45 protein-coding genes and 2 pseudogenes (1 of these 47 cut by a window edge) are annotated in these 57671 nt (G+C 71.1%); 30 read left to right on the top strand and 17 right to left on the bottom strand.

The genetic code is table 11. The features are described 5' to 3' along the window. From ABZ840_RS16265 to ABZ840_RS16240, 6 genes are all read right to left on the bottom strand, one after another. A protein-coding gene (locus ABZ840_RS16265; RefSeq protein ID WP_361559608.1) for an SCO6880 family protein crosses the window boundary here: on the bottom strand, positions 1-929 show its 5' portion. It extends 559 nt beyond the left edge of the window; 929 of the gene's 1488 nt are visible here — the first part of the coding sequence; the start codon lies at positions 927-929; the stop codon falls past the left edge of the window. A gap of 174 nt (positions 930-1103) precedes the next feature. Continuing rightward, positions 1104-2423, bottom strand: coding sequence for a hypothetical protein (locus ABZ840_RS16260; protein WP_361559605.1), 1320 nt, complete (start codon positions 2421-2423; stop codon positions 1104-1106). Continuing rightward, entirely contained in the window at positions 2411-3163 is a 753-nt protein-coding gene (locus tag ABZ840_RS16255; RefSeq protein WP_361559602.1) for a hypothetical protein, read from the bottom strand. The genes ABZ840_RS16260 and ABZ840_RS16255 overlap by 13 nt, the downstream gene beginning before the upstream one ends. A 23-nt stretch (positions 3164-3186) precedes the next feature. Continuing rightward, on the bottom strand, positions 3187-3468 hold the full coding sequence (locus ABZ840_RS16250; protein WP_361559599.1) for a hypothetical protein: 282 nt from the start codon (positions 3466-3468) through the stop codon (positions 3187-3189). A 133-nt stretch (positions 3469-3601) separates the two neighbouring features. Beyond that, a complete protein-coding gene (locus ABZ840_RS16245) occupies positions 3602-3847 on the bottom strand; it encodes a hypothetical protein (protein ID WP_361559597.1) in 246 nt (81 codons plus the stop codon). 13 nt (positions 3848-3860) lie between these two features. Continuing rightward, positions 3861-4262 carry a hypothetical protein gene (locus tag ABZ840_RS16240; protein ID WP_361559594.1) on the bottom strand — a complete coding sequence of 134 codons (402 nt, stop codon included), beginning with the start codon at positions 4260-4262 and terminating at the stop codon, positions 3861-3863. Positions 4263-4658: 396 nt separating this feature from the next. Between ABZ840_RS16240 and ABZ840_RS16235 the strand changes: the two genes are divergently transcribed. The 6 genes from ABZ840_RS16235 (at position 4659) to ABZ840_RS16210 (ending at position 9899) form a co-directional block, all read left to right on the top strand. Next, complete coding sequence (locus tag ABZ840_RS16235; protein ID WP_361559591.1) at positions 4659-5606, top strand: peptidoglycan DD-metalloendopeptidase family protein; 948 nt, start codon at positions 4659-4661, stop codon at positions 5604-5606. A 37-nt stretch (positions 5607-5643) separates the two neighbouring features. Beyond that, the gene (locus ABZ840_RS16230; protein ID WP_361559588.1) at positions 5644-6306 is read left to right on the top strand and encodes a hypothetical protein; all 663 of its coding nucleotides are present in this window, start codon (positions 5644-5646) and stop codon (positions 6304-6306) included. 37 nt (positions 6307-6343) lie between these two features. Beyond that, the gene (locus tag ABZ840_RS16225; RefSeq protein WP_361559585.1) at positions 6344-6841 is read left to right on the top strand and encodes a hypothetical protein; all 498 of its coding nucleotides are present in this window, start codon (positions 6344-6346) and stop codon (positions 6839-6841) included. Continuing rightward, positions 6838-7998 carry a hypothetical protein gene (locus tag ABZ840_RS16220; RefSeq protein ID WP_361559582.1) on the top strand — a complete coding sequence of 387 codons (1161 nt, stop codon included), beginning with the start codon at positions 6838-6840 and terminating at the stop codon, positions 7996-7998. Before ABZ840_RS16225 ends, ABZ840_RS16220 begins: the two co-directional genes overlap by 4 nt. Before the next feature lie 158 nt (positions 7999-8156). Then, entirely contained in the window at positions 8157-9104 is a 948-nt protein-coding gene (locus ABZ840_RS16215) for a hypothetical protein (RefSeq protein ID WP_361559579.1), read from the top strand. A 141-nt stretch (positions 9105-9245) separates the two neighbouring features. Further along, positions 9246-9899 carry a hypothetical protein gene (locus tag ABZ840_RS16210; protein ID WP_361559576.1) on the top strand — a complete coding sequence of 218 codons (654 nt, stop codon included), beginning with the start codon at positions 9246-9248 and terminating at the stop codon, positions 9897-9899. A 143-nt stretch (positions 9900-10042) separates the two neighbouring features. Here the strand turns inward: ABZ840_RS16210 and ABZ840_RS16205 are convergent, their stop codons facing one another. From ABZ840_RS16205 to ABZ840_RS16190, 4 genes are all read right to left on the bottom strand, one after another. Continuing rightward, entirely contained in the window at positions 10043-11032 is a 990-nt protein-coding gene (locus ABZ840_RS16205) for a malate dehydrogenase (protein ID WP_361559573.1), read from the bottom strand. 464 nt (positions 11033-11496) lie between these two features. Continuing rightward, on the bottom strand, positions 11497-12771 hold the full coding sequence (locus tag ABZ840_RS16200; RefSeq protein ID WP_361559570.1) for a DUF2690 domain-containing protein: 1275 nt from the start codon (positions 12769-12771) through the stop codon (positions 11497-11499). Between the two features lie 257 nt (positions 12772-13028). Beyond that, complete coding sequence (locus tag ABZ840_RS16195; RefSeq protein ID WP_361559567.1) at positions 13029-13457, bottom strand: DUF3017 domain-containing protein; 429 nt, start codon at positions 13455-13457, stop codon at positions 13029-13031. Between the two features lie 46 nt (positions 13458-13503). Then, positions 13504-14358 (bottom strand): bifunctional methylenetetrahydrofolate dehydrogenase/methenyltetrahydrofolate cyclohydrolase, encoded by an 855-nt coding sequence (locus tag ABZ840_RS16190; RefSeq protein ID WP_361559564.1) that lies wholly within the window; start codon positions 14356-14358, stop codon positions 13504-13506. A 372-nt stretch (positions 14359-14730) separates the two neighbouring features. Between ABZ840_RS16190 and ABZ840_RS16185 the strand changes: the two genes are divergently transcribed. After that, positions 14731-15486: an RDD family protein gene (locus ABZ840_RS16185; protein ID WP_361559561.1), complete on the top strand. Its 756-nt coding sequence runs from the start codon at positions 14731-14733 to the stop codon at positions 15484-15486. A gap of 116 nt (positions 15487-15602) precedes the next feature. On the opposite strand, the gene ABZ840_RS16180 is transcribed toward ABZ840_RS16185, so the two are convergent. From ABZ840_RS16180 to purN, 3 genes are all read right to left on the bottom strand, one after another. Further along, entirely contained in the window at positions 15603-16082 is a 480-nt protein-coding gene (locus ABZ840_RS16180) for a hypothetical protein (RefSeq protein WP_361559558.1), read from the bottom strand. Between the two features lie 107 nt (positions 16083-16189). Continuing rightward, positions 16190-17755 carry a bifunctional phosphoribosylaminoimidazolecarboxamide formyltransferase/IMP cyclohydrolase gene (gene purH, locus ABZ840_RS16175; RefSeq protein WP_361559555.1) on the bottom strand — a complete coding sequence of 522 codons (1566 nt, stop codon included), beginning with the start codon at positions 17753-17755 and terminating at the stop codon, positions 16190-16192. Next, a complete protein-coding gene (gene purN, locus ABZ840_RS16170; protein WP_361559552.1) occupies positions 17752-18411 on the bottom strand; it encodes a phosphoribosylglycinamide formyltransferase in 660 nt (219 codons plus the stop codon). The genes purH and purN overlap by 4 nt, the downstream gene beginning before the upstream one ends. 275 nt (positions 18412-18686) lie before the next feature. Between purN and ABZ840_RS16165 the strand changes: the two genes are divergently transcribed. Beyond that, positions 18687-19751 (top strand): hypothetical protein, encoded by a 1065-nt coding sequence (locus tag ABZ840_RS16165; protein ID WP_361559549.1) that lies wholly within the window; start codon positions 18687-18689, stop codon positions 19749-19751. Positions 19752-19820: 69 nt separating this feature from the next. Here ABZ840_RS16165 and ABZ840_RS16160 read toward each other — a convergent pair whose 3' ends face one another. Then, positions 19821-21728 carry a DUF6350 family protein gene (locus tag ABZ840_RS16160; RefSeq protein ID WP_361559546.1) on the bottom strand — a complete coding sequence of 636 codons (1908 nt, stop codon included), beginning with the start codon at positions 21726-21728 and terminating at the stop codon, positions 19821-19823. A 75-nt stretch (positions 21729-21803) separates the two neighbouring features. On the opposite strand from ABZ840_RS16160, the gene ABZ840_RS16155 reads away from it, so the two are divergent. Further along, positions 21804-22715: a sigma factor-like helix-turn-helix DNA-binding protein gene (locus ABZ840_RS16155; protein ID WP_361559543.1), complete on the top strand. Its 912-nt coding sequence runs from the start codon at positions 21804-21806 to the stop codon at positions 22713-22715. Between the two features lie 113 nt (positions 22716-22828). Here the strand turns inward: ABZ840_RS16155 and sucD are convergent, their stop codons facing one another. Next, positions 22829-23713, bottom strand: a complete 885-nt coding sequence (sucD, locus tag ABZ840_RS16150; protein WP_052863740.1) for a succinate--CoA ligase subunit alpha — start codon at positions 23711-23713, stop codon at positions 22829-22831. A gap of 21 nt (positions 23714-23734) precedes the next feature. Then, the gene (sucC, locus tag ABZ840_RS16145) at positions 23735-24913 is read right to left on the bottom strand and encodes an ADP-forming succinate--CoA ligase subunit beta (RefSeq protein WP_361559539.1); all 1179 of its coding nucleotides are present in this window, start codon (positions 24911-24913) and stop codon (positions 23735-23737) included. A 707-nt stretch (positions 24914-25620) separates the two neighbouring features. On the opposite strand from sucC, the gene ABZ840_RS16140 reads away from it, so the two are divergent. From ABZ840_RS16140 to ABZ840_RS16040, 21 genes and pseudogenes are all read left to right on the top strand, one after another. Beyond that, positions 25621-27516, top strand: coding sequence for a phage tail sheath C-terminal domain-containing protein (locus ABZ840_RS16140; protein WP_361559536.1), 1896 nt, complete (start codon positions 25621-25623; stop codon positions 27514-27516). Between the two features lie 60 nt (positions 27517-27576). After that, the gene (locus ABZ840_RS16135; RefSeq protein WP_030254205.1) at positions 27577-28101 is read left to right on the top strand and encodes a phage tail protein; all 525 of its coding nucleotides are present in this window, start codon (positions 27577-27579) and stop codon (positions 28099-28101) included. Between the two features lie 15 nt (positions 28102-28116). Next, entirely contained in the window at positions 28117-28875 is a 759-nt protein-coding gene (locus ABZ840_RS16130; protein ID WP_361559532.1) for a hypothetical protein, read from the top strand. Further along, on the top strand, positions 28868-29647 hold the full coding sequence (locus ABZ840_RS16125) for a hypothetical protein (protein WP_361559530.1): 780 nt from the start codon (positions 28868-28870) through the stop codon (positions 29645-29647). Before ABZ840_RS16130 ends, ABZ840_RS16125 begins: the two co-directional genes overlap by 8 nt. A 64-nt stretch (positions 29648-29711) precedes the next feature. Further along, entirely contained in the window at positions 29712-30752 is a 1041-nt protein-coding gene (locus ABZ840_RS16120; RefSeq protein WP_361559527.1) for a DUF4255 domain-containing protein, read from the top strand. A 56-nt stretch (positions 30753-30808) separates the two neighbouring features. Further along, positions 30809-32878, top strand: a complete 2070-nt coding sequence (locus ABZ840_RS16115; protein ID WP_361559926.1) for an ATP-binding protein — start codon at positions 30809-30811, stop codon at positions 32876-32878. Next, positions 32869-33225, top strand: coding sequence for a hypothetical protein (locus tag ABZ840_RS16110; protein ID WP_361559525.1), 357 nt, complete (start codon positions 32869-32871; stop codon positions 33223-33225). The genes ABZ840_RS16115 and ABZ840_RS16110 overlap by 10 nt, the downstream gene beginning before the upstream one ends. Beyond that, positions 33222-33569 (top strand): annotated as a pseudogene (locus tag ABZ840_RS16105) (DUF4157 domain-containing protein); the annotation flags it as partial. The gene ABZ840_RS16110 and the pseudogene ABZ840_RS16105, both read left to right, overlap by 4 nt. 228 nt (positions 33570-33797) lie before the next feature. Further along, positions 33798-40403 (top strand): hypothetical protein, encoded by a 6606-nt coding sequence (locus ABZ840_RS16100; RefSeq protein WP_361559958.1) that lies wholly within the window; start codon positions 33798-33800, stop codon positions 40401-40403. Positions 40404-40408: 5 nt separating this feature from the next. Further along, positions 40409-41107, top strand: a complete 699-nt coding sequence (locus ABZ840_RS16095) for a hypothetical protein (RefSeq protein ID WP_361559522.1) — start codon at positions 40409-40411, stop codon at positions 41105-41107. Beyond that, positions 41104-41772 carry a hypothetical protein gene (locus ABZ840_RS16090; RefSeq protein WP_361559519.1) on the top strand — a complete coding sequence of 223 codons (669 nt, stop codon included), beginning with the start codon at positions 41104-41106 and terminating at the stop codon, positions 41770-41772. The genes ABZ840_RS16095 and ABZ840_RS16090 overlap by 4 nt, the downstream gene beginning before the upstream one ends. After that, complete coding sequence (locus tag ABZ840_RS16085) at positions 41769-42155, top strand: hypothetical protein (RefSeq protein ID WP_361559923.1); 387 nt, start codon at positions 41769-41771, stop codon at positions 42153-42155. Before ABZ840_RS16090 ends, ABZ840_RS16085 begins: the two co-directional genes overlap by 4 nt. Further along, positions 42148-43290 carry a hypothetical protein gene (locus ABZ840_RS16080; protein ID WP_361559516.1) on the top strand — a complete coding sequence of 381 codons (1143 nt, stop codon included), beginning with the start codon at positions 42148-42150 and terminating at the stop codon, positions 43288-43290. Before ABZ840_RS16085 ends, ABZ840_RS16080 begins: the two co-directional genes overlap by 8 nt. A 108-nt stretch (positions 43291-43398) precedes the next feature. Next, entirely contained in the window at positions 43399-43926 is a 528-nt protein-coding gene (locus ABZ840_RS16075) for a phage baseplate assembly protein V (protein WP_361559513.1), read from the top strand. A 52-nt stretch (positions 43927-43978) separates the two neighbouring features. After that, a complete protein-coding gene (locus ABZ840_RS16070; protein WP_361559510.1) occupies positions 43979-44323 on the top strand; it encodes a hypothetical protein in 345 nt (114 codons plus the stop codon). Continuing rightward, complete coding sequence (locus ABZ840_RS16065) at positions 44320-44706, top strand: GPW/gp25 family protein (protein WP_361559507.1); 387 nt, start codon at positions 44320-44322, stop codon at positions 44704-44706. The genes ABZ840_RS16070 and ABZ840_RS16065 overlap by 4 nt, the downstream gene beginning before the upstream one ends. Beyond that, positions 44703-47894 (top strand): putative baseplate assembly protein, encoded by a 3192-nt coding sequence (locus tag ABZ840_RS16060; RefSeq protein WP_361559504.1) that lies wholly within the window; start codon positions 44703-44705, stop codon positions 47892-47894. The genes ABZ840_RS16065 and ABZ840_RS16060 overlap by 4 nt, the downstream gene beginning before the upstream one ends. Beyond that, a complete protein-coding gene (locus ABZ840_RS16055) occupies positions 47891-51682 on the top strand; it encodes a putative baseplate assembly protein (RefSeq protein WP_361559501.1) in 3792 nt (1263 codons plus the stop codon). The genes ABZ840_RS16060 and ABZ840_RS16055 overlap by 4 nt, the downstream gene beginning before the upstream one ends. Before the next feature lie 37 nt (positions 51683-51719). After that, positions 51720-53915, top strand: coding sequence for a hypothetical protein (locus tag ABZ840_RS16050; RefSeq protein ID WP_361559498.1), 2196 nt, complete (start codon positions 51720-51722; stop codon positions 53913-53915). Positions 53916-54006: 91 nt separating this feature from the next. Next, a complete protein-coding gene (locus tag ABZ840_RS16045; protein WP_361559495.1) occupies positions 54007-55629 on the top strand; it encodes a DUF6519 domain-containing protein in 1623 nt (540 codons plus the stop codon). Between the two features lie 124 nt (positions 55630-55753). Next, positions 55754-56695: a peptidoglycan-binding protein gene (locus ABZ840_RS16040; RefSeq protein ID WP_361559492.1), complete on the top strand. Its 942-nt coding sequence runs from the start codon at positions 55754-55756 to the stop codon at positions 56693-56695. Between the two features lie 254 nt (positions 56696-56949). On the opposite strand, the pseudogene ABZ840_RS16035 reads toward ABZ840_RS16040, so the two are convergent. Beyond that, positions 56950-57671 (bottom strand): annotated as a pseudogene (locus tag ABZ840_RS16035) (hypothetical protein); the annotation flags it as partial.

Here is a 57671-nt window from a genome sequence, read left to right as displayed (position 1 = left end):
AGCCCGGTGGACTTGTTCTCCGCCCGTACGGAGAGGATGTCCGGCGCGATCGCCGGGTCGTACGCGACGCGCACGGTCTCCGCGATCTGCTCCGCCGAGAGCGGGCGCGCGGAGCCGCCGCCCGCCGCGACCAGGCCGGACAGCAGCCCGGGCAGGCGAATCGCCAGGTCGGTGACGACGGTCTCGGGGTCACGGCGGGTGCCCACGGTCCCGTACGTCAGCGTGACGTAGGTGTGCATCTCCGAGGACGCGGACGGATACCGCTCCACGACCTCCTCCATCACCGCACGGGCCGCGGCCGGCGCGGTCGGCGAGAGCCGGGGCAGCACCTCGGCGGCCAGCCGGGTCCCGGTGTCGGGCGCCGTCTCCACCACCACGGACGCGCCCCGCAGGCCCGGCTCGTGGGAGAGCCTGGCCAGCCAGTCGCCCCAGGACGCCACCCAGATGTCGATCTGCTCGCCGTCGATCAGCGAACCGCCATCGGGTTCACAGGCGAGCACGACCGTGTACAGATTGCGCCCGGGGTGGTGCAGCACGCCGAACGGACGGTCGTACGCGTCCCTCCCCTCCCGCATCTTCACCCGGGCCAGCAGCCCGGGAGGGGAGAAGCGCCCGCCCGGCCGCCGCGACAGCGGTCCGGAGACGTAGATGTGTGAGCCTTTGGACTTCCTGCGCATCCAACCGATCCGAACTGCGAGCAGCTGATAGATGTTCCGGCCGTCCACGGTGCGGACGGCGACGGGCGCGACCACCAGGAACAGCGGTACGAGCACGGTGATCGCGGCCATGAGGGAGATCAGGGACGCCAGCAGGACGACCACCAGCCCGCCGAAGGTGGCGACCGTGCCGAGCAGGCCGAGCGGCCCGAGCCCCGGCCTTCTGGGGCGCCGCCAGTTCCCGTATGTGGGACGCGCGACTTCGGAGGCCATGCGATTCCTTTCAATGAGTCCCTGCGACGCCGGGAAGCGCGGGCGCGCTCCCCTTTCCCGGCCGCGGCCGACGGAACGCCGTCGGCCGCGACGGCCGGGCGCGGACCCGCGTCGTGGGCCCGTGCTGTGGGCCCGTGCTGTGGGCCCGTGCCGTGGACCCGTGCCGTGGACCCGCTATTCGTTGTGTCCCTTGTTGCCGTCGTTGTCGCCCAGCGAGTTGACGACCTCACTGGCCGCCTGGACGCCGGTCTGCACGGCGACCGCGGCTGCTTGCGCCGCCGTCGCGGCACCGGCCGTCGCCGCACCGCCCGCAGCGGATGCCGCGCCGCCCCCGGCAGCCCCCGCACCACCGCCGGCCGCGCCACCGCCGCCCGCGGACGCACCCGCGCCGCTGGAGGGGGAGCCCTTGGGCGTGCTCGCGCCGCCACCACCGCTGCCGCCACCGCCGCCGGCTCCGGCACCGCCGCCGCCACCGACGCTGCCGCCGACAATGCTGACGGCACCGGTCGCGATGTTGTTGGCGGCATTGAGCGCCACGGAGCCTCCGGAGGTGTCACCGAGGGCCGCGGTCGCCGGAACAACGAGCTTGAGCAGGGCGGGAAGCGCGAAGACACCGAGAATCAACACGCCCAGACCGGCGATGACTTGGTTGAGATCGCTCGTGTTCTTGGTCATCACGGTACCGGCGTAAAAGATCAGCGCGGCAGCAGGTTTGTACAGCAGCCAGGCGACGAGCCACCCGATGTGCTTCTTCCACCAACCGCTGCCCCAACCGGTCATCGAGGCTGCCGCGGCCAGCGGCAAAGTGCCCACCAACATGACCAGCACGCCAATGCGCAGGTACATCAGGATGATCTGCACCGTGATGGCCAACACGGCGAGCAGGCCAAGGATGATGACGAGACCCGGGCTGGTCGCAGCCATGGGCCCCAGCGCCATCACGCCCCCGCCGACTACTTGTGCACCGGCCGACCCGATGTGCGCCTTTTCGTAGATGTACTCGGCATATCTGTCCGAGGCAGTAGTGAGTGCTTGCATCACGGCGACCGCCGCCCCGGACACCAGGACGACCCGCCACATGCCGTGGAAGGCCTGCTGCATCGTCTGGCCCTTGCGGTCCAAGGCCATACGGATCGCAGCAATGAGCAAGGCAGCGACAGCGACGTACCCCACGAGCCAATTGAGCTGGCCCTGGATCGCGTGGATCGGGCTTTCCCCTTGCTCGATGAGCTGTTGCTTCTTGCCGTACGAGTCCTCACCGCTGTAGACGCCGGAGGCGTCGATATCTATCCACAACCCGTTCATGGCGTGCATGGCCGAGTCGACGGCCTCACCAATGGCCTGAGCGAACGCCCGTACAGCACCACCGAACGCCGACTTGGCTACGGATTCGGCGCCTCCGGCGATTTTTTCCGCACCCCAGTCGACCAAGTCTTTGCCGCAACGTCCGAGGTCACGGACGCATTTCCCCACTCCCATGATCAGCTGCCCCACACGATGAAGCCCTCGGTCCCGGACGTCTCCGCGAACCCGCCGTACGGCGAACCACCGGACTGCGGCTCGACTTTCCAGTCTCCGTCCAGCCACTTAAGGGAGACGGACGTAGTGACGTAACGGCCGTCAATCTTCAGGAGCACCTGGACAGTAGCCTGCTCCTTGGAGTACGAGAGCACAGAGAACCCATACAGGCTCCCACTCTCCTGCGGACTGTTACGGGCAACGTCCTGCTCCTTTCCCCGCTCAGCCACCAGTTGATCGCGTGCGGTCCCAGGAACGAACTGCTTCTCTACTACAGTGCGCCACCCAGCGTAAGGAAGCTTATCGGTGATAGCTCCGACAGCCATGACCGCGCCCATCGGCGTATGCGAATAGCAGGACCAGACATTGCCCTCGAACTTCTTGGGCCCATACGTGGCGGACACGGGAACCGGGTACGTCCCGTAGCTCTTCCACCGCATGTCGGCAGGAGCCTTCGTCGGCTTTTCCTGATCGCTGTCGTCCGTCTTGCAGCCTGCCGGCCGGTCATCAGCCTGCGAGCCGCCCTCGGTTGCCGACGGCGACGGGCGGGACGTCGGATTGTTCTGTGCCGATGGGTCCGATTCCCCACCGCGCATCGCGAATGCTACGACGGCAAGAACCACCACGGCCGCCAGGAAACCCGCCGAGATGATCCATCCCCGCTGCTGCCAGAACGGCTTCTCCCACTCGCCGCTGGAATCAGAGCGCTTACCCATCGGTTAACTCCCTTTTCGCTTCGTCAGAAGACGAAGTTGACCAGCGGACCGGCGGTGGCGACCAGGACACAGCCGCCCAGCACCATGCCGAGCCGCCCCATGTGCTCGGATCCCTCGCCCCGGCGCATCGACATCGCCATCATGGCGCCGGTGATGAGCACGCCCGCGACGCCGGCCGCGGTGCCCGCCCAGGCCACGATGCCAAGCACCGTGTCCACCTTGTCGGTGAGCGCCTTCGGGGCATCGCTCTTGGGCTGCGGGACACCCCCATCAGCGAGATAGCGGTAAATGTCTGCCTTCTTCACGGCTTTCTCCTTATTACGTTTTCGGGCCGCCCGCCCAGCAGCTCTTCGAGTCGACGGCGGGAACAGGAGCTGATGCCCTGTGCACTCAACGGCGGCCGATCAAGTGTGAGCGACCGTCGGGGAGTTCGGGTTGCTAAAGAATGAAGTTCACGATGGGGCCCGCGGTGGCCGCGATGATGCACGCCCCGAGCACGGTGCCGAGCTGGACCATATGTTCCTGTCCCTCGCCCTGGCGGATCGACAGCGCCATCTTGGCCCCGACGATCAGCAGTCCCATGACGCCCGCCGCGGTCGCCACCCAGGCGGCGTAGCCCATGACTTGGTTGATCGGGTTCGTTACGTAGTCGGGCGGCGTCTCAGCCAGCAGGAATGTCGTCACGATTGCTCCACATCTACTGAACGGGGTGGCCGACGAGGCGGGCCAGAGCCAGCAGTTCGCGCGGTATCGAACCGTCGAGCTTTGCGCCGGTGCGCCACGCCGCGACCCACGGCACCCGGTGAACAGCCACCGCAGAACCGAGGATCTTGACCCTTTGCTGAAGCTCTCGGGGCAACCGGCCGGGAGCGTCGGCGACGAGCACCACGGCCGCGACCTGCAGGCCGGCGGGCTGCTCGCCGCGTCGGAACAGGTCCAGCGTCTGTGACACCCCGCGCAGCCCAACTGCGTGCGTGCGCGCAACCAACAGCAACGTGGACGGCTCACCGCGCGACGGGTCCGGCCATCGCTGACCGACGTCCGCGCCACCGAAGAGCGTGGCCAACGTCGTCGCGCCGGCACCGCCGTGGACATTCACCCAGGAGAACTGCTGTGGAGCAGAACGCTGTTCGACTTCGGGCTCGCGTTCCGCGAGAGCTGCGGCGCCCCCACCACTCACCGGCCCTCGAACCCAGATTTCGGGCCCAAAGGGCGTTTCCCCCGCATTCCCCCGCACAGTTCTTCTCTCCCCCGATAACCAACTTCGCCGCCCAACTGAGCGGACGCCGCTCGCCAGTTGCCCGAGTCGGCTGTGTGCAACGGGATGACGTTGGTTCAGTCGATACCCGCGCGATGCATGATGCCAGCCGCGCTAAGGTGTGCGCTACCCAGGGATCTGGAGTGCACAGGGGGATGCATGTCACGGGGCGGGGGTGCGGCCGCATGGATCATCGGTGGAGCGGTCGCTGTAGTTTTCGCACCTATTGTCCTTTTCATGGGCATGGCAGGTGGCGACGAAGCGGATTCCGACCTGCCGTCCGACGGCAACGGCTCCCTCAATAGCAAACAGGTGCCGGCGCAATACGTGTCGTGGGTCCTCAAATCGGGGACGCAGTGCAAGGAGATCGGCCCGGCCGTGATCGCCGCGCAGATCGAGGCGGAATCGGGCTGGAACCCCAAGGCCGTATCGCCCGTGGGTGCCGAGGGCCTTTCGCAGTTCATGCCCGGTACCTGGAAGACCTGGGGCCGCGACGACGACAACAGCGGCACCATTTCCCCGTACGACGCGGGGGACGCCATCATGGCCCAGGGCCGTTACGACTGCGCGCTCGCGAAGCAGATCAAGCCGTACGCGAAAAACGGCAATGTCCTGGACCTGGCGCTCGCCGCCTATAACGCCGGCCCCGGCGCGGTGCAGAAATACGGCGGTATGCCCCCGTACGACGAGACGACGGCCTACGTCGCGCGCATCAAATCCTTGATCGCCAAATACGAGCAGGCCACCGGCGGCGGCGCCGAGGTGCCGGCCGGGCAGAAGATGGCGATGCCGGTACGCGGCAACCCGCCCGTCACCTCGCCCTACGGCATGCGCATGCACCCGACGCTGCACGTACGCAAGCTGCACACCGGCATCGACTTCGGCGCCCCGATGGGCACGCCGATGCGCGCCTCACTGAAGGGCAAGGTGACCTTCGCGGGCTGGTCGACGGGGTACGGCAACCGGGTAGTGATCTCGCACGGAACGATGGACGGCAAAAAGGTGTCGACCACCTACAACCACATGTCCGCCATCAACGTCCATGTCGGGCAGGAGGTCAATACTGGTGAGCAGGTGGGGGCGGTGGGTTCCACGGGCTTCTCCACAGGTGCACACTGCCACTTCGAGGTGCAGGTGAACGGCAACTACGTCGATCCGGCCCCATGGCTGGGGATCAAGAAGTGACGGCGGCAATAGGAAACGGGGGTTCGAGGTGAAGACCATGGCGACGGCAGCCGGCATGCGGCGAGCGGGCCTGGCCGCGGCCATGGCCGTGAGCCTGGCCGCGCTGGCGGGCTGCGGGCTCCCAGGCCTCGAAAGCCCCGACGAGAAGCCGAAGGCGACGCAACCCTCGTTCGCCGAGAAGGCTCCGCTGCCGTCGGCGTCACCGCTCGGCCCCGATGCCCACGTGCCCGAGGCGCCGGAGCCGGACCGCCACGACGCGACGGCGGTGGCCAAGGCATGGGCACTGGTGGCCTACAGCTACGACACGAAGTACGACGTAAGCCCCCACGACGCGATCCTGCGGGCCACCCCGTACCTGACCAGTAAGAAGGCCAAGGACGAGCGCAGCTACCACCCCGCGGCCGGCGCCGGCAACGAGTGGAACACCTGGGCGAAGCACAAGGCGTGGACCAAGGTGAAGCTCCACCTGGAGGTGGACGGTGACGCCCCGGCCGACACGCCCACCAAGGCCCATCGGCAGATCTCGGTCGCCGGCACGGCCACCGGCCGCGACGGCTGGAAGGGCGTGGGCCCGCGGGTACAGGCCTTCGTCACGCTCGTCCGGACCAACAAGAAGGCGGACTGGCAGGTCAGCCGTGTCGACGCGGTCCCGGCGGCGATCGTCCCGAGCGCGCCACCGTCCTCGGCTGAGCAGGATTGAGATCGGCTGACGGCAGTATCACTTCAAGGGAGCGAACATGACCACAGCATTCGAGTACTTCATCGAGACTCGTGAAGACCGTCAGGTGCACCGCAAGAAGGAGAACCTGTGGCGTCGCGTCGTGGGAACAGAGGAATGGGATTACCTTTCCTTCTGGGACTGGGAATGGCATCGAATCGGAACCGACCCTCGCGTCACCACGGCGCCGGCATGGGAGACCCTTAGCCCGGTATCGCCCGAGAGGGCCGAAGAGCTGAAGCAGGACCGGTCACGATGGAGCCTGTACTGGGCCGTGTACCGGGACGAGCCCCAGCCCGGCGACAAGGCGCGCGGTGTCGTACGCCGCAAGTACAGCCCGGAGACCGGTCGCGACGAGGCGTTCGGCCGTGACAAGTCGTGGGCCCACACCGAGGCGGTTTTCGACTTCCACAGTGCGGGGCCGCATGATCCATCGCACCTGGTTCCCATCACCTCAGATGAGGCCGATCAGATCCTGTACAGGATCCTGGGCGTATCAGGTGCCACAGCGCTGTGAACGATCAGATTGGCTGGCGCGGCAGCGCTGAGAAGGGTGAATCGCATCTGACGCTGACCACCGCGGATGACGCCCTGGTGCAAGCCGCTTGGCAACGGGCCGAGGCGATGCGGCCCGCTTTCGACGCGATGATGCGGGAAATCTGCGACCGGACGAACGAGCGGGGGAGCCAGCTCCCCGGCGACCGTCTGTCCGAGGGAGTGGCCGAGGTCGACTACTCGCTGAAAACGCTGGAATCTCTGCGTGGCAAAGTGGCCCGTGAACTCCGCAAAGACCTTGAGATCAGCACGGCTGAGGTTCTCGGCAAAATGAAGGACCTCAATCGTTATACGTTGCTTTTCGAGGCACAGTCCTACACACGCGGCGTGCAGGAAACATTCCAGGAGTTGCGGGCCCGCGGATTCGAAGAGATCAAGGTTCAGAACACCTGGATCGACCCTGTTTACAAAGGCATCAACAGTGCCTGGATCCACCCAGAGTCCGGCCAGCGCGTGGAACTACAATTTCACACGCCAGACAGCTTCGACGTGAAGATGGACAACCATGCGCTCTACGAACTATCCAGGTCAGGGGCGTTGATCCAAGAGTTCGGCGAGGAAAATAGCGAAGCCTACATCGACGCGGCCAACCAGTTGCAGAACGAGCGGTACCAGACGTACCGCGACGTCAACGGCGATAGACTGCCGATCGAAATTCCCAACGATCACGAACAGTTAGCAAAACCCTTCGCCCGGGAGGAGCTTTTGGGTATAGCCCAGGAGCACCACCTCGCCGTCATGCGCGAGCGCGCGGGTGTGCCCCTTCCGAACCTGGCGCAGAATCAGCGCACTTCCGTTACGCAGAACCCAGCCACGCAACAGAACATGTCCGTATCCCAACTCGCGGAGATGAAAGGTGGAGTCAACGCCACGTCCACGCGGCGCTCCGGGCAGAACGGGCAACCAGCGAGTACACAGGTCCAGTCGGCGTCCAGTACGCAGCAGTCCGGGAAGGCGGTCAATCCGGCTGCCGGTCTGGCGCGCCAGCGCTCTGCCCGCGGGAACGCGCAGAACAGCGGGAACGCCGCCGCGCAGGGGCCGGCCGCACAGCAGAACGCCGCGCGTCCCCGGCAGTTGCCCCAGCAGAACAACAACGCCGGCCCGCGCCGGAATCACTGACGAAGCCGCTGCGCGTCCACAGCGAGACCCCGAGTGAGTGCGATATGCCTAGATTCCGCCGTAGTGAGCGGAAACCGGCTGCTGAGCAAGGCCAGCAGCCGGCGCCGACTCCGTTCGACGTGCTGATCACCGAGAACGGTGACTGCACGGTCGGCGGAATGCCCGTGACCCCGTCCGGAGACGAGGCGCTGCACGACGCGGTGCTGAATTACCTCTACCGGTTGGCCATGGCCACCGGGCACCCCGTGCGTGCCTCGGTACACGACGCGCGCAGCGGCTTCCTCACCCCGATCGAGGTGCAGACGGACGGCTCCAGCCACTTCACCGGCGAGCCGGAGCAGGTGGCACCGCCGACGGCGGTGCCGCCGCCTCGGGCGGCCACGCCGTCCCCCGCGCCCGCGCCGGAGCCGCAGGCGCGCCAGCCGCAGGTGCCCCAGCCTCAGGCACCCGAGCCGCAGGCGCGGCCCCACCCGCAGCAGATCGATCAGCAGAGCGCCCCCGCGGGGCCACCGGCGCAGGGGGCACCGGCGCAGGGGGCGCCGCATCACATACCCCAGTCGGTCCAGCAACCGATTCAGCAATCGGTTCAGCAGCCGGTCCAGTCGGCTCCCGCTCCGGGGAGTGCCGCTCCCGGCACCATTCCGCCGGCTCTCGCCGAGGCCGTCAGCCGGATCAATGACGCCGTCCGGCTGGGGCACCTGGAGTTCGCCGCGTCGACGGCCAACAGCGCGCTGAACTCCGCGGTGCAGGAGTTCGGCGTCGGCCACCCGTACGTGCTCCACCTTCAGGAGCTGTTCGCCCATATCGCGTACCTGGCCCACGACACCGTGAAGTCCATGGCCATCTACCTCGATGTCTTCGACTTCCGGTACCGGCAGCACGACCCCGCCGCCTACGACACGTTCATGCGCGCGGCCAAGGTGTGGTTCGCCATCAAGGACGCGCAGTCGGCGATGCGGTACGGCCAGCAGTTGATCAATACCTGGGTCGAGCTCGCCCGCTCCGGCGGCCCGGCCGCGGCGGACGGGGAGAAGATCGAGGCGGCCCAGAAGCGGCTCGCCCGGCTCGCCCAGCATTCCGAAGCGCCGGGGCAGGCGCCGGCGTAGGCCACGGCCGGGCCCCGCGGCAACACGGCCGTACCACTCCCCGCCGAGCCGTACCGCATCCCGTCAACGCGTCAACCCGTCAACCCGTCGCCGCTGCCGTGGAGGGCATGCATGGATCCCAGGGTGCAAGGACCACAGCACGTGCACGGACCACAGCACGGACGCCGGTCCGACGACGATCAGATGGCCCGGAGGCGTCTCGGCCGGGAGGAACGCGACCGGGCCGAGCAGCCGGCCCGGCGGGAACGGGAGCGGGCGGCGGCGGCGCGCGAGCGCTCTCCCCGTGCCAAGGTCGATCTCTACGTGAACGAGTATTCGGGGACGGTCACCTGGCGTACGCGTATGACGCCGGCCGAGAAGCGACACCGGGCAGCCGAGCGGCCAGGGGCGTCGCGGCAGGTGTCGGCCGACGACCGGAAGCGTGCGCAGGCGGCGGCGCTCCGTTCGGTCGGGCTCGACCCGAAGCGCGGCAAGGGCAGCGGGGCCGTGCCGATCCCCGCCCATCCCGGGACCGTGCTGGCCGCCGCGCACACCTCAGTGGCCGGGATGACGCCGGAGCAGCTGAACAGCCACGCGGCGCGGGTCAGCGCCCTGCGTTCGCAGCTCCAGGGCGACACCGCGCGTGCGGGCCGCATGCCGACGAGCTCCGCGGCCCGGCTCCGCTCCGGCCTCGACTCGGCCAGGGTGCACTCGCTGCGTACGGAGCGTTCCGCGTCCGTACGGGAGCTGGCGCAGCACCGCCGGCAGCCGCGGGCCGACCAGGGGCAGCGCGGGCCCGCGGCTCCGCGGCGCTGACGAACGCATCAGGCGGGGCGTACGCAAGAGCCCGTGTGGCTCACCCCGGCGGGGTGGGCCACACGGGCTCCCGAAGCCGTCGGATCAGACGGAACCGTCCGATCGGATCAGACGAAACCGTCCGATCGGATCAGGCCGTCGGATCAGATGAGGCCCAGGCCGCGGACCGCGTCGCGCTCCTCGGTCAGCTCCTTGACCGAGGCGTCGATGCGGGTGCGGGAGAACTCGTTGATCTCCAGGCCCTGGACGATCTCGTACTTGCCGTCCTTGGTGGTGACCGGGAAGGAGGAGATGATGCCCTCCGGCACGCCGTAGGAGCCGTCCGACGGGATGCCCATGGAGGTCCAGTCGCCGGCGGCGGTGCCGTTCACCCAGGTGTGGACGTGGTCGATGGCGGCGTTGGCGGCCGAGGCGGCCGAGGACGCGCCACGGGCCTCGATGATCGCCGCACCGCGCTTGGCGACGGTCGGGATGAACTCGTCAGCCAGCCACTTCTCGTCGTTGACGGCCTCGGCGGCGTTCTTGCCGGCCACCTCGGCGTGGAAGATGTCCGGGTACTGGGTCGCGGAGTGGTTGCCCCAGATCGTGAGCTTCTTGATCTCGGAGACCGGCACGCCGGTCTTCTTCGAGAGCTGCGAGAGCGCACGGTTGTGGTCCAGGCGGGTCATCGCCGTGAAGCGCTCGGCCGGTACGTCCGGCGCGGCGGCCTGGGCGATCAGCGCGTTGGTGTTGGCCGGGTTGCCGACGACCAGGACCTTGATGTCGTCCGCTGCGTTGTCGTTGATGGCCTTGCCCTGCGGCTTGAAGATGCCGCCGTTGGCCTCCAGCAGGTCGCCGCGCTCCATGCCCTTGGTACGGGGGCGGGCGCCGACCAGGAGGCCCACGTTCGCGCCGTCGAAGGCGACGTTCGGGTCATCGGTGATCTCGATGCCCTGCAGCAGCGGGAAGGCACAGTCGTCGAGCTCCATCGCGGTGCCCTCGGCGGCCTTCAGGCCCTGCGGGATCTCCAGGAGCCGCAGCTTGACCGGCACGTCGGCGCCGAGCAGGTGACCGGAAGCGATGCGGAAGAGGAGTGCGTAGCCGATCTGGCCGGCGGCGCCGGTGACGGTGACATTGACGGGAGTGCGGGTCATGGCGATCTCCTGCGGCGAGTTTCTTCTGGGGGCAAGCCCCAGAGCCACCATGGTTGCGGTGGGCGGTGGGAGTTCCTGCCCATGTATACGGAGCCCCTCGACGCCTTGATGTATCGCGTCGATGTATCTCGGTATCAAGAGACCCGGGCGTCAGGCTATCGGACGGCGGAGCACCTCCGGTGACAGGCCGGTGTGTGACTCCTCACCGCCCGTCACCCCGCCGGTCGCCGGCCGCGCGTCCGAGAACGCGCGGCCGGTCCGCGGCAGGGGTGGGCGGCCGTTCGCGACAAGGAGGGGGAGCGCGAACGGCCGCCGGGTGGTGCCGTGCCCGTGGGGGGCCGACCGGTCGCCTGCCCCGAATCGGCCGGGCCATGCCCCCGGTTCCGCGGTACGCCCGAATGGCCCAGCGCCGCGGGTCCGCAGCGGGTCCGTCGCGGGTCCGCCGCAGGTCCGTCACGCGCCGGTCAGGGCGTGGCGGACGGGGCCGTGCCGCCGTTCCGCGCCGCCTGCGGTTCGGTGCAGCTCTGGTAGCCCGCGCTGGTCGTACCGCATGCCCTGGCCTTCTCCGGCGGGCCGCTGACCCGCACCATCACGGTGTACGCCGAACCGTCCCGGCCCGCCGTCGCCTCCTCCGTACGCCCGTCGGAGGTGACCGTGGCCCGGTCGCCCTGCGCCGCGCCCGTCAGCCGGGCCCAGGCGGTGCCGCAGACCTTGCTGTAGCGGACCTCGATCACCGCGCGGCCCATGACGCCGCGGGACGGCGTGGTGGCCTGGTCACCGCCGCAGCCCATCTCCTCGGGGTCCTTGCCCGCGCAGTCGTCGCCCGCGCACTTCACGCCGGCCGGCAGCTGCGGTTCCTGGGAGGCGGTGGGGGCGGGCGCGGGCTTCGCCTGCTGCCCGCCGTCCCCGCCGCCGAGCAGCAGTACAGCGGCGGCGATGAGCAGCAGCGCCCCCACGACGCCGGTCACGAACATCGTGATGCGACGGCGGCGTTCCGGGTCGTGCGGCGGGCCGTCCGGGGCGCCCGGGGCATGCGCCGGGCCGAAGGGCCCGAAGGACCCCGGATCCGATCCGTTGGGCGAGTCCGATCCGTACGGCGAGTCCGGCGCGTACGGGGGCGCGGCGGGTGCGGGAGGCGACGACGGGGCGGAGGAGGAGGCGGGGCGGGCCCCCAGGGCCGCGAAACCGGCCGCTGCGGGGGCCGCGTGTGATTCCGCGACCGATTCCGCGGCCGGGACCTCGGGAGCGTGCTGGTGCGGCACTCTGGTCGCAGCAGGGGCCTCGTGGGGGACTGCCGGCGCCTCGTACGGGGCGGCAGGCGGCTGGGAGGCGGCCTCACCGGAGCCGCTCTTGGCAGCGGACCGCTTGCCGGGCTTCTTCGACGTCTCCGGGGCGGGGCCGAACTCCCCCAGCGCGGCGCGCGCCTCGGCGACCCGTATCGCTTCCATCGTGACGTCGTGGCGCATCTCCGCGCGACTCCAGGCGCGTTCGGCCAGCTCCCACATCGTGGTGAGGTGGCCGGTGTGCGCGCCCGTGGCCTCGGCCAGCGCCATCACCGCGCGGCGCGGCGGGAGCAGCCGGCCGTTGAGGTACCGCTCCCAGGACGTCTTGCTGTAACCCGTACGGTCCGCGACGGCCGATATGCTCAGGCCGCTGCGCTCCACCAGTGTGCGTAACTGACCCGCGAACTCCTTCACCTGCGGATCGAGTTCGTCCGGTAGCGCCCTCCAGCGAGGCATTGCCTCCCCCTATCCCCCCGAACTGCTGCGGCTATCCGTTGGGATGCCACTCGTCAGGATGCCAGTTCCCGGCGAGGGAGCGCAGGAAAGCATTCACGGTTCGGACACGCGCCTGCGCGCGCCGCACACGTCCGGACGCTCCCGCTCCGGGCGTCCGGACGCGGTTCGGCACACCGTGGGCAGCGCGCCTGGCGCACCGTGATCACCACACCCGGCGCACCGTGATCAGTACGCGCGGCACACCCGGCACACCGTGATCAGCGCACCGTGAAGTGCACGATGTCGTCGAGGAAGGGCAGCGTGAGCCAGGGCCTGGGCTGGATCATGAGCGCCAGCATCAAGATCACGAAGCCGAGCCCGCCGTACGTCGCCATGTCCGTGAAGCGCGACCGTACGGCGAGCATGCCGACGGAGGGCAGGACGCGCCGCATCACGGCACCGGCCAGCAGCGCCAGCCCGATCAGCAGGGTCCCCGCCCGGAAGGCGTCGAAGGCGATCACCAGCAGCCCGAGCGCGACCCCGCCGATCACCGTGAGCAGCGGCCACTGCCGGACCGGCGCGGGCGCGTCACCGGGCGCCGCGCGCCCGCCGCCCTGCGGGCGCGCCGTGTCCTTCGTGATCAGCGGAAAGCGCCGGGTGAGGCGCTGCGGCCTGGACACCCCGTCCGAGTGTGCTCCGGCGTTCATGCGCTCGCTGCCCCTTCTGTCGTCCGTACGTCGTCGGCCCCGTGGCTCAGGCGGCCGCGCGCTCGGCGGCCTCGACCACGTTGACCAGCAGCATGGCGCGGGTCATGGGGCCGACGCCACCGGGGTTGGGGGCGACGAAGCCGGCCACCTCGCGCACGCCCGGGTGCACATCCCCGACGATCTTGCCGTTCTCGTCCCGGCTGACGCCGACGTCCAGGACGGCCGCGCCCTCCTTGACGGACTCCGGCTTGATCAGGTGCGGCGAGCCGGCCGCGGCCACGATGATGTCGGCTTCCTTGAGGTGCTTGGCCAGGTCCCGGGTGCCGGTGTGGCACTGGGTCACGGTGGCGTTCTCGGACTTGCGGGTGAGCAGCAGCGGCATCGAACGGCCGATGGTCACGCCGCGGCCGACCACGACGACCTCGGCGCCCTTGATCTCGACGCCGTACTCGCGCAGCAGCCGCAGGATGCCGTTCGGGGTGCAGGGCAGCGGCGCCGCCTCGTTGAGCACCAGGCGGCCGAGGTTGGTGGGGTGCAGCCCGTCGGCGTCCTTGGCCGGATCGATCAGCTCCAGGACGCGGTTCTCGTTGATGCCCTTGGGCAGCGGCAGCTGGACGATGTAGCCGGTGCAGGCCGGGTCCTCGTTCAGCTCGCGGACGACCGCCTCGATCTCCTCCTGGGTCGCGGTGGCCGGCAGCTCACGCTGGATGGACGCGATGCCGATCTCGGCGCAGTCGCGGTGCTTGCCCGCGACGTACTTCTGGCTGCCGGGGTCCTCGCCGACCAGGACGGTACCCAGACCCGGCTGGACACCCTTCGCCTTCAGCGCCGCCACGCGGGCGGACAGGTCGGACTTGATCGCGGCGGCGGTGGCCTTGCCATCGAGAATCTGGGCACTCATGACTCCTATCCTCCCGGATGACCGGGGCGGCGTACCAATCAGGGGCCGGTTCGAGAGTTGACGCGCGTAGAGCCGATGTGGTTGTCGCGAACGGACCACAGACCGGTCCGGTCTCGGTAACAGGAAGAGCACATATCGGGATCAGCCGACGACCAGTGCCCACCGTCGGCTGGACAAAGTCTTTATCCGGACTTCACGATGTTGCGATACGTGCCGCGTTCGCAGGAGGGGCCGAATGCGACAGCGGTACGTTCGGGGGAGAACACCAAGCACTCTTCACGGCTCACGCAGCAACGCGGCTGCGCGGGCGGTTCGGTGGCTTCCCGTCGTATTCGTCGGCCCGCCACAGTCCCCGCCCGAAGGAAGCCTTCCGTGAGTTACCCTCCGCCGCCCGCCGGCGACCCGAACAACCCCTACGGCCAGCAGCCTCCCCAGGGCCAGCCCGGCTACGGCTACCCCCAGCAGGCCCCCCAGGGCGTCCCGCCGCAGCAGGGCTACGGCTACCCGCAGCAGGCCCCCGGCGTGCCGCCGCAGCAGGGTTACGGCTACCCGCAGCAGCAGCCGCCGGCCGGCACCGTCCAGGCCAACAACGGCTACATCAACCTCGCCACCGGCCCCGTGCTGCTCGCCACGATGGGCCAGCGCTTCCTGGCCCGCCTGGTGGACGGCCTGATCGTCGGCGTGATCATGACGATCGCCATGGTCGCGGGCATGGGCAGCGTCGTCGGCATCGCCGGCAACGCCGCCGAGGACTGCGGCAGCTACATGGACCCGGGCTACGACGCCTGCATGAACGAGGCGGCCGCGCAGGCCGGCAGCGGCATCGCCGTCATGTTCGGCATCCTGGGCATCTTCGCCCTCTTCATGCTGCTCTACGAGTGGCTGATGATCGGCATCAAGGGCGCCACCTTCGGCAAGATGGCGCTCGGCCTGCGCGTCGTCCGCGAGGCCACCGGCCAGGTGCCGGGCGTGGGCGCGGGCTTCATCCGCTACATCATCCCGATGGTCGGTGCCTTCCTCTGCTACATCGGTGCGGCACTGGTCTACCTGTCGCCGTTCTTCGACGGCACCGGCAAGCTCCAGGGCTGGCACGACCGCGCCGCCGGCACCGTGGTCATCAAGAAGTAACCACCCCGGCCGCACGGCACACACAGGGCAGGGCCCGTACCCCAGTGGGTACGGGCCCTGCCCTGTTCCCGGAAGCCCGCCTTGTTTCCGGAAGACGGCCCTGTTCCCGGAGACGGTCAGACGCTCAGCGAACGCGCGTAGTTGACCTGCTGCGTGACCTGGAACACCACGTTCTCGTGCGTCGCCGGGATCATCGCCGCGTGGTACTTCCCGCCGCTGTGCACCGCCACCTGGATGTACCCCGTGGTGCTCTTCTCCTTCATGAGGAGGAAGAGCAGGCCGAGGAAGCAGAAGACGAAGAAGACGACGGCCAGGACGATCGCGTGCGTCGGGATCTTCTCCTCGGTGCGCGACATGTCCTGGACGGTCCACACGGCGCCCTTGAGCGGCAGTTGGCCGACCGGCGTGAGGATGCCGTCGGGGATGACGGTGATGTCACCGAGCATCAGGAGGGGCTGCGCGTAACCGCCCGGGGCGGCAGGCCCCGGATACCCGTAGGCGGCTCCCGGTGGGGGCCCCGCCGGCGGCGTCTGCCCCGGTGGTGGCTGGTCCGCAGGGCCGAAGCCGCCGTCCGGGGGCGTGTTTCCCTCACTCATACGGCGGAGTATGCCGCATGCACACGAGACGTGAAGCGCCCTGTACGGCGAGAGCCGCCCCACCCGTAGGTGCGGCGGCCCCGGCCTTTGTACGTGCGGTACGCGTCTCAGTGGAAGAAGTGGCGCGTGCCCGTGAAGTACATCGTGACGCCGGCCTTCTTGGCGGCCTCGACGACCTGGTCGTCGCGGACCGAACCGCCGGGCTGGGCGACGGCCTTGATGCCGGCCCCGGTCAGTACCTCGAGGCCGTCGGGGAAGGGGAAGAAGGCGTCGGAGGCGGCGAAGGAGCCGCGCGCCCGCTCCTCACCCGCGCGCTCGACCGCGAGCTTCGCGGAGTCCACGCGGTTGACCTGGCCCATGCCCACGCCGACCGTCGCGCCGTCCTTGGCGAGCAGGATCGCGTTGGACTTCACCGCGCGCGAGGCACGCCAGGCGAACGCCAGCTCGGCCAGCTCCTCGGCGGACAGCGCCTCGCCGGTCGCCAGCGTCCAGTTGGCCGGGTCGTCGCCCTCGGCCTGGAGGACGTCCTTGACCTGGGCCAGGCCGCCGCCGTCGATCGGCTTGAACTCGGCCGGCGGCTGCGGACCCTCGGGACAGCGCAGCACCCGGATGTTCTTCTTGCGGGACAGCACCTCGACCGCGCCGTCCTCGTAGTCCGGGGCCACGATGACCTCGGTGAAGATCTCCGCGACCTGCTCGGCCATGGCGACGGAGACGGGGCGGTTGACGGCGATGACGCCGCCGAACGCGGAGAGCGGGTCGCAGGCGTGCGCCTTGCGGTGCGCCTCGGCGACGTCGGCGCCGATCGCGATGCCGCAGGGGTTGGCGTGCTTGATGATCGCCACGCAGGGCTCGGAGTGGTCGTACGCGGCCCGGCGCGCGGCGTCGGTGTCCGTGTAGTTGTTGTACGACATCTCCTTGCCGTGCAGCTGCTCGGCCTCGGCCAGCCCGCCGCAGCCGCCCGTGTAGAGGGCGGCGGCCTGGTGCGGGTTCTCGCCGTAGCGCAGCACGTTCTTGCGCGCGTACGTGACGCCCAGGAAGCCGGGGAACTCGCCGCCGTCACCGGCGTAGTCGGCGGCGAACCAGGAGGCGACCGCCACGTCGTACTCGGCGGTGTGCCGGAACGCCTCGGCGGCCAGCCGCTTACGGGTGGCGAGGTCGAAGCCGCCCTCGGAGGCGGCGGTCAGCACGTCCTCGTAGCGGGCCGGGTTCACGACGACCGCCACCGAGGGGTGGTTCTTGGCGGCGGCGCGGACCATCGAGGGGCCGCCGATGTCGATCTGCTCGACGCACTCGTCCGGGGTCGCGCCGGAGGCGACGGTCTCGGCGAACGGGTAGAGGTTCACGATCACCAGGTCGAACGGCTCGACGCCCAGGTCGGAGAGCTGCTTCTGGTGGTCCTCCAGACGGAGGTCGGCGAGGATGCCGGCGTGCACCTTCGGGTGCAGCGTCTTCACGCGCCCGTCCAGGCACTCGGGGAAGCCGGTCAGCTCCTCGACCTTGGTGACGGGGACGCCGGCCCCGGCGATCTTCCCGGCGGTCGAACCGGTGGACACGAGCTGGACGCCCGCCGCGTGCAGCCCCTTCGCCAGCTCTTCCAGCCCGGTCTTGTCGTAGACGCTGACCAGCGCCCGGCGGATGGGCCGCTTGGTACCTTCGGCGGTCTCGGTCACGGGATAACTACCTTTCGTCCCTCAGTGCGGTAGCCGTTACGGGCCAGACGCCCCACGACATCGACGAGCAGCGAACGCTCGACTTCCTTGATCCGCTCGTGCAGCGCGGATTCGTCGTCCTCGTCCCGGACCTCGACCACACCCTGGGCGATGACCGGACCGGTGTCGACGCCGTCGTCGACGAAATGGACGGTGCAGCCGGTGACCTTCGCGCCGTACGCGAGCGCGTCGCGCACGCCGTGGGCACCGGGAAAGCTGGGCAGCAGGGCCGGGTGGGTGTTCACGGTCCGGCCGCCGAACCGGGCGAGGAACTCCTTGCCCAGGATCTTCATGAAGCCAGCGGAGACGACGAGGTCCGGCTCGTACGCGGCGGTCGCCTCGGCGAGCGCCCGGTCCCAGGCCGCGCGGTCGGCGTGGTCCTTGACCCGGCAGACGAAGACCGGCAGCCCGGCGCGCTCGGCGCGCTCCAGGCCGGCGATGCCGTCCCGGTCGGCGCCGACGGCGACGATCTCGGCTCCGTACGCCGCCGTGCCCTGCTCGGCGATGGCGTCCAGCAGCGCCTGGAGATTGGTGCCGGAACCGGACACCAGCGCGACGATCCGGGCCGGGCGGCCGGGACGGGCGGGCGCGGGGACGGTGAGTGGGGAGGAAGCCACGGCGGGTTCTTTCTCGGTCTCGCGTGCTTTGTGTGGTCGTACAAGGCCGTGGGTACCGGAAATCCGGGGAACCCTACGAAGGCGCCGACCGTCAGCAACGATACCGGCACACCGCGCGGCCCCCACGGGACGGGGGCGGACGCGGGAGGTAGCGTCGGGCGTGAGAGCGCATGTGATCTCTCGGCAGGTCCGGTGGATCACATGGGATTCGTGGTGACCCGCCGCCGGCCCGACGGCCCGGCGGACGGACGAGACAAGGGGAAGACGCACCTCAGATGACGGACCGACGCCGCCGGGCGGCCCTCCTTCTCCTCCCGATGCCCGCCACCGCACCGGGGGCGGTGCTGCTGCCGCGCGAGCACAGGCCGTCGTCCTCGTCGGAGGGGGCACCGGGCACCCCGGGCGCCGGATCCCCGGGCGCCGCGGAGGGACAGCAGGGCGCGGGCTCCGGCGGTACGGGCGGCAGCGGCGGCCCCGACGACCGCGAGGGCCGGGACCGCGAGGGCCGGGACCGCAAGGGCCGCGACCGTGAGGGCCGGGACCGCGGGGACCAGGACAATCCCTTCGCCGCGCCGCCCGCCGGGACGCCCGACCAGGAGTGGCGGCCCCGCCACGCGCACGCGCACTCCGGGCACCACGGCGACGACTCCTCCGAGGGTTCCTCCGGCGAGCAGGGCTCCGGGCAGGGCTGGGGCAGCCAGTGGAGCAGCCGCCAGCCGGGACGCCAGGGCGGCGGATTCGGCAGCCGGCCCGGGCGCGGCGGCCCGGAGGGGCCGGGCGGCACCGGCGGCCCCGGCCAGGGCGGACTGCGCTGGGACCCGACTGACCCGGCCCAGCGGCGGGCGCGCTACGCACTGCTGTCGGGCATGTGGTCCTTCTTCTTCGCGCTCTTCAGCCTGCCGGAGATCGCCCTGCTGCTCGGCGCGCTGGCGCTGTACTGGGGCATCAGCTCGCTGCGCGCCAAGCCGCGCGCGGGCAAGCAGGGCGGCGGCCGGACGGGCGGGGCGAAGGCCACGGCCGCCGACTTCTCCGGCGGTGTGCCCGACAGCGCCCCGCACGGCACGGACACCACTCCGGCGGCGGGCCCGCCGCACGCGACCGCCGGGAACACCGCCACGCCCGCGACGTACGGCGGCGGCCGGCCGCAGACCACCGCGGCGCTGAGCGGGCTGGTCACGGCGTGCCTGGCGCTGGCCATCGTGGCCGCGAGCTTCACCCTCCAGCTCGTGTACAAGGACTACTTCACCTGCGTCAACGACGCCCTCACCCAGTCGGCGCGGCACTCCTGCGAGAAGCTGCTCCCCGAACAGCTGCGACCGATCCTGAGCGTCCAGGAGTAGCCGGAGTAGCAGGACCAGCAGGAGCAGTCGGTCCCGGCCGGTCCGAGCGCCGGACCGGCCGGGACCGACTCAGTCCATGCCCGGCCCGCCCACTCCGCCGGGCCACTCCGGCGCGGGGCCTTCCGAGGTGCCAGTGCCGTCCGGTGCGGCAGAAGCGTCCGACGCCTCCGACGTCCCCGACGCCCCCGGCGTGACCGATGCGCCCAGCCCGCCCGAGACGCGACGCAGTTCGGCCCAGCGGGTGCGGCGGGAGCCGGTCTCGTGCCAGGGGTGCGCGGTCGCCCCGGTCCCGCTGCCGGCCCCGGTCCCCGTGCCGGTACGCCGCCGGAGCCGTACCCCCCGCAGCCGTACCTTCCGCTCGCCGTCGGCCCGGACATCACGCCGGGGCGCGTGTGCCGGGTCCGACCTGCGGGTCTTGCGTTCCGCGCGGGCCACGGCGCGTTCCTGGGCGGCGGCGCGGGACTCCGCCGCCGCCTTCTCCCGGCGTTCCGCGCGGGCCTCCCGGCGCTGCCCGCGCCCCGACCGGTACGCCCGGAACTGCGCCAGCGGCGACCGGCCGAGCCCGCGCCAGAGGTACCACTCGCGCAGCAGCAGCGCGCCCGGTACGGCGACGGCCGCGGTCCAGCCGGCCGCCGCCGCGCCCGTGAGCCACCAGCTCGGGCCGACGTGCCGGAGCGCGGCCGTGCCGAGCGCGCCGCCCGCCGCGCCCGACAGGACGGCGGCCCCCACCCCGCACCACAGGGCGGCGAGCGCGGCGACCGTCGCGGTGGCGCGACGGTTCCAGCGCAGCAGCCGGGCCACCGCGGCGCGCGCCCGGCGCTGCCCGGCGGGTTCGTCCCCGCTGTGCCGCGCCGCGTCCCGTACCCCGGCGACCGCGGCGCGCGCGGGCCGGGCCGCGTACCGGGCGGCGACCGCCCCGGCCACGACGGGTCCCGCCGCCACCGCCCAGGTCAGCGGCGACCCGGGGCCCTCCTGCGGCACCGCGCCCAGCAGCGGGAAGGGCGGCAGCCCCGCCGGGAGAGCGGTGGCGCCGAGCGGGCCCACGGCGCTGCCGCCGCCGAGCGTGAAGCCGGGGCCCAGCGCGTACGCGGCACCCCAGACGGCCGCGTTGGGCAGCAGCAGGAGGCAGACCAGCACGACCGTGCAGCGCCCCGGCCAGTCCTGGGCGATCCGCAGGAGGCCGTGGTGTACGTCGCCCGCGTGCCACACCAGCCCGGTCAGGACGAGCAGCGCGCCCGTGGCGAGCAGGACCGCTCCGGCGGCGCACGCGGCCCGCAGCGCGGCGGCCCGCCGGGGCCGGGCGAGTGCCGCGCGCACGCCGGGCGGCAGCGCGGCCCGGATCCGGCGGAGCCGGTCGGACGGCGGCAGCACCGTACGGAGCCCGACGGTGCGCGCCGCCACCATCGCGACCGTGCCCGCCGCGGTGAGCGGCACGAAGAGCAGCGCGCTGAAGGGGTCGACGCGCAGCGGTCCGGTCGCGGCGTAGGCCACGGCGACCGCGGCGACGAGCAGGTAGCCGCCGAGGAAGCGGCCGAGCACGGCGCCGGGAGCCGCCGCGCGGAGGGGCGCCGCGCGCGGACCCGTGCCGCTCCCGGCCTGCCGGGGCACCCTCCCGTCGGCCGCCCCCGCAAGGGCGTGCTGGGCGCACCGGTACAGCAGCCACACCGGCACGGCGACGAGGAGGAGCGGCGTCACCCCCACCGGTACGGCGGCGGCGCCCGCCCCCGCGGTGCGTTCGAGGTTCGCGCCGTGTGCGAACAGCCAGAGGTCGGCGGCGACATGCAGCGCGCCGGCGGGGCCGCCGGCCGGGGCCGGCGCGGCGATCCACAGGAGGAGGACGGAGACGGTGCAGACGCCGAGGCCCAGCCCGGCGGTGACCACTCCTACGAGGAAGGCGCCGACGGGGGTGGTGACGCGCGGCGCCGCGGCGCCGCCGGACGTGGCGGCCGTCGGGTCGCTGTCGGTCAGCTGGCTCACGCCGCCATGCTCCCAACTACACCCGTTTCCACCACGCAGCGGGCGAATGCCGGACGTGTCGCTCAATATACGTTTATGGGATTTACAACCCGTAAGGCGCAGGAGTCGCGGAAGGTCGGGAAGAGCCGGCAGCCCCCGAAATCCCGGAAGGCGCCCCGGCCCCGGAAAGCCTCACGGGCCAAGAGCGCCGGCCCGCCACCGGAGAGCGCGCGCGGCGACGCGCAGCCCGTTGCGCCGTCACCGGTCGCGGCCTTCGACGCGCTGTACGACCGTCACGCGCCGGCCCTCGCCCGCCAGGCCTTCCTCCTCACCGGCCGGACGCGGCTCTCGGGCGAGGCGGTCGAGCGCGCGTTCCAGCTGGCCTGGCAGCGCTGGCCGGAGGTGGCCAGGGACCTGGACCCGGCCGGATGGGTGCGGGCCGCGACCCACGAGTACGCGCTCTCCCCCTGGCACCGGTTCCGCCCGAGCAGTTTCCGCTCCCCCGCGCGGGCGGCGGAGAGCGGGCGGCCCGACCCGCTGCTGACCGCCCTGCTGCGGCTGCCGGCGCCGTACCGCCGCGCCCTGCTGCTGCACGACGCGGTCGGCCTGGAGCTGCGCGAGACCGCGGCCGAGGTCGAGGCGAGTACGCCGGCGGCGGCCGGCCGGCTGACGCATGCCCGCGAGGAGCTCGCCGAGCGGCTGCCGGAACTGGGGCTGGACGGCGCGTCACCGGCCCGGCAGCGGGCGATCCTGTGCGAGCGGCTGGCCCGGCTGGCGGCGGCGCATCCGGTGCGGACGCCGGCGGCCCGCGCCGTGCGGACGGGCGGCGAGCGCAGCACCCGGCGGATGACGCGGAGTGCGATCGGGCTGACCGGGCTGATCGTCGCCCTCACCGCCACCGCGCTGTGGACCGGGGGCGGCGAGCGGTACGTCCCGCCGCCGGGGCCGCCCGGTGTTCCCGCGGCCGGCGACCCGCAGGCCGAGCACGACCCGCAGCAGCGCCCGTAGGCGGAGCGCGGCCGCAAACGACGCGGACCCGTACACCCCCCAAGGGAGTACGGGTCCGCGGAGAAAGCTACGCGGGCGTCACGTCAGGGACGCAGCGCCGCGCCGCGCCGGATTCAGCCGGCGAGCAGCTCGCGGGCGAGCTTGGCGGTCTCGGTCGGGGTCTTGCCGACCTTGACACCGGCGGCCTCCAGGGCCTCCTTCTTCGCCTGGGCGGTGCCGGAGGAGCCGGAGACGATGGCGCCGGCGTGGCCCATGGTCTTGCCCTCGGGCGCGGTGAAGCCCGCGACGTAGCCGACGACCGGCTTGGTGACGTTGGCCTTGATGAAGTCGGCCGCACGCTCCTCGGCGTCGCCGCCGATCTCACCGATCATGACGATCAGGTCGGTGTCGGGGTCCGCCTCGAACGCCTCCAGGGCGTCGATGTGGGTGGTGCCGATGACCGGGTCGCCACCGATGCCGACGGCCGACGAGAAGCCGATGTCACGCAGCTCGTACATCATCTGGTACGTCAGCGTGCCGGACTTCGAGACCAGGCCGATGCGGCCCGGCTTCGTGATGTCGCCCGGGATGATGCCGGCGTTGGACTGACCGGGGGTGATCAGGCCGGGGCAGTTCGGGCCGATGATGCGGGTCTTGTTGCCCTTGGCCTTCGCGTACGCCCAGAAGGCGGCGGAGTCGTGCACCGCGATGCCCTCGGTGATCACGACGGCCAGCGGGATCTCGGCGTCGATGGCCTCGACCACGGCGGCCTTCGAGAAGGCCGGCGGCACGAAGAGGACGGACACGTTGGCGCCGGTCTTCTCCATGGCCTCGGCGACCGTGCCGAAGACGGGGATCTCGGTGCCGTCGATGTCGACGTTGGTGCCGGCCTTGCGCGGGTTCACGCCACCGACGATGTTGGTGCCGTCACCCAGCATGAGCTTGGTGTGCTTCATGCCCGTGGCACCGGTCATGCCCTGGACGATGACCTTGCTGTCCTTGTTGAGGAAGATAGCCATTGTTCTGGAGTCCCTCTTCCCTTACTTCGCAGCCGCGAGCTCGGCGGCCTTGTCGGCCGCGCCGTCCATGGTGTCCACGCGCTGCACGAGCGGGTGGTTCGCGTCCGACAGGATCTTGCGACCCAGCTCCGCGTTGTTGCCGTCCAGGCGGACGACCAGCGGCTTGTTGACGTCCTCGCCCTTGGACTTCAGGAGCTCCAGGGCCTGGACGATGCCGTTGGCGACCTCGTCGCAGGCGGTGATGCCGCCGAAGACGTTGACGAACACGGACTTGACGTCCGGGTCGCCGAGGATGATCTCCAGGCCGTTCGCCATGACCTCGGCGGAGGCGCCGCCACCGATGTCGAGGAAGTTGGCGGGCTTGACGTTGCCGTGGTTCTCACCGGCGTACGCGACGACGTCCAGGGTGCTCATGACGAGACCCGCGCCGTTGCCGATGATGCCGACCTCGCCGTCGAGCTTGACGTAGTTCAGACCCTTGGCCTTGGCGGCAGCCTCGAGCGGGTTGGCTGCGGCCTTGTCCTCCAGGGCCTCGTGCTCCGGCTGGCGGAACTCGGCGTTGGCGTCCAGGGACACCTTGCCGTCGAGGGCGATGACGTCACCGGAGGCGACCTTGGCCAGCGGGTTGACCTCGACGAGGAGCGCGTCCTCGGCGACGAAGGTCTTCCACAGGGTGACCATGACGTCGGCGACCTGGTCGGCGACCTCGGCGGGGAACTTCGCCGCGGCGACGATCTCCTGGGCCTTCTCCTTGGTGACACCCTCGTTGGAGTCCACCGGGATCTTGGCGAGCTTCTCGGGGGTGGTCGCCGCGACCTCCTCGATGTCCATGCCGCCCGCGACGGAGGCCATGGCCAGGAAGGTGCGGTTGGTGCGGTCGAGGAGGTACGAGACGTAGTACTCCTCGGCGATCTCCGGAGCGGTCTCCGCGATCATCACCTTGTGGACCGTGTGGCCCTTGATGTCCATCCCGAGGATGTCCGTCGCGCGGGCGACGGCCTCGTCGGGGGTCGCGGCGAGCTTCACGCCGCCGGCCTTGCCGCGGCCGCCGACCTTCACCTGCGCCTTGACGACAGACTTGCCGCCCAGCCGCTCGGTCGCCTCGCGGGCCGCCTCAGGCGTGTCAATGACTTCACCGGCCAGCACCGGTACACCGTGCTTGGCGAAGAGGTCCCTCGCCTGGTACTCGAACAGGTCCACGCGCGTCCGTCCCTTTGCTTCTCAATTAGCCCACGAACGTGGTGATCGTGGATTCGTTGTCTGCGCGGGCGTGCCGCGAAGGCAGGGTGACAACGCAGTCACAGCAAGGGCGTACATCGTCAGCCGGTACGCGGCATGTCCGTCTCGCAGGTTATCCCCGCGGCACCGGCCCTTCTAAATCGCAGATCACACTGCGGCGGTGATTACTGTCACAGATCACGCGGACGGAGGCGCGCGTCACAGCCCCTGTCCGGGAGTGGCCGGATCTCGACGGTGCTCCGCACGGAGTCCTCACACGGAGTACACCCGTCCGCCGCGTGTCCTCCGCCGGGCACGCGCCGGGGCGCCCGGTATGCACCCGGGCGAGCGGCTCACGGGGGTACGACCCGGGCACTCGGCGCAGCCGCCCGCCCACCGCGTCGACACGACCCACACAACTCCTGCGCAAAAGCCGACCGGAAAGGATCCTTGACCCTCCAACTATCAGCCCTGGAAACTGCGTTGAGCACTTACGCATCAGGAGTCACAGGCCTGCCGTTGCCCACGGCTGCCTGGTCCCGGCCGGCCGACCCCGGCGGGGACAGACGGGGGAGAACTGATGAGTAGGCGCGGCCGCGTAGGGGCGCGGTGGCGTCGCTTGCCCACCTCCTCCCCCTTCCGCCCTCTTGGTGCCTCTTACTCGGTGCCTGACAGGGATTGGAGGGGGAATGCCGACAAACGCGACCTATCCCGGCGTCTACGTCGAAGAGCTTCCCAGCAGCGTCCGCAGCATCACCACCGTCACCACCTCGGTGACCGCCTTTGTGGGACACACTCGCCGGGGCCCGCTCAACCACCCGGTGCGCGTCACCAGCTTCGCCGACTTCGAGCGCCGCTTCGGCGGCCTGACCTCGAAGAGTCCGCTGAGCTACGCCGTGCACCAGTTCTTCGGCAACGGCGGCACCGTCGCGGTCATCGTCCGGACCGTGAAGGCCGGCACCGGCGAAGAGGCCTGCGTCACTCTGGAGTCCACCGAGGGCCACAGCGAGTGCCCGGTGCTGGAGGTGCACGCCAAGGAGCCCGGCATCTGGGGCGACGGCCTGCGCATCGCCGTCGACCACGACACGCCCGCCCGTCACTCGACCACCACCCCTGCACGAAGCGCTTCGCGCCACCCCTCTCACGGGGAGACGTTCAACCTCCAGGTCCTGGACGCCAAGGGCACCGCCCGCGAGTCGTACGGCAACCTGTCCATGGATCCCGAGAGCGGCCGGTACGCCGAGACCGTGATCAACGCCGGCTCGCAGCTGATCCGCGTCAAGGTCCTCGACGAGGGGCGCCCCGACCCCTCCGGCACGGTCTCGAAGCCGTTCGCCCACGACCTGCCCGACCTGAACGTCGACCTCACCGTCAAGATCGGCGAGGTCGAGCGCGAGTTCACGCTCTACGACCCCGACCAGGACGGCGAGGCGCCCTGCACGGTCACGGAGCTCGCCCTCCTCCTGGAGCGCAAGCTGCGCGCGCTGCCCGACGCGCCGGGCAAGCACGCCTACGCCGGCGCGCAGGTCACCGCCTTCGGCCGCCGCCTCCAGGTGGTCGCCGGGTCCGCCGACCCCGAGGACGTGGTGCGGTTCGTCGGCGAGTGCGCCAACGACCTGGGCCTGGAGGCCTCGGTCAACCCGCCGGTCTTCCCGCTCTCCGGCGGCGTCGACGGCGACGTGCCGGGTCCGCGCGACATCATCGGCAGCGAGGCCCGCAAGACCGGCCTGCAGGCGCTGCGCGACGTCGACGACGTGAACCTGCTCTCGCTGCCGGAGCTGTCCGGGTACGAGAACACCGAGGACATGATCACCGTCCTCTCGGCCGCCGAGCGGCTCTGCCAGGAGCGCCGCATCTTCCACCTCGTCGACGCGCCCTCGACCTGGGTCTCCGTGGACTCCGCCCGGGCCGGCATCGGCGCCTTCGAGTCCGTCCGGGGCAACCACTCCGGGCTGTACTTCCCGCACCTCCAGCTCACCGACCCGCTCACCGGCCGGCTCCGCACCTTCCCGCCGTCCGGCGCCATCGCGGGCGTGATCGCCCGTACGGACAGCGAGCGCGGCGTGTGGAAGGCCCCGGCGGGCACCGAGGCGCGCCTCGCGGGCGTGCACTCCCTCTCGGTCAAGCTCACCGACCGGGAGAACGGCCTGCTGAACCCGCTGGGCATCAACTCCCTGCGGACCTTCCCCATGGTCGGCCCGGTGGTCTGGGGCGCGCGCACCCTCCAGGGCGCCGACGCGCTGGACAGCGAGTGGAAGTACGTACCGGTCCGCCGGCTCGCGCTGCACGTCGAGGAGTCCCTGCTGCGCGGCCTGCAGTGGGTGGTCTTCGAGCCCAACAACGAGCAGCTCTGGCAGCAGATCCGGCTCAACGCCTCGTCGTACCTGCACGGCCTGTTCCAGCAGGGCGCCTTCAAGGGCGGCACGCCGCGCGAGGCGTACTTCGTCAAGTGCGACAAGGACACCACGACCGCCGAGGACATCGACAACGGCATCGTCAACGTCGTCGTCGGCATCGCGCCGGTCAAGCCCGCGGAGTTCGTGATCGTCAAGATCCAGCAGATGGCGGGGCAGTTCGAGCTCTAGCCCGCAGGGCCCCCGGCAGGGGTCCATCAGCGAAGGAATTCGAGGAACCGAAGGAATCCGATGGCAGAGTTCACGATCAACGCCCATCGCTTCGACCCGTACAAGAACTTCAAGTTCCTGGTCCTGTGGGACGGTCGTACGGTCGCGGGCATCAGCAAGATCTCCCCGCTCAAGCGCACCACCGAGGTGGTCAAGCACCGCCACGGCGGCGACCCCAGCTCGCCGCGGAAGTCGCCCGGCCGCTCGGAGTTCGAGGGCATCACCCTGGAGCGCGGGGTGACCCACGACCCGGAGTTCGACCGCTGGGCCAACAAGGTCTGGCAGGTCGGCGCGGGCCTGGGCTCGGAGGTGTCGCTCGCGGACTTCCGCAAGGACATCGTCATCCAGGTCCTGAACGAGGCCGGCCAGGTCGCCGTCTCGCACAAGATCTACCGGGCCTGGCCGAGCGAGTACCAGGTGCTCGGCGAGATGGACGCCAACGCCAACGCGGTGGCGATCCAGAGCCTGAAGCTGGAGTGCGAGGGCTGGGAGCGGGACTACGAGGTCGAGGAGCCGCAGGAGCCCTCGTTCACGCACCCCGCCTGATCAACGGAGTAAGGAATGGCAGTCACCGGGCCCGCTGAGCTGCTGGCCGCCTGGGAGGCCGGACAGGCCCTCCAGGACGGCGGCCGAGCCCTGCTGCTGCACCGCGCCGCACGCCCCGAGGCCGGCACCGACGCACTGCTGTCGGTGCCGGCGGGCGAGCGCGCGGCGGACCTCTTCGCCCTGCGCCGCGCGCTGTTCGGCGAGCGCATGCAGGTCAAGCTGGCCTGCGCGGACCCGGAGTGCGGCGCGGCGATGGAGTTCGAGCTGGACGCGGCCGAACTGGGCGCGGCCCGGCCGAGCCTGCCCGAAGGCGGCCTGCGGGTCGACGAGGGCGGCTGGTCGGTGGTCTTCCGGCTGCCGTCCGTCGCCGACCTCACCGCCGTCTCGGCCACCGCTGCACACGACCCGGCGGAGGCCCGGCGGCTGCTGGGGGGCCGGTGTGCCGTATCGGCCCGCAAGGGCGACCGCTCGGCCGGGCCGGAGGAGCTGGAGCGGCTTCCGGAGGCGGTCCTGAAACGGTTCGCCGAGGCGGTCGAGGAGGCCGACCCCGGCGCCGAGGTGACCCTGAACATCGCCTGCCCCGAGTGCGGCACGACCACCCCGGCCGAGCTGGACATCGCCGCGTACCTGTGGACCGAACTGGACGCCTGGGCCCGCGACGTGCTCCTGGACGTCCACCTGCTCGCCTCCGCCTACGGCTGGAGCGAGCCCGAGATCCTGGCGCTCAGCCCGCTGCGGCGCCGCTACTACCTGGAGCTGTGCGCCGATGTCTGACGACTACTTGGGGCGGCTGGTCGCCCGGCACGCGCCGGCGCCGCGCGCGCTCCCTGGCGCGCCCGGCGGGAACACGGGAGCGCCGGGCGGGAACACGAGCGCGACCGGCCGCGTACGCCTGCAGCCACGGCTCCCGGGCCCCTTCGAACGCATCGAAGCGCTGGGGAGCGCACCGGTCGAGCCGGAAGCCCCGGCAGCGCTGTACCCGCAGACCCCGCTCGCCGCGCCCGCCGAGGGCGAACGGCTCCGCTTCGAGCGGGAGATCAGGACCACCGAACACGAGACGACGGTGCTCCGGCCCGAGCCGGCGCCCCCGGTCGCTCCGGAACCCGCCGAGCGCTCCGCGTGGCCGGCCACGCCCCTGCTCCGCCCGGCCGCCCGCCCGGAGCCGGGGTTGCGGCCCGCCGCACCCGAGGGGCAGCGCGCGGGGACACGGCGTACGGCCGACCGCGGGGAGGAGTCCGGCCCCGCGCGGCGGGCGGCCGCCACGCCGGCCTCCGCTGGGACGGACACCGCCCCGCGCGCCGTGACCCCCGCGCTGCGCCCCCGTACGGAGGTACCGGCGGCCCGGGACGCGGCACGCGCGGCGGCCGCCGGCCGGCGCGGCCAGCGGCCCGCCGAACGCGTGGTGCACGTACAGATCGGCCGCCTGGAGGTCAGCGCGGCCGGTACGGAACGCCCCGCGCCGGGCGGCAGGCCGGGCCGCGCCGACCGCCGCGGCCCCGCACTGAGCCTCGCGGACTACCTGGGGCGCGGGGAGAGGAACAGCTGACGGTGACCGTGATTTCGACGATGAGGCCGGGCCTGCCGGCCCCGGCATCTGGGGGATGCACTTCATGAGCAACGCACTCGCCATAGCGACGGTCACCCAGGCCCTTGCGCTGCTGATCGAGCACAACCTGCACCCCGAGATCGACATGGCCGTCTCCGTGGAGACCCGCAAGCCGCCGGCCGAACCGGAGCTGGACCCGAAGATCACGGTCTTCCTCTACCAGGTCACGCACAACCCCTCGATGCGCAACAACGACCTGGTCACCCGCGCCGCCGACGGCACGCTGCTCAAGCGCCCCGCCGCGGCCCTGGACCTGCACTACCTGATCAGCGCGTACGGCGAGGAGAACGAACTGGTCGGCCAGCGCCTGATCGGCAGCGTCGTACGCACCCTGCACGAGATCCCGGTGCTCCCGAAGGAACTGATCGCGGAGGCGGCCGAGCGCCCGTACCTGGGCGGCAGCGACCTGGCCGAGTCCCTGCAACGGGTCCGCTTCACACCGAGCCAGATGGACGTCGACGAGACCTCCAAGCTCTGGGGCATGCTTCACAACACCCCGTACTCCCTGTCGGTGGTCTACCAGGCCTCGCTGGTCATCCTGGACGGCCACGAGAAGCCGGTACCGGCGAAGCCGGTGCAGCGGCCGGAGGTACGGGTGCTGCCGTTCGGGGCGCCGGGGGCGCCGGAGCGGCCGCCCGCGGGGTCGACGGAGGCCGGGCCGGCGTCCGAGAAGGCGGCTGCCGCCGAGTCCGACCGGACGAAGGAATCCCGCAAGGGGGCCGAGGAAGCTCCCGAGGGGACCGACGAGGGCCGTCAGCGGACCGACGCCAAGCCGGTCGCCGACGCCAAGCCCGTCACCGATGTCGCCGCGACGACCAACGTCCGGTCCACGGTGGCGAAGGCCGCGGCGAGCGCCGGCGCACGGGCGGCGAAGAAGACGGAGCCCAAGGCCCGTAACACCGGCGGACGTTCGCGCACCCGCAAGGCGACGGGCGGCGCCACCGGGTCCGGTGCTCCGGGCCGCGCCAAGGACGCCACCGACCGCACGGACACCACCGGCCACGCGGACGGCGCCGACCGTACGGACGACGGCGGGAAGAGCTGAGGCCGGTGCGCGGAACGGGGGCGGAGAAGGACACCGGAGCGGGGGCGGAGAAGGACATGGGCAAGGGCGGCGACGGGCCGGGCACGACGGGCGGCGCGGCGGACGGCATGGCGCTGGCCGCCGCCGTGCGCTCCGTACTGGCGCGCGTGGACGCCCACGCCGCGCGAGCCGGCGGTACGAGTGCGGGCACGGGTTCCGGTACCGGTACGGGCACGGGCGATGGCACCGGAACCGGAGCCGGGACCGAGGCCGGGGCCGAAGTCGCGACCGCCCCCATCGCGGACGGCGCGAAGGGATCGGACATCGAACCGGTGCCCCCCGCCCCGAACGTGGCCACCCTCGACGCCCTGACCACCTGCTTCGGCCTCAGCACCTTCGAGCGCGAGATCGTCCTCCTGGCCGCGGCGGCCGAGCTGGACCCGACCACGAACGCGCGCTGTGCCGCGGCCGCCGGTGACCCCAGCCGCGCGTATCCGACCCTCTCCCTCGCCCTCGCCGCCCTCGCCGACCCGCACTGGAGTGCCCTCACCCCCGTCGCCCCGCTCCGCCGCTGGCGCCTGGTCGAGCTGGAGGACGAGACCCGGCTGACGACCACCCGGCTGCGCCTGGACGAGCGCATCCTGCACTTCCTGGTCGGTACGCCGTACCTGGACGCCAAGCTGCACGGCCTGCTCCGCCGCACCACAGCCCCCGCCGCCCTCCCGCCCTCGTACGACGCGGCGGCCGACCGGGTCGCGGCGGGCTGGTCCGGCGCGGGCCCCGAGGCGCCGCTCCGCGTCGAACTGGTCGGCGCCGACCTCCGCACCCGCGCCGACATCGCCGCCACCGCGGCCCGCCGCTCCGGCCTCGGCCTGTACTCCATGGCCGCCGACGACGTGCCCACGGACCCCGCCGAACGCGACCGCCTGGCCCGCCTGTGGCAGCGCGAAGCGATCCTCCTCCCCGCCGCCCTCCTCATCGAGGTCGGCGAACTGGACCGCGATCAGTACGCCGCCGCGGACTCGTTCATCGCGGGCGCGGCCGTCCCCCTCGTCGTATCGAGCCCCGATCCCCGTCGTACGGAGCATCCCCGGGGTGAACGCGTCACCATCCCCAAACTCTCCGACGAGGAACACCTCACCCTCTGGACCGACGCCTTCGCCGACGTCCCCGAGGTGACCGATTCGCACCTCCAGTCCCTCGTCGCGCAGTTCCAGCTGCCGCCCCACGTGGTCCGCTCGGCCGCCGCCTCCGTACGCCGCGACCTCCCGCACTCCGAGACGCTCGACGCCACCGAACTGGCCTGGCAGGCCGGTCTCACCGAGGCCCGCATGGGCCTGGACGAACTGGGCCGCCGAATAGAGCCGCGCGCCGGCTGGGACGACCTGGTCCTCGCCGACCGCCAGTTGCGCATCCTCCAGGAGATCGTCGCCCACGTACGCCGGCGCGGCACGGTCTACCAGGACTGGGGCTTCGCGAAGTCGCTCCGCAGCGGCCTCGGCGTCACGGCCCTCTTCGCAGGCGGCTCCGGTACGGGCAAGACCCTCGCCGCCGAAGTAATGGCCAAGGAACTGGGTCTCGATCTCTTCATCATCGACCTGTCCCAGGTGGTCAGCAAATACATCGGCGAAACGGAAAAGAACCTCAGCCGAGTCTTCGACGCGGCGGAGCGAGGAGGGGCCCTGCTCCTCTTCGACGAAGCGGACGCCCTCTTCGGCAAGCGCAGCGAAGTCAAGGACAGCCACGACCGCTACGCAAACCTGGAGGTCAGCTACCTCCTGATGCGCATGGAGGCGTATCGCGGCCTGGCCGTCCTCACCACCAACATGAAGAAGGCCCTCGACTCCGCCTTCATGCGCCGCATTCGCTTCGTCGTCGACTTCCCGTTCCCCGCAGAATCCGAACGCGCGGAAATCTGGCGCCGCGTACTCCCCTCCCAGGCCCCCACAAAGGGCATCGACCCCGCCCTCCTGGCCCAACTCACCGTCGCCGGCGGCTCCATCCGCAACATAGCCCTCTCGGGCGCCTTCCTCGCCGCCGAAGAGGGCGACCGCCTCCAGATGCGCCACATGCTGGCCGCGGCCCGCACCGAATACCTGAAGCTGGAACGCTCCTTGACGCCGTCGGAGGTCCACGGATGGGTCTGAACGAGACCGCTCACGAGGGTGTACGGAGAGCCGCGCCCCCGGCGATGGAGGCCCCCGCCCGGACGGAGGCCCCCGTCCGCTCCTTCCGCATCGACATCGGCGAACTGGTCCTCGACGGCTTCGACACCCGCCTCGACCCCGACCGCGTGGTGGCATCCTTCGAACGCGAACTGACCCGACTGGTGGGGGACCGAGGCGTCCCCCTGGCCGCCGACGGCACCCCGGTACACCTGGACGCACTCGCGGGCCTGCCCCCGCTCCCCCGTACGACGTCCCCCGCCCGCCTGGGCGAGGCCCTGGCCCGCTCGGTCCACGCGGGCCTGACCGGACGGGGGGAGGCCCGATGAGCAGCACGTCCCACTCCTCCTCCCAGGACGCCACCCAGTCCGCCGCCGAAAAGCGCCGCAAGCGCCGCGAACGCAACGCCAAGTCCCGCACCCCGGAACCGAAGGACATCGTCAGCGGCGCCGGCCAGCCCCTGGACCTGAGCGTCCGCCGCGACCTCGAAGAACAGCTCGGCCACGACTTCAGCCAGGTCCGCCTCCACACCAACCGCGATTCCGGTCAACTGGCGGAGATGATGGGCGCAGACGCCTTCGCCGTCGGCCAGGACATCTTCTTCCGCGAGGGCACCTACCGCCCGGGGACGGCAGACGGCCAACGCCTGCTGGCCCACGAACTCCTGCACACGGTCCAGAACCCCCACGGCCTGGGCGCCCTCCGCGCAGGCCGCGACCTGGGCTCGGTCTCCCTCCCCCAGGCCTCCATCGAACGAGAGGCGGAGACGGCGGCGCAGTCCTCCGTACTGGGCGCGCTCCAGGATTCCGTACGCGATGAACACCCCGCGGCCGAGATCGAGGGAGGCCAGGCGACACCCGGGTGGCTGCGGTACGCCACGGTGGACGCGGACCGGCGCCGCATGGAGCAGCTCGACCCGGCGACGCTGGCGGACCGGCTGGCGAACGGGGTACTGCGCTCGTTGCGCGGCGACCCGGAGGACCTGTCCGGCCGGGTACGCCTGCAGCTTGCGCGGATGTCCCCGCAACTGCAGGAGACCGTGCTGGACCGGCTTGAGGTCCGGCTGCTGACGCCCGAGGTCGACCGGCTGCTGGACCTGGTCGACGAGATGGAACAGGGCGGACCGCTGCCGCTCGTGGCGGCCGCGACCCCCGAGTCCGTCCAGGACGAGGCCGAGGTCATCGCGCAGGAGCGGGCGCAGCAGAACGCCGCCGCGGTCGACAAGCGCGAGCAGGACGAGCAGGCGAGCGACGACCGCCGGAAGCGGGAGCAGCAGCGCAAGGACGCGGACCCGGCGGGCGACGGCGGACCGGAACGGGACGCCGCGCCCGCGGGCGGGAGTGCGCCCAGGGCCCCTGTGGCGTCTACCTCAGCAGGCTCCCAGGCAGCCGGACAGGCCGCCGCCCAGGACAAGCAAGCGGCCTCGACCCGGCAGAAGGGCCAGGCCCAGGCCCACCAGGAGGACAAGGACGCCGACGCCCAGGCCGCGCAGAAGGACAAGGACGCCGAGAACTCGGCGCGCGGCCAGGACGAGGCCGGCGAGGAACGGTCGGACGAAGAGACCTCGGCCGCCGAGAAGGACGCGCAGGTCGGCGAGCGTGAGCAGGAGGACGCCGCTGCCAGGGAAGAGGCCTCCGACGCGGAGGCCATGGACAAGAGCGGGGCCGAGCCCGGCGAGAAGGACCGCACCGGCGAGCGCGACGACAAGCGCCGCAAGGGAGATCCGGAGAACGAGGAGGACGCCGACGACGAGCCGCTGGGGCTCGAGGAGGAGTCCGATGAGCTCGATGAGGGCGACGACGAGCCGGCCGCGGAGGAGGACGAGGACGGTCTGGAGGCGGAAGACGAAGAGAACGAGGACTCGTCGGACGCTGAAGGGGACCGCCCCGAGGCCGGTCTGAGCGGGACGACCACGTCGACCGCCGAGCAGAAGGTCCAGACCGACGACCCGGACGCCTATCGTTACGGGCCGCCCGGCGTGCTGGACTCCCCGGTCGACAGAAGCCAGTCGGACGAAGCCGTGCAACGGGTGAAGACCGGCTCCCACCGGCCCGGTGACAAGGGCGCCTCTTCCGAGGAAACGGAGGGGCCCGACGACCGGCTCGCTACGGACCTGGGGAGCGACAAGTCGATCGAGCAGGAAATAGGGCCCGAGCCGGACGAGAAGGCGGACGACAAGGTCGGCGAGGAGCCTGGTGAGAAGGGCTCAGACTCGGCGGACCCCGAAGACACCGAGCGGGAGAAGGAGCAGTCCGAGGAGCGCAAGGAGGACGACGAGGCCAGGCGGCGGGACGAGGCTGCCCGTACCGCCTCCGAGGGCACGGGCTCGGCGCGCGGGTCCGAGGGCGATACGACCGCGCCGGGGCAGCTGTCGAAGGCCGATGAGGACGCCCGCAAGCAGGCGGCCGCTTCCTCCTCGGAATCCGCGGGCTCGGAGGCGGCCTCGGGCTCCGGTCCGGGTGCGGCATCCGGCGAGGGGAAGAGCGCGGAAGGGTCTGCGGACCGGGACGCCTCGTCGTCCGGGGGCGGGAACTCGCGTACGCAGTCCGGCACCGGATCCAACGGTGGTTCCGGGGCGGAAGCCGACGCGTCGTCCGGTTCAGCGACCGGCTCGGCCGCCGGCAAGAACGAGGACACGGCGGGCGATACGTCGGGCAGCGGCGCGAAGGCCCAGGACGACGCGGACAAGCAGACCGGCACCGGGACGACGGACACCGCCGGCGGCAAGGACACCGAGGCACCGGGAACCGCCGAGACCAAGGACGCCGCCCAGGCGAAGGACGTCAGCGAAGGGAAGGGCCCCGCGACCACGCCTGGCTCGGACGCAGGACCGGACAAGGCGTCCGCTCCCGGCCCGGTCAACGCGCCCAAGGTCACCTCGGCCCCGGGGGCAACGGCTCCCTTGTCCGCCGCGGCCAAGAACGGAGCCACCAACGGCGGTGCCCCCAAGGAGGCGCAGCCGCCCAAGCCCGGGCCGGGTAAGCCCACTGCGCGTCCCAAGGCCGGAGCTGCGCCGGGCAAGCGCCAGGCTGCCCGGCAGGCGGCAAAGAACGTCAGACGCGGCGGAGGCGGCCGTACGGTTTCGGCGCCCGCGCGGGGCGGCCGGGGCGGTGGCGGCCGCGCCGCGTCCGGTCCGGCGAAGCCGAAGAAGGAAGCGCCGGCGCCCGATGTCTCCAAGAGCACGCCCGAGGCGGGCCTCGCTACGATCTCCAAGCTCAAGCCGCACCAGATGCTGGAGACCTTCAAAGGCGTCGACACCGCGGTGGGCACCCAGGTCGGCAAGGAGCGCTCGGCGCTGCGCAAGGGCCCGCCGCAGATGGAGCGTCCGATCGGCTCGCCCCGTACGCTGCCGGGCGGGCCCACGCCCGCGGCCCCCGGTACGTACACCAATGCCAAGGTCTCCCGTACGGACGCCGCCAAGGGCAAGACGCCCGAGATCGATGGTGAGGAGCGGCCGAAGGGCCAGCCGCCGGGCGTCAACGTGCCGGAACCGAGCTGGTGGGACATCCTCCTCACCATGGCCGTGGAGATCCTGAAGAGGATCTTCCCGTTCGACGACCTGATCGAGTCGGTCATGAATCTGCCGACCACGGACGACGGCCTCAAGGGCGCCCGGGTGGGCAACGCCCCGGGGCTGCCTCTGCAGGACGATTCGGACCCGCAGCGTACGGAGGAGCAGGGCCAGAAGCTCGACGAGCGCAAGGACGAGCTGCACCAGTCGGGCCGCGAGGACGCGGCTCGGCCGATGGGCGAGGACCAGATCTACCCCGACGCACCGCACGAGACGCTCAAGGGCAAGGTGCGCGGCGGCGGGAAGAAGGGCGGCAAGCAGGGCGGTGGGCGCAAGGTTGCCGCCGGCGGCGTTCCGATCGAGTCCGCGTCCGCCGTGGCCGAGCACGACCGTGGCCCCCAGATCCAGGCGGGCTTCGCGCAGGGCCAGCAGAAAATGGGCCAGGAGCGCAAGGCCAAGGACGAGAAGGCGAAGAACGACAAGCAGAAGCACGACCAGGACCTGAAGCGCGAGGTAGACGCCAGCACCAAGAAGCAGGCGGGAGCGCGCGAGAAGGGCCAGAGCGACATCGCCGATGCCCGCGACAAATGGCGCAAGGAGCAGGACGACAAGGTCGCGGACATCGACGACAAGAAGGGCAAGAAGTACGACAAGGTCCGTAAAGACATCGACGACAAGAACGAGGAAACCGACAAGGACGTCGACAAGCGGACCGAAGATGACAACAAGAAGATCGACGACGAGCAGACTAACTCGGAGAAAGACGCCAAGAAAAAGCAGGACGACAAGAAGAAGGAGGCGGAGAACGGCGGCGGCGGATTCCTCGAACGCCTCAAGGAGTGGTGGGAGAACCTCAAGAAGGACATCGAGGAGTTCTTCGCGCGGGCCCGCAAGGCCGTCACGGACCTCATCGACAAGTTCAAGCGTGAGGTTTTCGAGCTCATCGACAAGGCCCGTAACTGGGTCGTCGAGCAGATCAACGACTTCGCCGACGCCCTGATCGCGTTTGGTGACGAGCTGCTCGCCGACTACCCGGCGATGCGTGACAAGTGGCGCAACACGATCAATGCCGGCCGCGACTGGGCCGTGCAGAAGGTCAACGAGGCCGCCGATGCGCTCAAGGAGGTCGCCGGCAAGCTGCTCGACGGGCTGTGCGGTGCGCTGCTCGAAGGGCTGGACCTTCTGGAGGGCGGACTCAAGGCAGCGGTCGACGTGGCGGAGACCGTCACCGTCGAAGCGGTGGAGTTCGGTAAGGGCGTCGTCCAGGCGCTCGGCGACTGGGCAGCCATCTTCAACGACATCGTCTCCGACCCGGGGGGCTGGATCAGCAAGGCCGGCGCCGCGGCCGAGACGGGCGCCAAGGAACACCTCTTCAACGAGATCAAGTCCGCCGTCAAGGAGTGGGTCAAGCAGAAGGTCCAGGAAATCATCGGGATACCGATGGAGGATTTCCAGGCGCTCATCGAGGGCGGCGTCAGCGCCGAAGAAATGGGCAAAATGGCGTGGGACGAGGCGGTCCCGCAACTCCCCATCATCATCGGCGTCATGGTCGTCGAGAAGGTCGTCGCCAAACTCATTCCCGGTGCCGGCTGGGCCATGGCCATCGTCGATGCCCTCAAGGCGGCATGGGGAGCGCTGAGCGAGATCCTCGCCGCTTTCGGCCTCTTCATGGACTTCCTCAAGTCCGTCAAGAGCGGTAACGGAGCCCTGCCATTTGCCAAGGCGGTCGCGGCAGGCGTCGTCGCCCTGCTGGAGCTGATCTACCAGGCACTGGTCGAGGGCATCGGCCGGTTCATGGGCAACGTCGCCAAGCGACTCGGTGACATGCTCAAGAACATCCGCGGCAAGAAGAACGGCCCCGGCGCGCCCGAGGCTCCCGGACAGCCCGGTGCACCCGGTGCGCCCAACCGCCCCGGGGACCCCGCGCAGAGCAATGCGCCTGGCCGCCCCGCCGAACCGGGCCGCCCTGGCACTCCCGGCCCGGCGGCCAACCGTCCCCATCAGTCCGAGAAGCCCGGCGAGCCCGGCGGCCAGACCGACAAGCCTGGCCAGAGCCCGGCCCCCCGCAAGCCCTCCCCCGACAAGACCTCACGTCCGGAGCAGGGCCCGCGCCCGGAGAAGCGCCCCTCCCCGGAGAAGAAGCCGGACCCGAAGCAGCAGCCCAAGCCCAAGCACAAGAAGAAGCCCGACGAGCACGAGCGCCGCGACGACGGCCGCGAGGTCAACGCAGCCCGCCGCCGCCTCCGCGACGCCAAGCGCAAGCAACGGGACGACGACAAAGCCGGCCCCACGAAGCGCCACGGCCCGGCTCGCGACACGCTCCGCAAGAAGCGCGACGACGACCCCACGCGCCCCGACAAGCGCGACCCCGACAAGTCCAAGGCCAAGGACAGGGACAAGAAAAAGGACGAGGACAAGGACCTCCTCAACAAGAAGCCCACCGACAAGAAGATCAAGAAGCAGGACACCAAGGGTCACGACAAGAACAAGAACCGCGACAAGGACGAGGAAACCAAGGACTGGAAGAAGAAGCTCGCGGCCAAAAAGCGCACCCGTCGCAAGCCCGAGTCCCGCACCCGCCGCAAGCTCCGCCGCGCCCGACAGACCATCAAGTCTGCTGTCGCCAGGGCCCGCCGCGCCGCCCGCCGCCTCTTCGGCAAGGGCCGCAAGCTGGGCCGCAAACTGAACAACCGCACCCACCGCCTGCGCGATCAGTGGCGCCGCCGACGCGACAGGCTACGTCGCGACCCCAGTCGCCGACGTGACCGACGCCGCGACCGCAAGCGTGAGGACAACAACACAAAGGAAGTCGACCTCCCCAAGGTACGGTTCCGCGACGTGGACGATGGCGAAGCGCATACGTTGACTTTCCACGGCCGGGGCCCGCACGCACCCCTGTATATCCACAGCACGCCGCAAGAGGTACCTGCGTTCACCGCCGACTGGCAGCAGGACATAGGAAAGGCTGCAGGCGACCCGGACGTGAAGAACCAGCAGAAGCTCCTCGCGGAAGCCGAAGACTGGTACGCGAAAGCGAAAATTACGCAAAAGGGAATCCCGACGAGGACACAGGCCAAGGAAAGCGACGCCAAGAAGCAAGAAAGGGCGGACCGACTGGCGAAACTCCGGGAAGAAATGCGGAAATTCAGCCACGCCGCCAGTCAGCGAAAGTACTACGATATTCCCACTCCTGCGGAATACCATAAATCACCGGGTTTCCGGGACTTCGGCAACCCTGCAACCAAACGCGGAACCGAGGAGTACCGCTCGGATTACATAGGGACCCCCTCCAAAACAATCTTCGGTGGACAGGGACAGGATGCCAGCAAAGCCAAGAAGGGGCAGCCGCCCGGCTGGGACTACGTCACATCCAAGAAGCTGAGCCAGGGCGCCGCCTGGGTGAAGATGCACCTGCTCCCGGAGCGCATGGGAGGTAAGGCGACCGGAAACAACCTGGTCCCGGCCCGCGGCCCTTCGACCAATATCGCGTTCTTGAACAACATCGAGGATGTCGCCTATCACGCGGTCCCGAAACCACACAGGATTATCTGGTACGAAACCAAGGTGGAGTTCAATCACGCGAACTTCCCCAATTTCCCCAGCCATATCTACGCAAAGTACGGGGGGTACGACCCGACCCCCGGAACCACCGGAAAGAACAAGGGTGACTGGACGCCCCGAACAACCGCAGAGAAGCAGTACGACCAGCCCACCAAGCCGCCGTCGGAGGACGAAGAAGGAACGCTGGCAATCAATCACGCCGGCCATCAGAACCTGGAGGACATGCTGGGTGTCAGAAGGAGCATCGCTGACCACCTCATAGATGTGCGCGGAGCATTGAAGGAAAAGGGAGAAACGCTCACGAGCTACGCTCAGGTCGATGAACTGATGTGGGACCTCAAAGAGAGCAAGAGAGGCAACGCTATGGGGCAACTCGAGCTATTGCTGGAAAATCTCCAAAAGCTCGATGACCAAGACAAAGTCGATTGGACTTGAGTTCCATGGAAAAGGATGAGGGCAGCGTCAAATTCCCGTACGAGGGCCTGTGTGTCAAGGCAGTCGGCGAGCTCACCGGGCGCTCGGAGATCGATGTCTCAGTGGCCGAATTCGGGAAGATTTCGACGCCTCTGGATGACGCGGAACGCGTGTTCAGGAACATGGCCCGCCGGCGTGAACTTCCATTTACCTCCGAGATCCGAGACAAGTTTTTCCGCTTCAACGATATCGAGGTGTACTGGAGATCCTCGGAATCGGGATCGAATCTCGTCGGCGAGTTCTATCTGACTCACCTGTACCGCAGCGTGCTCGAGAAGCGGATGAACGTCATCTGGGAGGGCAAGGACGACTGGGAACGCGAACTCTACAGTGAGCTGAGGATCTTCGACGATACGCCTCACAGCGGCTCCGGCCGCCTGGCTGCCCTACGCGTCGCCCCTGGCACCACAGATCCTGAAATCTGGTTCTTCGACATACGGGACGAACCCCTGGAGATGGACCTGGATTATCCGACCTACTTGGACACGCTCCTCATCACCAAGGGAACCATCGGATGGCAATACCTTTTCTGTGATGTGGGATACGGCCATCCGGGATTCATGCCTATCGCCGACGGCCTCAAAGAGATGGTGGAGGTCTTCCCACGGCTCTTCCCTGAATACGACTACTCGGACCTCAAGGCCCGTCTCCGGGAGCGAACGTGACCACCTACGCCGACATACCCAAGCCGATTCGTTCCGGCATAGTCATCGTTGACCCCGAGCGCGGTACCCCGCAGCGCATTATCGTGCTGCAGTTCAACCCAGACACGCTTGAGCGGTCCGTGGCGCCGCAGGCCGCCGGTGGGGAAGGGGGAGGCGGCGGCGGAGGGGACAGTGGTGGGGATCGGAATGAGGCTCTACGGCTCAAGGGGCCGGCGCAGGAGTCGTGGAAGTTTACCGCTGAGATTGATGCGACCGATCAGTTGGATGTGGCCGCGCCTGATGGGATTCATCCTCAGCTGGCTGTGCTGGAGATGCTTGTGCAGCCGACTACCGCACAGTTGAGGGCTGCCAGCAAGCTCAGCAAGAAGGGGACTATTGAGATCAGTCCCATTGAGATGCCGTTGACTCTCTTTACCTGGGGGAGCAAGCGGGTCATGCCGGTCAGGTTGACGGAGTTGTCCGTTAATGAGTCGGCGTTTGATGTGAATCTGAATCCGATTCGGGCCTCGCTCAGCATCGGGATGAAGATTCTCACCGTGAGTGACTTGCCGGCTGGGCATCGGGGGGCGGAGCTCTACCTCGCGCACCTTGCGCAGAAGGAACAGTTGGCGCGGCGGGCGCGGGCCGGGAGTCTGGCTCAGCTTGGGCTTGGGGGAGGGATCTGAGCGTGATCGAGCCGTATGAGAGTGCGTTGGATGATGTGCCGGGGGCTCATCCGTACCCCAGGAGCAGTCGGTACCACGATGTGGAGATCGGGGTGCATCGCGCGGCCGACGGTACCGAGGTGAAGTACGCCAAGCGGAGGTTGTTGCCGCCGCTTGAGCGGGATGAAGACGAGACCGTGCCGCATGTCGTCAGTGATGGGGAGCGGGCGGATCAGTTGGGGCAGCGGTATTTCGGGGATTCGGGGCAGTGGTGGCGGATTGCTGATGCCAATCCGGTGCTGGCGCCCGGTGAATTGACGGACGAGCCCGGCGAGGAGATCGCCGTGCCGTTGCCCGGTGGGTTCCCTGGTGGCATGGGTGGGCCGGGGGTGCGGAATGGCTGATGACCTGCCCGTTGGGGGCGGTCCCGTACATGCCTCGCTGTACATGGGGCCGAAGCTGGCCCGGCTCGTGCCGCAGGAGGTGACGGAGGCGCTGCTGTCCGCGCAGATCACCAGTACGGCCGGTGAGAGGAGCGGATTTCAGCTTGCCTTCGACCTGACGAAAAAGGGGGCGATCATACAAAGGCTCCTCCCTGAAGGGTTCTTCGACCCCAAGACGCGGGTCATCCTGACCGTTGCGGTCAAGGGGACGCCTGTGGTGCTGCTGGATGGGCTCATCGTGCGGCAGGAGGTGGGGGCCAGTAATCAGCCCGGGCAGACGACTTTGACGGTGACCGGGGAAGACCTGACGCTGCTCATGGACCTTGAGGAGCGGACCGATCGTTATCCCAACCTCGCGCCCTCGCAGCGGGTTGAGCGAATTCTGGGGAAGTACGCGGATTACGGGATCGATGCCCGGATCATTCGGGAGCAGGTGCCGCAGCCGCCGAGGGAGCAGGCTCGTGTGGATTACCAGACGGGGACTGATCTGCAGTATGTGAATGACCTGGCCAGGGCTAATGGTTACACGTTCTATCTCGACCCGGGGCCCGTCCCTGGGCGGTCGACCGCGTTCTGGGGGCCCGAGCAGCGGCTCGGGCAGCGGCAGCATGCGTTGAACGTGAATATGGATGTGCACTCGACTGTGGATCAGTTGACGTTTGCTTATGACGGGACGGCGAGGGAAGAGCCGCAGGCTCGGGTGCAGGATCCCGTGACGCGGCGGGCTCCGCTCCTTTCCCAGCCCGACATCAGCCCCCTCCGGCCGCCCCTCGGCCGGCGTGCTTCGCCGGCTCTCAAGCGGAAGACACTGACGGGTACGGCCAAGAAGGATGAGGCGCTGGCCAAGGCTGAGGCGTTGGGACGGGCCGCTACCAGCGCTGATGCCATCAGTGGGTCGGGGCAGTTGGACGTCAACCGGCATGGATACGTCTTGCGGCCGCGGGAGTTGGTGGGGGTGAGGGGCGCGGGCGTGACGTACGACGGTGATTACTACGTGAAGAGCGTTACTCATAACCTCCGCCCCGGGTCCTTCCAGCAGACCTTCACCCTGTCGCGTGAGGGGCTGATCGCGAGGAGCGACCGCGTTCGGCCGTAGACCGCCGCCGTGGCCCGCCCGCGTAGACCGCCTCCGTAGACCAGTTCCGCAGCCCCCGTCACCGACCCCGCACCACAGCCGCGCACCACACCACCAGGAGCAGCACCCATGGCGCCAGCATCGAACAACCGCTTTCTCGGCAAGTTCCGAGGACGGGTGGCGAGCAACAACGATCCGTTGCGGATGGGTCGGATCACGGCTCATGTGCCGGATGTCCTCGGTGACGAGGCGTCCACGTGGGCCATGCCGTGCTTTCCGTTCACGGGGGCGCAGGCGGGGCAGTACGTGATCCCGAGCGAGGGCGCGGGTGTGTGGATCGAGTTCGAGCAGGGGGATCCCAGCTTCCCCGTGTGGACGGGGTGTTGGTACGGGTCCGAGGCCGAGATGCCGGTCGATGCGCAGGCCGGGGCACGGGCCGGGGCCGAGCCGGTGGTCATCGAGACGCAGGGGCATCACAAGATCGTGCTGTCGGACGTGCCGGAGGAAGGGATTCTGCTGCAGGCGCCGACCGGTGCGTTTGTGCGCATCAATGCGGCGGGGGTGCAGATCAACAACGGGGCGGGGGCGGTGATTTCGCTGGTCGGGGACCAGGTCGACATCAATGAGGGCCGGCTCACCGTCCCCAGGAAGCGATGACCCGAGTGGCCATTCATCGAGAAACGCCAGCGGAGACGGGGAGCGAGAAGACGTGGGGTCCGGGAACTTTGTGCACGGGGGCGCGGTGATCAGCTGTCCGCACGGCGGGCGGGCGGTGTCCACCGCGGCCGCCGGCACGGGCGTACGTATCGACGGCCTGCCCGTGGTCACCGCCGCCGACCTGTTCACGGTCAGCGGCTGCCCGCACTCCGTCGGCGGCCGTCCGCAGCCGTGCACCAGCGTGCGCTGGACGCCGGCCGGCGGCGGCGACGAGGTACGGATCGACGGGGTGCCGGCGCTGCTGGACACCTCGGCGGCGATGTGTTTCAGCGCCGGGCTGGTGCCGCAGGGCCCGCCGGTCGTGGCGCCCGTCCACCAGGGGGTGTCCAGCCGATGAGGGCTGCGAAGAAAGTACGGAGTGAGATCGCCTTTCCGTTCCGGGTGGACCGGCGGGGGCGGACGGCGCATGCGGACCATGACGCGCATGTGCGGGACTTGATCGAGCAGTTGCTGTTCACGAGCCCGGGTGAGCGGGTCATGCGGCCCGACTTCGGGTGCGGGCTGCTGGACCTGGTGTTCACGCCGAACAGCCCGGAGCTGGCGTCGGCCGTCGAGCTGTCGGTGCAGGCGTCGTTGCAGCGGTGGCTCGGCGATCTCATCGACGTCGAGGCGCTGGATGTGGTGAACGAAGAGAACGTCGTCCGGGTCGAGCTGAGCTATGTGGTGCGGTCCACCGGGAGCCGGCGGGATGAAGTGTTCGAGGGGCGGGGCGAGATATGAGTGACCAGCAGCTCATCGGCGGTGAGCTGGTGTGCCGTACCGACCGGCGGCGGGGCCGGATCCGAGCCGAGCGGCTGAACGGCATCGACGGGGTGGAGGTCGCCGACGACGGGATGACGCTGACCGTCACCTTCCTGGGGAAGGCGCCGCGCGGGCTGTGCCCGGAGAACGTCCGGATCGACGGCGGGCGCCGGATCTCGGGGATCGAGGCACTGGAGGTGTCGGTCGAGCGGGAGGAGGATCCCGAGCTCGACGACCGGCTGCATGTGGTGCTGGACCGGACGGGGGATACGTCCCGGTACCGGTTGTCGATCGTCGACACGGACCCTTACGGGCGGCCGGGTACGGAGCCGTACGAGGGGTTCGACCAGCGGTATTTCGCTGCCGACTTCCGGTTCAGGACGGACTGCCCGAGCCCCTTCGACTGCGCGCCCGAAGAAGTCGAGTGCCCGGACACCTTCAAGCCCGCGCCCGTCATCGACTACACCGCGCGGGACTACGACACGCTGCGGCAGCTGGTACTGGACCGGCTGCGGCTGACCACGCCGGACTGGGTCGAGCGCAATCCGGCGGATCTCGGGATGACGCTGGTCGAGATGCTGGCGTACACCGCTGATCAGATCAGTTATCAGCAGGATGCCGTGGCTACGGAGGCCTATCTCGACACCGCGCGGCGGCGGGTGTCCGTACGCCGGCATGTGCGGCTGATCGACTACCCGATGCACGACGGGTGCAGCGCGCGGGCCTTCGTGTCCGTGGAGGTGGCCACCGACCTCGTGCTGCTGCCGGGAACCTTCCGGTTCGCCGCGGTGGACTTCCGTACGTACGGGCCGCGGGACCGGCCCGAGCTCGGGACCGTCATCGACGACCGGGACCTGGCCGTGCTGGACGAGCGCGGGTCGGTGGAGGTCTTCGAGCCGGTCGGCGACGCGCCGCTGCGGCTGCGTCCGGAGCACAACGCCATCCGGCTGTGGACCTGGGGCGACGAGGTCTGCGCGCTGCCGAAGGGCGCGACGTCGGCGACCCTGCGGGACGAGTGGGCGGACGGCACGCACGAGACCCGCTCCTTGAAGCTCTCCCCCGGTGACCTGCTGTTGTTCGAGGAGGTCAAGGGGCCGCGTACGGGGACGCCCGGCGATCAGGACCCGAGTCACCGGCAGGCCGTACGGCTGACGTCGGTCACCCCGGCCGTCGACCGGCTCGACGGACAGCCGGTGCTGGAGGTGACCTGGGCGCAGGAGGACGCGCTGACGTTCCCGCTGTGTCTGTCCACGCGGGGCGGGACGGAGTGCGCGCCGGTGGACGACGTGAGCGTCGCGCGCGGCAACGTCACGCTCGTCGACCACGGGCGGTCGCTGGTCTTCGGGGAGGACCCGGAGGGCGTGCCGGAGACGGTGACCGTGCCGCCCGTACCGGCCGTGACCGGCTCCTGCGAGCCGCCCGCCTTCGGGTGCGCGGACCACAAGGGCGACGGCAACGCCACGGCCCGCACCATCGAGCACCTGCTGCGCAAGACGGCACATCACCGGGCGCTGACGGCCGACGACATCCGCGAGCTGTTCGAGGTCGTCGGCGAGGAAGCGACCGTACGGGCCGGGCTCGGGCTGGAGCTGGCCGGGCAGCGGCGCGAAAAGGTGGTGCCCGGGACGGTGTACGCGCAGGCCGAGGCGTTGCGCACGCTGCTGGCGCAGTCCGTGTACCCCGGCATCGGGGCACGCTTCCGGCCGCTGCTGCACCGCTCCCCCGTCGCCCAGACCGTGCCGTTCCCGCGGCCGGAGCTGGTGGCGGCCGGGCAGGCCGAGCGGCTCGCCGGGATCCGGGAGCGGGTGCGGGCGCGGCTGGTCGAGCTGTGGCGCAGCGCGCGGGACCACGACGGGCTGTCGGAGGCGGAGATCGCCGAGCTGACGGTGCTGTTCGGGCTGCACGTGCTGGAGCACCTGGAGCTGCACCGGCATCCCGTACGGGCGCTGCGGGAGCTGCTGCACCGCGGTGACCGGCTTCTCGCGCCCAAGCTGCGGCGCCTCGAGGTGCTGACGGCGCGGGCGCGGGCCGGCGCGGTGCTGGACGGCCGGATCGCCTGGGAGATCGCGCACAGCTGGGGCCCGGAGTACGCGGCGGGGCTGCACCCGGACGAGCCGGTGCTGCACGGCCCGGCGGCCGGGCTGCTGCCGGATGCCCGGGCCGCGCTGCCGGCCGTACGGATCGAGGACGGCGAGCACACCTGGGAGCCGCGCCGGGACCTGCTGAACAGCGGACCGCGCGACCGGCACTTCGTGGGCGAGCTGGAGGACGACGGGCGGATCGCACTGCGCTTCGGGGACGGGCGGTACGGTGCCCGGCCGGAGCCCGGCAGCCGGCTCACGCTGCACTACCGGCTGGGCGGCGGCACGGCCGGCAATGTGGGGGCCGAGGCCATCAACCACCTGGTGCTCAGCCGTCCGGCCGAGGAGTCGGACGGCGGGGACCCGATGCCGGTGGCCGGGGTGCGCAATCCGCTGCCCGCCGTCGGCGGTGCCGAGCCGGAGCCGGTCGAGCAGGTGCGTCAGCTCGCGCCGCTGGACCTCAAGCGCACCCGCCGGCGCGCCGTCACTGCGGCGGACTACGCGGAGCTGGCGTCCGCGCTGCCCGGTGTGCAGCGTGCCGCAGCGGAGATCCGCTGGACCGGCAGCGTGCAGGAGGCGCACGTCGCCATCGACGCCGTGCGCAGCGGAGAGCCCGCGCCCGAACTGCTGGACTCCGTCGCGTACGTGCTGGAGGGCTACCGGCGGATCGGCCACGACCTGGTCGTGGAGCCGGCCCGGACCGTGCCGCTGGACATCGAGGTCGAGGTCTGCGCCGCGCCCGGACACCAGCACGGCCGGATCCTCGCCGAGCTGACCCGGGTGCTGGGCAACCGCCGGCTGCCCGGCGGGCGGCTGGGCTTCTTCCACCCGGACGCGCTGACGTTCGGGGAGCCGGTGCGGCTGAGCCGCCTCACCGCGGTGGCCGCGGCCGTACCGGGCGTGGAGAGCGTACGGGTGACCCGGCTGCAACGGCTCTTCTCACAGGGATCCACCGACATCAGAGACAACAGAGCGCTGGAGGACGGTGTGCTGCGGCTCGGCCCGCTGGAGATCGCCGTGTGCGACAACGACCCCGAGCGGCCCGAGAACGGCCGGCTGGTCATCGAGCTCGGGGGTGCGCGATGAGCGCCACGTGCGGCTGCGGCTGCGGGGGCAGCGACGAGCGGCGCGCCCCCGACGCCCTGTACAACCCGCCGGGACGGGCGGCGCTGGACTACCGCGTCGGTACGTACGGCACGTTCCTCGCCGGGATGCTGGACCGGCTCGCCTCGCCCGCCTACCCGGCGCTGCGCGGCCTGACCGTCCGCACCCCGGACGACCCGGCCATCGGGCTGCTGGACGCCTGGGCGGTGCTCGGTGACGTACTGACCTTCCACAGCGAGCGGATCGCGGACGAGGGGTACCTGCGGACCGCCAACGAGCACCGGTCGCTCGCGCTGCTCGGGCGGCTGGTCGGGCACCGGCCGCGGCCGGGCGTCGCGGCCGACACCCACCTCGCGTACACCCTGGACAAGGACCCGCGCGCCGAGGACGTGCCGGTCGTCGTCCCGCGCGGGGCGCGCAGCCACAGCGTGCCGGCGGCGACGGGCGAGGAGTCGCAGACCTTCGAGACGACCGAGGCCCTCACCGCGCGGTACGCGTGGAACGAGCTGAAGGTCCGCAGGCGGCGGCCCGCGCTGCTGGTCGCCGACGACGTGAAGAAGCGCTCCGAGCTGTACGTCTCGGGCACGGCCACGTCGCTGCAGACCGGCGACCAGCTGCTGTTCGACTTCGGCGGCAAGGACCAGAAGCTGCTGCCGGTCGCCAAGGTGCGCATCGACCGCGCGGAGGACGTCACCGCGATCGGGCTCCAGCAGTCCGCGCCGCCCACGCTCAAGGAGCTGGTGGACGAGGCGAAGCAGTGGATCACCGAGCCGGAGGACGGCGGCGATCCGGACGACCCGGACGAGCCCGGGCCGCCCACCCCGGAGACGCCGAACCCGCGCCCGGTCAGCAAGCTGATCGAGACCTTCGACACCCAGGTGCTGGCGCCGCTGCGCAAGGACCTGGAGGGGGAAGCGGCCAAGACTCCGGCCGCGTTCGCCGAGCGGCTGGCCGGACCGCACGAGCGGCTGGCCGAGGCGCAGGCGCTGGCCGCGCCGTACGAGGAGGTCGCGGCCTGGTTCGAGCAGCTGGAAGCGGTGCTCGCCGAACTCCGTGAGCGGGCCGCCGATTTGGAGCCCGCACGGACCGTGCCGCCGTCGGAGCCGCAGCCGAAGAAGGCCGGCGCCGCACAGCGGTTCACGCCCACGGCCGCGCTGCGTGCCCTGGACGCCGTGCTGCCCGCCCTCCGGACGAGCGTGGTGCGGCCCCCGTCCGGCGCGCGGGTCGTCTCGCGCGACCCCGGGCGGCTCTTCGCGCCCGGCTCGGACCTCACCGCGCGGCTGCTGTCCGCGCTGGACCCGAGGCTGTCCGACGGGATGTACACGGCGTGGCGGCAGGCCGCGCCCGCGACGCCCGCCGCGCTCCGCGCGCTGCTGGCGATGCGGGTGACGGCCGCGCCCTTCGGGGCGACCGCGCCGCTCAAGCCGGTGCAGGACGACAAGGGCCGGGTGATCCGCACCGCGGACTGGCCGCTCACCGGCGGCGTGCTGACCAGCGTGCGGATCGTCTTCGACACGGCCGGCAAGGTGCCGGTGAAGGCGGAGTTCCAGCACGCCGAGACCGGCAACTCCGTGCAGTACTCGGAGAACCTGCCGTCGGAGAACTCCTTCGACCTCGGCCCCGGCCGGGTCCAGGTGTCCACCCGTACGGGGCAGGACCGCGACCTGAGCTGGCTGGGCCGCCGCCCGACCGAGTCGCAGGAGCCGGGGGTGACCATCCGGCTGCTGGCCGGGCTGCCCGAGCGCTCCCTGTTCGTGGCCCGGCCCGACGAGGACGGGAAGATCGAGGTCGCGGTCAACAACGGCGAGACGAAGACCTGGGACCTCGCGCCGGGCGACAAGCACCAGGTCCGGCACGGCGAGTACGAGGTGACGGTGCGGCGCACGCCGGGCAGCGAGCCGCCCGCCGTGGAGATCGGCATCGCCACCGTCCCCGAGCCCGCCAACCGGTACGTCCTGCCGCTGGACTCCGTCCAGGACTCGGTCACGGTCGGCAGCTGGGTGGCGATCCAGCGCCCCCGCAAGGGCGCCGAGGGCCCCGACGGCATCCCCGGCGACAAGAAGCTGGCGTTCGTCACCACCCGCGTGACGGCCGTGCGCACCGCCGCGTACACCGACTTCGGCATCACCGGGCGCGGTACGGAGCTGACGCTGGCCGACCCGTGGCTGGACGAGCACGACGTGCTGCTGTCGGCGATCCGCGACACCACCGTGCACGCGGGCGGCGAGCCGCTGCGGATGGCGGACGAGCCGCTGGGCGAGGACGTGCACGGCAACGAGCTGGAGCTGGCGGACCTGTACGACGGGCTGCGCCCCGGGCGGTACATCGTCGTCTCCGGCGAGCGGACCGACATCCCCGGCTCGGCCGGGGTGCGCGGCACGGAGCTGGCGGTGATCGCCGCGGTCGACCAGCGGCTCGACGAGGAGCTGCCCGGCGACCACGTGCACACCGTCCTCACGCTCACCGCCGACCTCGCCTACCGGTACCGCCGCGACACCGTCCGGATCCAGGGCAACGTCGTGCCGGCCACCCACGGCGAGAGCCGGGACGAGCCGCTGGGCAGCGGCGACGCGGAGAAGACCAACCAGGCGTTCGCGCTCTGGCAGTCGCCGCTGACCTGGCTCCCCGACGGCAACCCGCTGGGCGCCACCCCGGAGCTGGAGATCCGGGTCGACGGGCTGCTCTGGCACCGGGTGGACAGCCTGGCCGGGCGCGGGCCGCGCGAGCGGGTGTACGTCCTGGGCTCGGCCGGCGACGGCCGGACGACGGTGACCTTCGGCGACGGGACGCACGGCGCCCGGCTGCCCACCGGCCACGAGAACGTCCGGGCCCGCTACCGCTTCGGTACGGGCCGCGCCGCCAACGTGAAGGCGGGCCGCATCACCCAGGCGATCACCCGCCCGCTGGGCGTCACCGGCGTCACCAACCCGCAGCCGGCCACCGGCGGCGCGGACGCCGACGGCCCCGGGCTCACCCGCCGCACGGTCCCGCTCGCGGTCTCCGCGCTGGACCGGCTGGTCTCGCTCGCCGACTACGAGGACTTCGCGCGCTCGCGGGCCGGCATCGGACGGGCCGCGGCGGCCGAACTGCACGACGGGCGGCGGCAGGTGCTGCACCTGACCGTGGCCGGGGTGGACGACAACCCGGTCGCGGCCGACGCCGAGGTGCTCCAGGCGCTCCGGTCCTCGCTGGCCGAGTACGGGGACGCCGCGCTCCCGGTCCGGGTCGACGTGCGCGAACTGGTGCTGCTCCTGCTGGTCGCCAAGGTCAAGGTCGCGCCCGACCACTCGTGGGCCGCGGTCGAGCCGCGGGTGCGGGCCGCGCTGCTGCGCCGGCTCGGCTACGAGGGACGCGAACTGGGGCAGCCCGCGCGGCTGTCGGAGGTGCTGGCCACCGCCCAGTCCGTGCCCGGCGTGGACTACGTGGACGTGGACGCCTTCACCGGCGTACCCGCCTCCGCGACCCCCGCCGACCTCGCCGGTCTCGCCGACGAGCTGGCCGGGCCGCGTACGACGGTCCCGGCACGCGGGGCCACGTACGACGAGCAGGTGTACCGGGTCTCCGACGACAAGGGCGAGTCGCTGTCCTCGGTCGCGGGCCGCAACGGCATCTCCCTCGCCGAACTGCTGCGCCTGAACCCGGACATCACCGATACGCGGCCGCTGGCCAAGGGCCGCTCGGTGTACGTCTTCCGCGGCGTCCGGCCCGCCCAGCTCGCGCTGTTCTCGCCGCAGGTCGCCGACACCATGATTCTGACGGAGGTCAAGTGAGGTCCGCCGACACCCTGACAACGACGGGGGGCAAGTGATGTCCAGGGAGCCGGACGGGCTCGCGGAGCTGCTGCCCCAGTGGCACCGGCTGCGGGACGCGGAGAACGGCGAGCCGCTGCGCGCGCTGCTCGCCGTGATCGCCGAGCAGGTCGACCTCGTACGCGACGGGGTCGAGCAGCAGTACGACGACTGGTTCGTGGAGACGGCGGCGGAGTGGGTGCTGCCGTACCTGGGCGACCTGGTCGGCTACCGGCCGCTGCCCGGATACGAGCGGGTGCTGGCCACCGGCCTGAAGGACGGCGGGCTGCCGGACTCCTCGCGCAGGCGGCTGGCCGAGGCATTGGCCCCGCGCCGCGACGTGGCGGCCACGGTCGCCAACCGCCGCCGCAAGGGCACCCTCGCGCTGCTGGAAGAGCTGTCCGCCGAGGTCGCCAACTGGCCCGCGCGGGCCGTGGAGTTCTCCCGGCTGGTCTCGCACGGCCAGCCGGTGAAGCTGTACGGCTCGGGCACCGCGGCCGTCAACGCACGGCGGGCCGCACGCGGCCGGTCGGTGGACGTACGGGACTCCTCAGCGCTGGACCTGGCGGGCGGCCCCTTCGGCGCTGTCGCGCGCTCGGCGGACGTCCGCCGGGCCGACTCGCGGCGCCGCCAGGGCGGCCTCTCCCCCGCCGGGGTGGGCCTGTACGTGTGGCGGCTGAAGCCCTACTCGGTGACGCGGGCGCCCGCGTACTGCATCGACCGGGCCCGCAACCTCTACACCTTCTCGATCCTCGGCAACGACACGCCGCTGGTCACCAAGCCCGAGCCGGAGCCGTCGGCCACCCACATCGCGACGATCGACAACGTCCCGGCGTACGTCCGGCGGCGGCAGCTGCACGACCGGCTCGCGGACTACTACGGGCCCGGCAAGTCCTTCACGATCTGGCGGGACGGGCAGCGCGAGCCGGTCGACCCGTCCGACATCGTCGTCGCCGACCTCAGCGACTGGCGTTACCGGCCCAAGCGCGGGCAGGTCGCGGTCGACCCGGAGCTGGGCCGGATCGCCTTCGGCTCGCGCTCGGCGCCGCGCCAGGGCGTGTGGGTCACGTACCACTACGCCTTCGCGGACGACCTGGGCGGCGGCGAGTACCTGCGCGAGCGGGAGACGCCGGCGGGCGCGGCCGTGTACCGGGTCGGCCCCGGCCAGACGTACCAGCGGATCATGGACGCGTACGGGGACTGGCAGAACGACCGGCGGGCCGGACGCTGCGGCCCCGACGGCATCATCGAGATCACCCACAGCGGCGCCTACCAGGAGCAGCTGGACTTCGACCTGGACCCGGGCGACCGGCTGGAGGTCCGCGCGGCGGAGGGCACCCGGCCGGTGATCCGGCTGCTGGACTGGTACAGCAACCGGCCCGACGCGCTCAACATCCGCGCCCGCGACGAGGACTGCGAGCCGGGCGACGCGCGCGGGCCCGCGCCCCGCATCGTGCTCGACGGACTGCTGATCACCGGCCGCGGGATCAACGTCCAGGGCCCGGTCGGCGCGCTGGCGCTGCGGCACTGCACGCTCGTGCCCGGCTGGTCGCTGGAGCCGGAGTGCCACCCGCACTCCCCCGAGGAGCCCAGCCTCGTACTGGACCGCACGACCGCGTGCGTGGAGATCGACCGGACGATCCTCGGCACCATCGAGGTCATCGGCGACGAGGTCTCCACCGACCCGCTGCCGATCCACATCCGGGACAGCATCCTGGACGCCACCGGCCACGACCGCGAGGCGCTCTCCGCGCCGGACTGCCGGCACGCGCACGCGGTCCTGCACGCGCACCGCACCACGGTGATCGGTGAGGTCCATGTGCACGCCGTGCAGCTCGCGGAGAACTCGCTCTTCACCGGCGAGCTGCATGTCGCCCGGCGCCAGCTCGGCTGCCTCCGGTACTCCTACGTACCGCCCGGCTCGCGCACCCCGCGCCGCTACCGCTGCCTGCCGGACCTGGTCGGCGCCGAACAGGCCGGTGCCGTACGGCCGGTCTTCCGCAGCGAGCGGTACGGCACGCCCGCGTACGGGCAGCTGACCGCGCCGGACGCGGACGGCCCGGCGGGCGAGGGCTGCCGGCGGGCCGCGGAGGACGGTGCCGAACTGGGCGCCTTCCACGACCTGTACCAGCCGCAGCGCGAGGACAGCCTGCGGGCGCGGCTCGCGGAGTACACACCGGCCGGAACGGATGCGGGGATCTTCTTCGTGACCTGATGCCGCCACGGGGCGCCGACGGGAAGCGCCCGCCCACGACCTACCGCCACGAGCTTCATGACGAGCTTCATCACGAGGGGGAACCCTTCACATGCACGCTGATCTCTCCCGCATCACCTTCCGGCCGGACGCCCGCTACTCCGCGGTCCTCGCCCAGCAGGGCCGCGTCCAGCTGGACGCGGACACCAACGAGCAGACCGCGATCCAGCTCTACCAGGCCCGGGTGACCGCCACCGACCTGATCGGGCAGCACGGCGGCCCGGCCGCCGACGCCGGCTTCAAGATCGACATGACCGGCGGCAGCCGCGAGCTGGACGACCTCTCCATCAGCCCCGGCCGCTACTACGTCGACGGCATCCTCGTCGAGTCCTACCGGGCGCAGCCCGGCGTCCCGGTGCCGGACACGGCCGACGCCGACGCCAAGGACGACGAGAAGGACGGCGAGGGCGCGGCCGCCGAGCCGCCCGCCACCTGGACCTACTGGGACCAGCCCGACGCCCACCGGGACGCGGAGCGCCCCGAGGACCGGCTGCCCACCCGGTTCCCGTACCTGGCCTACCTGAAGGTGTGGGAGCGCACGGTCACCGCGGCCGAGGACCCGGCGCTGCGCGAGGTCGCGCTCGGCGCTGCGCTGCCGGACACCGCGGCACGCCTCAAGGTCGTCTGGCAGGTGCTGCCGCTGCCCGGCGGCGAGCTGGACATCGAGGGTGACGACAGCAAGAAGGACCCGGTGCGCAAGGCCTTCCAGAACTGGGTCGCCGAGCAGCGCAAGGCCACCGCGCGGATCGCCGTGCGCAGCGAGCGCCCCGACCACGCCGACGACGACCCGTGCCTGGTCAAGCCGGACGCCCGCTACCGCGGCCCGGAGAACCAGCTGTACCGGGTGGAGATCCACGACGGCGGCGCCGCCAAGGACGCCACCTTCAAGTGGTCCCGGGAGAACGGCTCGGTGACCTTCCCGGTCGACGGCCTGGACGGCACCTGGGTCGAGCTGGCCACGCTGGGCCACGACGACAAGCTGGACCTGGACGTCGGCGATTGGGTGGAGTTCGTGGACTCCGCGGTCGCGAGCCGGCTGGAGGCCCACCCGCTGCTGCGCGTCGAGGAGCTGGACCTGCCGGGGCGCCGGGTGCGCCTGTCGGAGGAGCCCGCGCAGCACGTCGGGCGGCGGCCCGAACTCCACCCGTACCTGCGCCGCTGGGACCAGCACGAGGGCGGCCGGGCGCAGGAACGGCAGACGAAGAAGGGCGCGGCCGGGCAGCTCAAGAACGGTGCGGTGCGCGTCGAGGAAGGCGCGTGGCTGCCGCTGGAGGACGGCGTCGAGGTGTACTTCGCGGCCGGCGGCACCTACCGCAGCGGTGACTTCTGGCTGGTCCCGGCCCGTACCGCCACCGGCAACGTGGAGTGGCCGACGGACGCCGCGCGCCGCCCGCTGCTCCAGACGCCGCTCGGCCCGCAGGTGCACTACGCGCCGCTGGGCTGGGTGATGGGCGAGAAGACCGTCTCCGACCTGCGGCTGGCGTTCAAGCCGCTGGCCGGGGAGATCGCCGCGGCCAGCGACGAGGAACTGGCCGCCGAGGAGGAGGCGCGGGCCGCCGACGCCGCGGCCGAGGCGGAGAACGAGCCGGCCGACGTGGCGTCCGCGGGCCCGGCGCACGGCGCGGCGCTCCGCTCGCAGACGACGGCCGAGGCGGAGTCCCTGTCGGAGGAGTGACACCGCCGGGGTGGCGCCACGGGGAGCGCGCCATCACGTACGTACTGGGCGGCGCGCGGGTGATCCCGCGCGCCGCCGACCGGGGGACCGGCCCGCGCGGCCGGGTCGAGGAAGGAGCACGACGATGGCGAAGCCGCTGAGCGCGTCACGCCTGGTGAAAGCCCTGAAGGACGAGGGCCTGACCGTCCACGAAGTCCGCAACTGGCGCAAGCACAACAGAAACAGCAAGGGCCCGTGGGGCCCGCTGAACGGCGTGATGATCCACCACACCGTCACCAAGGGCACCGACAGCTCGGTCAACCTCTGCTACGAGGGCCGCTCCGATCTGCCGGGACCGCTGTGCCACGGCGTCATCGACAAGAAGGGCGAGGTGTGGCTGGTCGGCAACGGCCGCGCCAACCACGCCGGACTCGGCGACTCCGACGTGCTGCGCGCCGTGGTCAACGAGTCGAAGCTGCCGCACGACAACGCGGCCAACACCGATGGCAACCGGCACTTCTACGGCTTCGAGTGCATCAACCTCGGCGACGGCGAGGACCCCTGGCCCGAGGAGCAGAAGCTCGCCATCGAGAAGGTGTCCGCGGCGATCTGCCGGGCGCACGGCTGGAACGAGAAGTCCGTCATCGGCCACAACGAGTGGCAGCCGGGCAAGACGGACCCGCGCGGCTTCACCATGGGCAGCATGCGGTCCCGCATCAAGAAGCGGCTCGCGGGCAGGCCCGACGGCGGCAAGGACGACAAGCCGGCCCCGGAGAAGCCCGCACCGGAAAAGCCCGCGCCCGAGAAGCCCGCGCCGGAGAAGCCGCGGCCCGGCACCCGGTACGAACGCTTCCCCGGCAGCGGCTTCTTCCAGGCCGGCGCGCGCAGCCCCGTCATCACGGCCATGGGCAAGCGGCTGGTCGCCGAGGACTGCTCGCGCTACGAGGAGGGGCCCGGCCCGTACTGGACGGAGGCCGACCGCCAGTCCTACGCCGCCTGGCAGCGCAAGCTCGGCTTCTCGGGCAAGGACGCGGACGGAATCCCGGGCAAGGTGAGCTGGGACCGGTTGAAGGTGCCTCGGTCGTAGCAGGTGCCCAGGCCGGGTCCACTACGGCCACCCCGCGGCAGCGGACCCGGACATACGGACGCCGCCGGGCTCCCCCTCCCCAAAGGGGGTGCCCGGCGGCGTTTTCCGTTCCGGTTCAAGTGGCCGTTCACGTCACGGACATGGCGTGTCCGTCCCGGTGTCCGTACGAACGGCGTCCCCACAACGCCGTCCCGCGGACGCGCGGCCCCTCGCGGTACCGGTACCGCTCCGGCTCACGCCGGAAATCGGGGTGTTCAGCCCGCCAGGCCCGGCAGCACCGGCAGGGCGGGGATGTTGGCGGGGCTGGTCAGGTCGCCCTGCGCCACGTCGACCGGGATGACGCGCTGCACACCGGCGGCGGCGCTGCCCGCGGTCTCCTGGCCGTCGGCGGCCACAGTGGTCGCCAGGCCCTGCGCGAACGGCACGGCGTCGGTGGCGACACCCTGCGCGAACGGGGTGGCGTCAGCGGCCACGCCCTGGGCGAAGGGGACGGCGGTGGCGGCGGTGCCCTGGGTCAGGTTCTGCGCACCGGCGACCGTGCCCTGCGCGAACGGGACCGCACCGGCGGCCGCGCCCTGCGCAAAGCCGCGCGCGTCGGTCAGCGTGCCCTGCGCGAACGGTACGGCGTCGGCGGTCGCGCCCTCGGCGAACGCCTGGGTGCCGGCGACCGTGTCCTGCGCGAACGGGGTGGCCTGGCCGGCCGCGTCACCGGCGAGCAGGCCCACGCCACCCACGGCGTCCTGGGCGACCGGGACGACCTTGCCGACGGCGCGCTGGGCGACGGGCGGCAGCGCGTCACCGGCGGCCTGGTCGACGACCGGGCGAGCGGTGGCCAGGGCGCCCTGGGCCGGGTTGGTCAGCGTGCCGGGACGCAGGTCGCTGCCGGCGGCGGTGCCGACGACACGGTCAACGGCACCGGACGCGTCGGGCAGCTGCGGCGCGGCGGGCAGCTCGGCGGGGAGCTGGTCGGTCGGCA

This window comes from Streptomyces sp. NPDC047117, from assembly GCF_040643545.1.
Taxonomy (GTDB): Bacteria; Actinomycetota; Actinomycetes; order Streptomycetales; family Streptomycetaceae; genus Streptomyces.
The sequence above is the reverse complement of the archived record's forward strand: the minus strand, read 5'-3'. Positions and strand labels throughout refer to the sequence as shown.

Bases quoted from the DNA above. Each gene is read 5' to 3' on its own strand.
- ABZ840_RS16255 (WP_361559602.1), bottom strand. From the start codon at position 3,163: ATGGGTAAGCGCTCTGATTCCAGCGGCGAGTGGGAGAAGCCGTTCTGG.
- ABZ840_RS16235 (WP_361559591.1), top strand. From the start codon at position 4,659: ATGGGCATGGCAGGTGGCGACGAAGCGGATTCCGACCTGCCGTCCGAC.
- ABZ840_RS16230 (WP_361559588.1), top strand. From the start codon at position 5,644: ATGGCGACGGCAGCCGGCATGCGGCGAGCGGGCCTGGCCGCGGCCATG.
- ABZ840_RS16225 (WP_361559585.1), top strand. From the start codon at position 6,344: ATGACCACAGCATTCGAGTACTTCATCGAGACTCGTGAAGACCGTCAG.
- ABZ840_RS16215 (WP_361559579.1), top strand. From the start codon at position 8,157: ATGCCCGTGACCCCGTCCGGAGACGAGGCGCTGCACGACGCGGTGCTG.
- ABZ840_RS16205 (WP_361559573.1), bottom strand. From the start codon at position 11,032: ATGACCCGCACTCCCGTCAATGTCACCGTCACCGGCGCCGCCGGCCAG.
- ABZ840_RS16200 (WP_361559570.1), bottom strand. From the start codon at position 12,771: ATGCCTCGCTGGAGGGCGCTACCGGACGAACTCGATCCGCAGGTGAAG.
- ABZ840_RS16195 (WP_361559567.1), bottom strand. From the start codon at position 13,457: ATGAACGCCGGAGCACACTCGGACGGGGTGTCCAGGCCGCAGCGCCTC.
- ABZ840_RS16190 (WP_361559564.1), bottom strand. From the start codon at position 14,358: ATGAGTGCCCAGATTCTCGATGGCAAGGCCACCGCCGCCGCGATCAAG.
- ABZ840_RS16180 (WP_361559558.1), bottom strand. From the start codon at position 16,082: ATGAGTGAGGGAAACACGCCCCCGGACGGCGGCTTCGGCCCTGCGGAC.
- ABZ840_RS16165 (WP_361559549.1), top strand. From the start codon at position 18,687: ATGACGGACCGACGCCGCCGGGCGGCCCTCCTTCTCCTCCCGATGCCC.
- ABZ840_RS16155 (WP_361559543.1), top strand. From the start codon at position 21,804: ATGGGATTTACAACCCGTAAGGCGCAGGAGTCGCGGAAGGTCGGGAAG.
- sucD (WP_052863740.1), bottom strand. From the start codon at position 23,713: ATGGCTATCTTCCTCAACAAGGACAGCAAGGTCATCGTCCAGGGCATG.
- ABZ840_RS16140 (WP_361559536.1), top strand. From the start codon at position 25,621: ATGCCGACAAACGCGACCTATCCCGGCGTCTACGTCGAAGAGCTTCCC.
- ABZ840_RS16135 (WP_030254205.1), top strand. From the start codon at position 27,577: ATGGCAGAGTTCACGATCAACGCCCATCGCTTCGACCCGTACAAGAAC.
- ABZ840_RS16130 (WP_361559532.1), top strand. From the start codon at position 28,117: ATGGCAGTCACCGGGCCCGCTGAGCTGCTGGCCGCCTGGGAGGCCGGA.
- ABZ840_RS16125 (WP_361559530.1), top strand. From the start codon at position 28,868: ATGTCTGACGACTACTTGGGGCGGCTGGTCGCCCGGCACGCGCCGGCG.
- ABZ840_RS16120 (WP_361559527.1), top strand. From the start codon at position 29,712: ATGAGCAACGCACTCGCCATAGCGACGGTCACCCAGGCCCTTGCGCTG.
- ABZ840_RS16115 (WP_361559926.1), top strand. From the start codon at position 30,809: ATGGGCAAGGGCGGCGACGGGCCGGGCACGACGGGCGGCGCGGCGGAC.
- ABZ840_RS16110 (WP_361559525.1), top strand. From the start codon at position 32,869: ATGGGTCTGAACGAGACCGCTCACGAGGGTGTACGGAGAGCCGCGCCC.
- ABZ840_RS16100 (WP_361559958.1), top strand. From the start codon at position 33,798: ATGGAGCAGCTCGACCCGGCGACGCTGGCGGACCGGCTGGCGAACGGG.
- ABZ840_RS16095 (WP_361559522.1), top strand. From the start codon at position 40,409: ATGGAAAAGGATGAGGGCAGCGTCAAATTCCCGTACGAGGGCCTGTGT.
- ABZ840_RS16080 (WP_361559516.1), top strand. From the start codon at position 42,148: ATGGCTGATGACCTGCCCGTTGGGGGCGGTCCCGTACATGCCTCGCTG.
- ABZ840_RS16075 (WP_361559513.1), top strand. From the start codon at position 43,399: ATGGCGCCAGCATCGAACAACCGCTTTCTCGGCAAGTTCCGAGGACGG.
- ABZ840_RS16065 (WP_361559507.1), top strand. From the start codon at position 44,320: ATGAGGGCTGCGAAGAAAGTACGGAGTGAGATCGCCTTTCCGTTCCGG.
- ABZ840_RS16060 (WP_361559504.1), top strand. From the start codon at position 44,703: ATGAGTGACCAGCAGCTCATCGGCGGTGAGCTGGTGTGCCGTACCGAC.
- ABZ840_RS16055 (WP_361559501.1), top strand. From the start codon at position 47,891: ATGAGCGCCACGTGCGGCTGCGGCTGCGGGGGCAGCGACGAGCGGCGC.
- ABZ840_RS16050 (WP_361559498.1), top strand. From the start codon at position 51,720: ATGTCCAGGGAGCCGGACGGGCTCGCGGAGCTGCTGCCCCAGTGGCAC.
- ABZ840_RS16045 (WP_361559495.1), top strand. From the start codon at position 54,007: ATGCACGCTGATCTCTCCCGCATCACCTTCCGGCCGGACGCCCGCTAC.
- ABZ840_RS16040 (WP_361559492.1), top strand. From the start codon at position 55,754: ATGGCGAAGCCGCTGAGCGCGTCACGCCTGGTGAAAGCCCTGAAGGAC.